Annotated in this window: 52 protein-coding genes, 3 tRNA genes and 2 pseudogenes (2 of these 57 only partly in view); 22 read left to right on the forward strand and 35 right to left on the reverse strand. The window is 57.3% G+C overall.

Annotated features, from left to right (window positions below; all coding sequences use genetic code 11):
• Together araA and ACPOL_RS04075 are read left to right on the forward strand one after the other, a co-directional pair.
• Positions 1 to 549 carry the 3' portion of an L-arabinose isomerase gene (gene araA, locus ACPOL_RS04065; protein ID WP_114205931.1) on the forward strand. The gene continues 933 nt to the left of window position 1, outside the view, so the window shows 549 of its 1482 coding nt (coding positions 934-1482); its start codon lies beyond the left edge, outside the window; its stop codon occupies positions 547 to 549.
• Positions 550 to 1254: 705 nt separating this feature from the next.
• A complete protein-coding gene (locus ACPOL_RS04075; RefSeq protein ID WP_161557200.1) occupies positions 1255 to 3453 on the forward strand; it encodes a glycoside hydrolase family 31 protein in 2199 nt (732 codons plus the stop codon).
• A gap of 197 nt (positions 3454 to 3650) precedes the next feature.
• Here ACPOL_RS04075 and ACPOL_RS04080 read toward each other — a convergent pair.
• The 6 genes and pseudogenes from ACPOL_RS04080 to ACPOL_RS04100 all read right to left on the reverse strand — a co-directional run bounded on the left by ACPOL_RS04080 (position 3651) and on the right by ACPOL_RS04100 (position 8511).
• A tRNA-Ser gene (locus tag ACPOL_RS04080) sits at positions 3651 to 3738 on the reverse strand.
• Positions 3739 to 3850: 112 nt separating this feature from the next.
• The gene (locus ACPOL_RS04085; protein ID WP_114205934.1) at positions 3851 to 6097 is read right to left on the reverse strand and encodes a xanthine dehydrogenase family protein molybdopterin-binding subunit; all 2247 of its coding nucleotides are present in this window, start codon (positions 6095 to 6097) and stop codon (positions 3851 to 3853) included.
• Positions 6098 to 6141: 44 nt separating this feature from the next.
• The gene (locus ACPOL_RS35685) at positions 6142 to 6486 is read right to left on the reverse strand and encodes an FAD binding domain-containing protein (protein ID WP_338026795.1); all 345 of its coding nucleotides are present in this window, start codon (positions 6484 to 6486) and stop codon (positions 6142 to 6144) included.
• Positions 6487 to 6531: 45 nt separating this feature from the next.
• A pseudogene (locus ACPOL_RS35690) lies at positions 6532 to 6890 on the reverse strand (FAD binding domain-containing protein); the annotation flags it as partial.
• A gap of 64 nt (positions 6891 to 6954) precedes the next feature.
• The gene (locus ACPOL_RS04095; RefSeq protein ID WP_114205935.1) at positions 6955 to 7644 is read right to left on the reverse strand and encodes a (2Fe-2S)-binding protein; all 690 of its coding nucleotides are present in this window, start codon (positions 7642 to 7644) and stop codon (positions 6955 to 6957) included.
• Between the two features lie 114 nt (positions 7645 to 7758).
• Entirely contained in the window at positions 7759 to 8511 is a 753-nt protein-coding gene (locus tag ACPOL_RS04100; protein ID WP_114205936.1) for an SDR family NAD(P)-dependent oxidoreductase, read from the reverse strand.
• A 378-nt stretch (positions 8512 to 8889) separates the two neighbouring features.
• Here ACPOL_RS04100 and ACPOL_RS04105 point away from each other — a divergent pair.
• A tRNA-Gln gene (locus tag ACPOL_RS04105) sits at positions 8890 to 8963 on the forward strand.
• A gap of 46 nt (positions 8964 to 9009) precedes the next feature.
• On the opposite strand, the gene ACPOL_RS04110 is transcribed toward ACPOL_RS04105, so the two are convergent.
• The 10 genes from ACPOL_RS04110 to ACPOL_RS04155 form a co-directional block, all read right to left on the reverse strand.
• Positions 9010 to 9810 (reverse strand): MBL fold metallo-hydrolase, encoded by an 801-nt coding sequence (locus ACPOL_RS04110; protein WP_114205937.1) that lies wholly within the window; start codon positions 9808 to 9810, stop codon positions 9010 to 9012.
• A gap of 122 nt (positions 9811 to 9932) precedes the next feature.
• Complete coding sequence (locus tag ACPOL_RS04115; RefSeq protein WP_161557201.1) at positions 9933 to 11144, reverse strand: zinc dependent phospholipase C family protein; 1212 nt, start codon at positions 11142 to 11144, stop codon at positions 9933 to 9935.
• Positions 11145 to 11472: 328 nt separating this feature from the next.
• The gene (locus ACPOL_RS04120; RefSeq protein ID WP_114205939.1) at positions 11473 to 15321 is read right to left on the reverse strand and encodes a DUF4175 family protein; all 3849 of its coding nucleotides are present in this window, start codon (positions 15319 to 15321) and stop codon (positions 11473 to 11475) included.
• Positions 15318 to 17351 (reverse strand): vWA domain-containing protein, encoded by a 2034-nt coding sequence (locus tag ACPOL_RS04125; RefSeq protein ID WP_114205940.1) that lies wholly within the window; start codon positions 17349 to 17351, stop codon positions 15318 to 15320. Before ACPOL_RS04125 ends, ACPOL_RS04120 begins: the two co-directional genes overlap by 4 nt.
• Positions 17351 to 18253, reverse strand: a complete 903-nt coding sequence (locus ACPOL_RS04130) for a DUF58 domain-containing protein (protein WP_114205941.1) — start codon at positions 18251 to 18253, stop codon at positions 17351 to 17353. The genes ACPOL_RS04125 and ACPOL_RS04130 overlap by 1 nt, the downstream gene beginning before the upstream one ends.
• On the reverse strand, positions 18253 to 19281 hold the full coding sequence (locus tag ACPOL_RS04135) for an AAA family ATPase (protein ID WP_114205942.1): 1029 nt from the start codon (positions 19279 to 19281) through the stop codon (positions 18253 to 18255). Before ACPOL_RS04135 ends, ACPOL_RS04130 begins: the two co-directional genes overlap by 1 nt.
• 24 nt (positions 19282 to 19305) lie before the next feature.
• Positions 19306 to 21510 carry a tetratricopeptide repeat protein gene (locus ACPOL_RS04140; protein WP_114205943.1) on the reverse strand — a complete coding sequence of 735 codons (2205 nt, stop codon included), beginning with the start codon at positions 21508 to 21510 and terminating at the stop codon, positions 19306 to 19308.
• Complete coding sequence (locus ACPOL_RS04145) at positions 21507 to 22400, reverse strand: hypothetical protein (RefSeq protein WP_236657223.1); 894 nt, start codon at positions 22398 to 22400, stop codon at positions 21507 to 21509. The genes ACPOL_RS04140 and ACPOL_RS04145 overlap by 4 nt, the downstream gene beginning before the upstream one ends.
• Positions 22401 to 22429: 29 nt before the next feature.
• Entirely contained in the window at positions 22430 to 24721 is a 2292-nt protein-coding gene (locus ACPOL_RS04150) for a glutamine amidotransferase (RefSeq protein WP_236657224.1), read from the reverse strand.
• Between the two features lie 52 nt (positions 24722 to 24773).
• Positions 24774 to 25586, reverse strand: a complete 813-nt coding sequence (locus ACPOL_RS04155) for a DUF4159 domain-containing protein (RefSeq protein ID WP_114205944.1) — start codon at positions 25584 to 25586, stop codon at positions 24774 to 24776.
• Positions 25587 to 25767: 181 nt separating this feature from the next.
• Here ACPOL_RS04155 and ACPOL_RS04160 point away from each other — a divergent pair, with 181 nt between their 5' ends.
• The 3 genes from ACPOL_RS04160 (at position 25768) to ACPOL_RS36045 (ending at position 28580) form a co-directional block, all read left to right on the forward strand.
• Positions 25768 to 27216: a multicopper oxidase family protein gene (locus ACPOL_RS04160; protein WP_236657225.1), complete on the forward strand. Its 1449-nt coding sequence runs from the start codon at positions 25768 to 25770 to the stop codon at positions 27214 to 27216.
• Between the two features lie 93 nt (positions 27217 to 27309).
• A complete protein-coding gene (locus ACPOL_RS04165; RefSeq protein ID WP_114205945.1) occupies positions 27310 to 28146 on the forward strand; it encodes a DUF4159 domain-containing protein in 837 nt (278 codons plus the stop codon).
• 302 nt (positions 28147 to 28448) lie between these two features.
• On the forward strand, positions 28449 to 28580 hold the full coding sequence (locus ACPOL_RS36045; RefSeq protein WP_414633355.1) for an Ada metal-binding domain-containing protein: 132 nt from the start codon (positions 28449 to 28451) through the stop codon (positions 28578 to 28580).
• A 43-nt stretch (positions 28581 to 28623) separates the two neighbouring features.
• On the opposite strand, the gene ACPOL_RS04175 is transcribed toward ACPOL_RS36045, so the two are convergent.
• From ACPOL_RS04175 to ACPOL_RS04205, 8 genes are all read right to left on the reverse strand, one after another.
• Positions 28624 to 29031 (reverse strand): carboxymuconolactone decarboxylase family protein, encoded by a 408-nt coding sequence (locus ACPOL_RS04175; protein ID WP_114205946.1) that lies wholly within the window; start codon positions 29029 to 29031, stop codon positions 28624 to 28626.
• A gap of 19 nt (positions 29032 to 29050) precedes the next feature.
• A complete protein-coding gene (locus ACPOL_RS04180) occupies positions 29051 to 30049 on the reverse strand; it encodes a zinc-dependent alcohol dehydrogenase family protein (RefSeq protein WP_114210584.1) in 999 nt (332 codons plus the stop codon).
• Positions 30050 to 30259: 210 nt separating this feature from the next.
• Positions 30260 to 30796 carry a DUF417 family protein gene (locus tag ACPOL_RS04185; RefSeq protein WP_114205947.1) on the reverse strand — a complete coding sequence of 179 codons (537 nt, stop codon included), beginning with the start codon at positions 30794 to 30796 and terminating at the stop codon, positions 30260 to 30262.
• A 100-nt stretch (positions 30797 to 30896) separates the two neighbouring features.
• Positions 30897 to 31670 (reverse strand): SDR family oxidoreductase, encoded by a 774-nt coding sequence (locus ACPOL_RS04190; protein ID WP_114205948.1) that lies wholly within the window; start codon positions 31668 to 31670, stop codon positions 30897 to 30899.
• A gap of 246 nt (positions 31671 to 31916) precedes the next feature.
• The gene (locus tag ACPOL_RS04195) at positions 31917 to 32693 is read right to left on the reverse strand and encodes a zinc-binding dehydrogenase (protein ID WP_236657226.1); all 777 of its coding nucleotides are present in this window, start codon (positions 32691 to 32693) and stop codon (positions 31917 to 31919) included.
• Complete coding sequence (locus ACPOL_RS33965) at positions 32690 to 32887, reverse strand: hypothetical protein (protein WP_201759089.1); 198 nt, start codon at positions 32885 to 32887, stop codon at positions 32690 to 32692. Before ACPOL_RS33965 ends, ACPOL_RS04195 begins: the two co-directional genes overlap by 4 nt.
• A gap of 29 nt (positions 32888 to 32916) precedes the next feature.
• Complete coding sequence (locus tag ACPOL_RS04200; RefSeq protein ID WP_114205949.1) at positions 32917 to 33615, reverse strand: alpha/beta fold hydrolase; 699 nt, start codon at positions 33613 to 33615, stop codon at positions 32917 to 32919.
• Positions 33612 to 34508 (reverse strand): alpha/beta fold hydrolase, encoded by an 897-nt coding sequence (locus ACPOL_RS04205; RefSeq protein WP_114205950.1) that lies wholly within the window; start codon positions 34506 to 34508, stop codon positions 33612 to 33614. Before ACPOL_RS04205 ends, ACPOL_RS04200 begins: the two co-directional genes overlap by 4 nt.
• Positions 34509 to 35060: 552 nt before the next feature.
• Between ACPOL_RS04205 and ACPOL_RS04210 the strand changes: the two genes are divergently transcribed.
• A complete protein-coding gene (locus tag ACPOL_RS04210; RefSeq protein ID WP_114205951.1) occupies positions 35061 to 37766 on the forward strand; it encodes a glycosyl hydrolase in 2706 nt (901 codons plus the stop codon).
• 100 nt (positions 37767 to 37866) lie between these two features.
• Here the strand turns inward: ACPOL_RS04210 and ACPOL_RS04215 are convergent, their stop codons facing one another.
• From ACPOL_RS04215 to ACPOL_RS04225, 3 genes are all read right to left on the reverse strand, one after another.
• On the reverse strand, positions 37867 to 38301 hold the full coding sequence (locus ACPOL_RS04215) for an MGMT family protein (RefSeq protein WP_114205952.1): 435 nt from the start codon (positions 38299 to 38301) through the stop codon (positions 37867 to 37869).
• Positions 38302 to 38601: 300 nt separating this feature from the next.
• Positions 38602 to 38741 (reverse strand) — tRNA-Cys (locus ACPOL_RS33090).
• A 463-nt stretch (positions 38742 to 39204) separates the two neighbouring features.
• Entirely contained in the window at positions 39205 to 39522 is a 318-nt protein-coding gene (locus ACPOL_RS04225) for a chitobiase/beta-hexosaminidase C-terminal domain-containing protein (RefSeq protein WP_114205953.1), read from the reverse strand.
• Positions 39523 to 40228: 706 nt separating this feature from the next.
• Here ACPOL_RS04225 and ACPOL_RS04235 point away from each other — a divergent pair.
• The 5 genes from ACPOL_RS04235 (at position 40229) to ACPOL_RS04255 (ending at position 43444) form a co-directional block, all read left to right on the forward strand.
• Entirely contained in the window at positions 40229 to 40570 is a 342-nt protein-coding gene (locus ACPOL_RS04235) for a hypothetical protein (RefSeq protein WP_114205955.1), read from the forward strand.
• Between the two features lie 2 nt (positions 40571 to 40572).
• Positions 40573 to 41154 (forward strand): carboxymuconolactone decarboxylase family protein, encoded by a 582-nt coding sequence (locus ACPOL_RS04240; protein ID WP_114205956.1) that lies wholly within the window; start codon positions 40573 to 40575, stop codon positions 41152 to 41154.
• Between the two features lie 308 nt (positions 41155 to 41462).
• Positions 41463 to 42236 (forward strand): ankyrin repeat domain-containing protein, encoded by a 774-nt coding sequence (locus ACPOL_RS04245; protein ID WP_201759090.1) that lies wholly within the window; start codon positions 41463 to 41465, stop codon positions 42234 to 42236.
• A gap of 276 nt (positions 42237 to 42512) precedes the next feature.
• A complete protein-coding gene (locus tag ACPOL_RS04250) occupies positions 42513 to 42794 on the forward strand; it encodes a transposase (RefSeq protein WP_114205957.1) in 282 nt (93 codons plus the stop codon).
• 68 nt (positions 42795 to 42862) lie between these two features.
• Positions 42863 to 43444 (forward strand): DDE-type integrase/transposase/recombinase, encoded by a 582-nt coding sequence (locus ACPOL_RS04255; RefSeq protein ID WP_150132899.1) that lies wholly within the window; start codon positions 42863 to 42865, stop codon positions 43442 to 43444.
• 91 nt (positions 43445 to 43535) lie between these two features.
• Here ACPOL_RS04255 and ACPOL_RS04260 read toward each other — a convergent pair whose 3' ends face one another.
• Positions 43536 to 44813 (reverse strand): IS110 family RNA-guided transposase, encoded by a 1278-nt coding sequence (locus tag ACPOL_RS04260; protein ID WP_114205959.1) that lies wholly within the window; start codon positions 44811 to 44813, stop codon positions 43536 to 43538.
• A gap of 63 nt (positions 44814 to 44876) precedes the next feature.
• On the opposite strand from ACPOL_RS04260, the gene ACPOL_RS36050 reads away from it, so the two are divergent.
• Together ACPOL_RS36050 and ACPOL_RS34515 are read left to right on the forward strand one after the other, a co-directional pair.
• Positions 44877 to 45278, forward strand: coding sequence for a zinc-binding dehydrogenase (locus ACPOL_RS36050; RefSeq protein ID WP_201759091.1), 402 nt, complete (start codon positions 44877 to 44879; stop codon positions 45276 to 45278).
• On the forward strand, positions 45209 to 46207 hold the full coding sequence (locus ACPOL_RS34515) for an ankyrin repeat domain-containing protein (protein ID WP_236657227.1): 999 nt from the start codon (positions 45209 to 45211) through the stop codon (positions 46205 to 46207). The genes ACPOL_RS36050 and ACPOL_RS34515 overlap by 70 nt, the downstream gene beginning before the upstream one ends.
• 199 nt (positions 46208 to 46406) lie before the next feature.
• Here ACPOL_RS34515 and ACPOL_RS35850 read toward each other — a convergent pair whose 3' ends face one another.
• Together ACPOL_RS35850 and ACPOL_RS04285 are read right to left on the reverse strand one after the other, a co-directional pair.
• Complete coding sequence (locus ACPOL_RS35850; RefSeq protein ID WP_114205961.1) at positions 46407 to 46856, reverse strand: helix-turn-helix transcriptional regulator; 450 nt, start codon at positions 46854 to 46856, stop codon at positions 46407 to 46409.
• A complete protein-coding gene (locus tag ACPOL_RS04285; protein WP_114205962.1) occupies positions 46856 to 47236 on the reverse strand; it encodes a hypothetical protein in 381 nt (126 codons plus the stop codon). Before ACPOL_RS04285 ends, ACPOL_RS35850 begins: the two co-directional genes overlap by 1 nt.
• A gap of 520 nt (positions 47237 to 47756) precedes the next feature.
• Between ACPOL_RS04285 and ACPOL_RS04295 the strand changes: the two genes are divergently transcribed.
• Positions 47757 to 48374, forward strand: a complete 618-nt coding sequence (locus ACPOL_RS04295) for a CPBP family intramembrane glutamic endopeptidase (protein WP_414633356.1) — start codon at positions 47757 to 47759, stop codon at positions 48372 to 48374.
• A 246-nt stretch (positions 48375 to 48620) separates the two neighbouring features.
• On the opposite strand, the gene ACPOL_RS04300 is transcribed toward ACPOL_RS04295, so the two are convergent.
• Positions 48621 to 49136, reverse strand: coding sequence for an Ig-like domain repeat protein (locus ACPOL_RS04300; protein ID WP_161557204.1), 516 nt, complete (start codon positions 49134 to 49136; stop codon positions 48621 to 48623).
• A 527-nt stretch (positions 49137 to 49663) separates the two neighbouring features.
• Positions 49664 to 50092: a helix-turn-helix domain-containing protein gene (locus tag ACPOL_RS04305; protein WP_150132901.1), complete on the reverse strand. Its 429-nt coding sequence runs from the start codon at positions 50090 to 50092 to the stop codon at positions 49664 to 49666.
• Between the two features lie 136 nt (positions 50093 to 50228).
• On the opposite strand from ACPOL_RS04305, the gene ACPOL_RS04310 reads away from it, so the two are divergent.
• Together ACPOL_RS04310 and ACPOL_RS04315 are read left to right on the forward strand one after the other, a co-directional pair.
• Positions 50229 to 51068 carry an alpha/beta fold hydrolase gene (locus ACPOL_RS04310; protein WP_161557205.1) on the forward strand — a complete coding sequence of 280 codons (840 nt, stop codon included), beginning with the start codon at positions 50229 to 50231 and terminating at the stop codon, positions 51066 to 51068.
• A 151-nt stretch (positions 51069 to 51219) separates the two neighbouring features.
• A complete protein-coding gene (locus ACPOL_RS04315) occupies positions 51220 to 53238 on the forward strand; it encodes an alpha/beta hydrolase domain-containing protein (RefSeq protein ID WP_236657229.1) in 2019 nt (672 codons plus the stop codon).
• 65 nt (positions 53239 to 53303) lie between these two features.
• Here ACPOL_RS04315 and ACPOL_RS04320 read toward each other — a convergent pair whose 3' ends face one another.
• The 3 genes from ACPOL_RS04320 to ACPOL_RS04330 are packed head-to-tail and all read right to left on the reverse strand — an operon-like array spanning position 53304 to position 55207.
• Positions 53304 to 53882, reverse strand: a complete 579-nt coding sequence (locus tag ACPOL_RS04320) for a TonB-dependent receptor domain-containing protein (RefSeq protein WP_114205968.1) — start codon at positions 53880 to 53882, stop codon at positions 53304 to 53306.
• Positions 53851 to 54792, reverse strand: coding sequence for a hypothetical protein (locus tag ACPOL_RS04325; RefSeq protein WP_150132903.1), 942 nt, complete (start codon positions 54790 to 54792; stop codon positions 53851 to 53853). The genes ACPOL_RS04320 and ACPOL_RS04325 overlap by 32 nt, the downstream gene beginning before the upstream one ends.
• Positions 54725 to 55207: a carboxypeptidase-like regulatory domain-containing protein gene (locus tag ACPOL_RS04330; protein ID WP_114205970.1), complete on the reverse strand. Its 483-nt coding sequence runs from the start codon at positions 55205 to 55207 to the stop codon at positions 54725 to 54727. Before ACPOL_RS04330 ends, ACPOL_RS04325 begins: the two co-directional genes overlap by 68 nt.
• Positions 55208 to 55443: 236 nt before the next feature.
• On the opposite strand from ACPOL_RS04330, the gene ACPOL_RS36055 reads away from it, so the two are divergent.
• The 5 genes and pseudogenes from ACPOL_RS36055 to ACPOL_RS04355 all read left to right on the forward strand — a co-directional run.
• Entirely contained in the window at positions 55444 to 55758 is a 315-nt protein-coding gene (locus ACPOL_RS36055; RefSeq protein WP_114205971.1) for a transposase, read from the forward strand.
• 3 nt (positions 55759 to 55761) lie between these two features.
• Positions 55762 to 56022, forward strand: coding sequence for a transposase (locus ACPOL_RS04340; RefSeq protein WP_114205972.1), 261 nt, complete (start codon positions 55762 to 55764; stop codon positions 56020 to 56022).
• A gap of 187 nt (positions 56023 to 56209) precedes the next feature.
• Positions 56210 to 56500, forward strand: a complete 291-nt coding sequence (locus ACPOL_RS04345; protein ID WP_414633334.1) for a DUF1330 domain-containing protein — start codon at positions 56210 to 56212, stop codon at positions 56498 to 56500.
• 325 nt (positions 56501 to 56825) lie between these two features.
• Positions 56826 to 56987: an ankyrin repeat domain-containing protein gene (locus tag ACPOL_RS04350; protein WP_161557207.1), complete on the forward strand. Its 162-nt coding sequence runs from the start codon at positions 56826 to 56828 to the stop codon at positions 56985 to 56987.
• 132 nt (positions 56988 to 57119) lie between these two features.
• Positions 57120 to 57327, forward strand: a pseudogene (locus ACPOL_RS04355) (ankyrin repeat domain-containing protein) (its annotated part continues 2 nt past the right edge of the window); the annotation flags it as partial.

Here is a 57327-nt window from a genome sequence, read left to right on the forward strand (position 1 = left end):
CGCATCATGAAGGTCATGGCGACCGGCCTGCCCCAGGGCACTTCGTTTATGGAGGACTACACCTACGACTTCGCCGGAACCCCGAAGATCCTCGGCTCTCACATGCTGGAGATCTGCCCATCGATCGCTAACGCCAAGCCCTCGCTTGAGGTTCACCCGTTGGGCATCGGCGGGAAAGCCGACCCCGTCCGCCTCGTCTTTACCGCCCCCGCAGGGCCAGCCATCGTCGCATCCATCGTCGATATGGGCTCGCGTTTTCGCATGATCGTGAACGAAGTGGATGTGGTCACTCCCGATCAACCGCTTCCCAAGTTGCCCGTCGCCCGCGCGATCTGGCACCCGAAGCCAAATCTCAAGATCGCCACGGCAGCCTGGATCTACGCCGGAGGCGCTCACCATACCGGCTTCAGCCAGGCGCTCACCATCGAACACATGGCGGACTTCGCTGAGATCGCGGGTATCGAATTGATTCGAATCGATGCCGACACACGCATTCCGCAACTTCGTCGCGAGCTTCACTGGAGCGACGCAGCTTACAGGGTCAGCTAGATAAACCGTTCGTTCGTCGCCGTGTATCAGCGACGTCATACCAAGATTATCCAATGATCACTCGCCGCCGAAATCTCCGGCAAGTACCCGAACGGGGTGCGAGGCATCGCTGTCGCTCGCTCCAAGCCATGGTAACGACTGGTTGACCCATGTCTATGACCAGGAGGCAAATGTATTTATTGACGTCGGGTCTGTTCATACTCTTTGTAGGAATTGGTCTTACGGCCCGCACCCAAACCGTAGCGCCTGCTCAAGAGCCGGGACCAGCTACCAAAGCTGCCGAAACAGAATCGATCGATCCTGATAAGTGCGGCCGATGCCACGCAAGCGAGGTCGCCGGATATGGGCTTACGACTATGTCGCACTCGATGCAGAAAGCGGGCAAAGAGCCGAGTGGAAAAGTGCAAACACCCAGCGCAACCATAACGGTATCATTGCACGCTGGCACTACCTGGCAGCAATTGATCGAAGGAGAGGATAAGTCCAGATACTCTTTGTCCTACGTTATCGGCTCAGGATCTCATGCTTCTGGATATCTCATTGAACTTGGCAACCACTTATTCCAATCCCCCATTGCTTACTACGCGAGCCGTCACAGCTATGATCTGGCGCCAGAAGCAAGGACAGACACAAAAAGCCGATGAGTTATCTACTCGAATACATGCGGCAATGAACTAACCACATCACCCGGAGGACCGATTGACCGTGGACTTTACCAGAAGGACAGTGCTTCACGGCTTAGCAGCCAGCTCTGCAACTCTGCTGCTCCGCGCCATTTTCCCTGGACATGCAGCCGCCGTTGAGACTGGACCTCCATCGCTCGAACTCACCGTGAACGCCGTGAGCGACCAGATTCTGCGCATCACCGTAGCCGCCGCCGAAGAACCTCTCGATCGCATGTACGACGATGGCAGCATTATCGTTAAACCACAAACATCAATAATGCGTGTACTTGAGACCGGTCAGGAGAGCACCACATTTTGGAATGGCCGCAGTATTCACCTGTCGAGCAATCCTCTTCGCCTGCGAATTGAGAAATCAGACGGCGCGATCCCGGACATCATCATCGAGACTACTCCCTCGCGCATTATCTTCTCCTGTGGCAACGGTCCGCTCTATGGCCTGGGCCAGGGCGCCCACTCGCTCGACCGCCGCGGAACGACCGACGCCATGCGCAGTGGCCAACTCGACGAAGATCTCCGAACCTATGGCGCGCACGTGCCTATTCCGTGGCTCATGAGCCCGGAGGGTTGGGGACTATTTTTTCACGAGCCCTGGGGTAGTTTCGATCTCACCGGTAATCCCGGCATCTTTAAGCCCGAAGAGACCGCGCGCGGTATCGATCTATTCCTGTTACTAGGAGAGACGCCCGCCGAGCTCATGAAACAATGGGCCGAACTCACCGGCTATCCACACCTGCCGCCTCTGTGGGCGCTCGGCTACCAGCAATCGCATCGCACACTCTCCAATCGCGAAGATCTTATCGCTGAAGCACGCACCTTCCGCGACAAGAGGCTGCCTTGCGACGCGCTCATCTATCTCGGCACCGGCTTTTGCCCCTCTGGCTGGAACACCGGCCATGGCTCCTTTGAATTTAATAAGTCGGTCTTCCCTGATCCTCCAAAGGTCATCGATGAGTTGCACGGGCTCGATTTCAAAGTAGTGCTCCACGTCGTCAATCCGCCGATCAATCTTCACGGCTCGGTCACCGATACGGCTCCCGCAGCCGACGACCCGACCGATGCATCCGCTTATTGGAAGTGGCACGTTCCTCTGGACGAAATCGGAGTCGACGGCTGGTGGCCCGACGAGGGCGACCCACTCCCCAAAGCGGCGCGTCTCGTGCGCAATCGCATGTACTTCGAGGGTGATCGCAGTGTACGCCCAAACGTGCGTCCATACGCACTGCATCGCAACGGATACGCAGGAATGCAGCGTTACGCGTGGCTGTGGTCCGGTGACGTCAACAGCACGTGGAGGACGCTGGCCGAGCAAGTCATGCAAGGCATCAGCACTGGACTGTCAGGTATTCCCTTCTGGGGCACTGACACCGGCGGCTTTGTGCCCACGAAGGACTTCACTGCCGATCTCTTCCTGCGATGGTTCCAGTTCAGTGCATTCTGCCCCCTCTTTCGATCACACGGAGTCACCTGGAAGCTCCGCCTGCCGTGGGGTTGGAACACCGGCGACTACAGCCCGGCGGAGCTCTCACCTCAAGCCGCGGCCACCGTGCTACCGAAGCCCGCAGAGCTTCACAACGCCGCAGTCGAGCCGATCTGCCGCAAGTATCTTGAGCTGCGCTATCGCATGCTGCCTTACATCTATTCGGCCGTCGAAGAGACCCACTCCACCGGCTTGCCGATCATTCGCTCCTTGGGACTTCACTTCCCGGCAGATCCTCGCGCTCTTGCTTGTGAAGATCAGTATCTGTTCGGCCCGTCACTACTCATCGCACCGGTGGTCGAGCAGGCCGCTCGCGAACGCGCCGTCTATCTACCGGAAGGTGTCTGGTGGGACTGCTGGACAAACCGGCAGTACAAGGGACCTCAGACAATAAAGCGCCCCGTCGACCTAGAAACAATTCCGTTTTACGTGCGCGCGGGCGCCGTTATTCCTACTGGTCCAGTGAAGCAGTGGACCTCCGCGCCCTCGACCGATCCCCTCACCCTGACCGTCTACCCCGGAGCCGACGGTGCGTCTTCACTGTACGAAGACGACGGCATCTCCTACGCCTGCGAACATGGCGACTACACCCGCACCACGATGTTGTGGAATGACCGAACGCACACACTCACGCTAAGAGCCAGCCGGCCAGGCATCGAGCGAAGATTTAAAGTGGCCCTGGCCGGATCTGCCGCGAAGGAGATCGTCTTTACAGGAAGAGATACAGACTTCAAACTCTAATTCTTGGCCATCCACACCACAATATTGGGCTGAATGAAGAGACTTTTCATCCATTTAACCACGGCCAACGAAGGCTCCAAGCCTCGCGCCAGCGCGGCGGCTTGAAGAAATCCTGAGAGGTTCAAAGCCACGGCATAAGTTCTATGCCGTATTGCTCCGGAAACCTTCTCGGCCGTCTTAAGTTGTTGGTTTTATTATGGCGGAGAGAGTGGGATTCGAACCCACGTTACCTTGCGGTAAACACGCTTTCCAAGCGTGCGCCTTCAGCCACTCGGCCATCTCTCCAACGCGTCGACTCTCTCGAATTTAACACAGCGACGCTCACCGGCGGGTTCCAGCGGGTGTGCTGCCGGGGGATGGATGCGCAGCGCCCGCCGGGGCTTGCTTCACCAGAGAGTCAGGCGATCTTTAGATCGTTCGAGGCGATCAGCTTATCGATGGTGATGGGCAGATCTCGCACCCGGACGCCGGTGGCGTGATAGATGGCCATCGCCAGAGCGGATGCGACGCCGGTCAAGCCGATCTCGCCGATGCCTCGGGCACCATATTCGTTGAGGGCAAGATCCGGATAGTTCAGAAAGATGCACTCCAGTTTAGGAATGTCTTTGTTGGTCGCGACCAGGTAGTCGGCGAAGTTGTTGTTCACAGGCTTGCCGTTTCTGGTGTCGTAGATGGTCTCTTCGAACAGCCCCATGCCGATGCCCATTACAACCGCGCCGGTGATCTGATTGCCGCCTGCTTTCGGGTTGATGATCCGGCCTCCATCAACGACCGTCAGCCAGCGTCTGACTCGAAACTGCACGATGCCCGGATCGTAGGCGACTTCGCAGAATTGCGCTCCGAAGGAGTGACTGGAGACACTTGGTTTTTCCTGGTGTCCGCCGGCCGGGGGAGGATTACTTTTGCCATCGACTCCGGAGAGCTTCCGTAAGGCGAGGATCTCGGGAAAGGGAGTTCCCGAGTCTGGCGACTTGTCCGCGGCGTGCAAGCATCCCGCGCTCATCTTTAATGTTTTCGGATCTGCCCCTTGAAACGGAGATTTGTCCGTACGGATGGCCACCTGGATCAACATATTCACCGCGGCATTGCAGGCGGCAGCGAGACCATTGAGGAAACTGGCGGTGGCCGCCGAGCCGCCTGACATCGGCCCAGGAGAGAGTGAACTGTCGCCCAGCACGACCTTGATCTTGTCCATCGGAAGGCCGGTCTTTTCAGAGACAACCTGCGCGAAGACGGTATACGTACCAGTACCGATGTCTTGGGTCCCACAGGAGACCCGCGCGGTGCCGTCTTTCAGCAGCCGCACGTGGACTTCGGCGCCGCCGCTAAAGGCCGGCCAGGTTGATGTCGCCATGCCCCATCCGAGTACTAGATTGCCGTCGCGCATGGAGCCGACTCCCGGAGTGCGCTTACTCCAGCCGAAGCGCTCGGCGCCCGTTTGATAACACTCGCGAAGGTGTTTACTCGAGAACGGCTTCTTCTCCTGCTCATCGGTTTCCGCGTAGTTCTTGAGCCGAAGTTCGAGCGGATCCATATTCAACTTGATCGCCAGTTCGTCCATGGCGGATTCGATGGCGAAGAGACCGGGGGTCGTTCCAGGGCCGCGCATCGGCGTCGGGGTCCCGACATTGAGATGGACCAGGTGTTGAATGGCTGAGATATTCGGGCAGCTATACAACATGCCGGTAGGCTCGGTGCAGTTCTCCATATAGTCATCAACCATGGAAGTGTGGGTGAGCACCTCATGGCTGAGCGAGACCAGTTTGCCGTCGCTGGTCGCTCCAAGTTTCATCCGCTGCCTGGTGTATGGCCGATGCCCGACGGTAGTGAACATGAGATTGCGCGGCACACTCACCTTGACAGGGCGGTCGAGGTGGCGTGCCGCGACTGCTGCCATCAAAGATTGCGGCCACGGGAAGAGCTTGCAGCCGAAGCCCGACCCGACAAACGGCGAAATCACCTGGACCGACTCAAGTGGCATGCCCAACATCTGGCAGATGGTGTTGTGATGGTTGACGACGCCTTGGGTCGACTCATAGAGCGTGAACTTGCCGTTCTTCCACACGGCGATGGTGGCGTGCATCTCCATCGGATTATGAGTTTCGACGGGGGTCGTATAAGTCTCATCGAGCTTGACCGCGGCCTGCGCGAAGGCGGTGTCGGTATCGCCACGCGAGAACTTCTTCGCTGGAGGGTTGTCGGTGACAGGGTTCGCCGGCATTCTGACGATTGGCTTGCTGGTGTCATACGTCACCTTGACCTGCGCTGCCGCAGCCTGCCCCTGCTCGAAGGTCTCAGCCAGTATCAAGGCGATGTATTGCCCATAGTAGTAGACGACATCGTCTTCAAAGGGAGGCCGAGTTTCGCTGGCGCGCACGTTCTGCTCAAAACCCTGTGCCGGACGAAACAGATCGCCGACGTTCCCATGATGAAGCACACCCAGCACCCCAGGCATCGCTTCAGCAGCATTGGAGTCGATACTACGAATGTGTCCGCTCGCAATCGTACTCACGACCGGAATGCCATAGGCGAGCTCTTCGATCGTCATGTCAGCGCATTGATCGGCGGCATACCGCGCCGCACCCGAGACTTTAGCTGGGCCGTCGATCCGGCTCGTTGGCTGCCCTATTGGGGAAGTACCCATTTCAATCACTCCGATGAATGTGCTTCAGTTAACCCGCCTGAGCATTAGGCGCTGGTGGTGACGTTGTGTAGCGCCCGCGCTATGCACAGCTTGGAAAGCTGCACTTTGAACGCATTGTCATGCAATGGCTTCGCGCCATGCAGCGCAGCTTCGGCGGCCTGCTTAAAAATGTGCTCATCCACGGGATGGCCTTCCAGCACTCGTTCCGCCTCCCGGGAACGCCACGGCCGGGTGCCGACGCCACCGAGAGCAAGGCGGGCTCGCCGCACTCTTCCGCCGTTCGCCTCAACCACAACTGCGGCGGAGGCTAATGCAAACTCGTAAGAAGCGCGATCTCGCAGCTTGAGATAGTAGGATCGCGTTCCAGGAGCCAGAGGCGGTAGCGTCACATAGGTGATCAGTTCGCCTGGTGCTAATACATTTTCGAGATGCGGCGTCGTTCCCGGCAGCAGATAAAACTGATCAATCGGAACATCGCGCTCCCCGTTTGGACCCTGCACATGAATCACCGCTTCGAGCGCGGTCATGGCCACGGCCATGTCCGATGGATGCGTTGCAATATCGCCCCGATCTTGATTCCACCATCCGGGCTTGATTCCACCTGGGTCAGTGGCAGCGAATTGATGTCGACCAGTGATTGGGGTCGCTCGACATTCAGCTTCATTAGATCGACGAGCGTGGTGCCGCCGGCGATGAACTTTGCCGGTTGGTTCATGGCGCCGTTAGTCTGTCCGGCACTGGTCGCAATTGCGGCGGAGATTGAACTCGCCTGTGTGTATTGAAATGCTTCCATGTCGATGTCCTTGACTTGGTGAATCCGTTGGTGACTTGGACTTGGTGAATCCGTTGGTGACTTGCTAAATCTGCTGGCGAGCGGCTTGAACTGCTGCCACGATGTTGGTGTAAGCTCCGCAGCGGCAAATGTTCCCGCTCATGAATTCGCGCACAGAGTCATCGTCTTTTCCGACCGGCTCCTTAAGCAGCGCGACCGCTGACATAATCTGCCCCGGGGTGCAATAGCCGCATTGAAATCCGTCGTGCTCAACGAAAGCTGCCTGCACCGGATGCAATTTTCCGTCCTGCGCCAGTCCTTCAATGGTGGTGATCTTGTCGCCCTGGTGCATGATCGCGAAGGTGAGGCAGGAGTTTACCCGCCGGCCATTGATATGGACCGTACAGGCCCCGCACTGACCGTGATCGCACCCCTTTTTCGTGCCTGGCATCTGCAGGTTCTCGCGTAATGCGTCCAGAAGCGTTACCCGCGGCTCGAGCGTTGTATGAATTTCACTCCCGTTGATGTTCAAGGACACAGGCACTGAGCCAGGAACCTTTGGCTTGGCCGTCGAAGACGGCTGCTCATGAACCGGCGCTGGCGCTGCTGCAGCCAGGGTGCTTGTAGTCGCGGCAAGACCGGCTGCTCCTAGCTGCCCTAGGAACGAGCGCCGGCTGAAGCGACCAAATGCCGGCTTTTCTGCTTCGCCATCTTCACGATCTTTCGCAACGATATCGTCTGGTCGCGCATTTGGCTCCAGTGGTCCCTTTGGCATCGGCTACTCCCAATCTGGAAAGTATGATGCGATTGTAGACGCTGGAAACGGGTCCAAAGTCTTTCCGGAAAGAAGGGCTTCCATAGATAATTAACTTGTTCGATAAAATCCAAATTAATAGGTCGCGCGGCCGCCGCTTAGATCGAAAACTGCTCCCGTCGTGAAGGAATTTTCCGCCGACACCAGCCAAGCCACCATCGACGCGATCTCCTCGACCTCGACAAATCTGCCTCGCGGAATCTTTGAAAGCATGTAATCGATGTGTTGTTGCGTCATCTGGTCGAAAATGCGAGTCCGCGCGACGGCCGGAGTAATGCAGTTGACGGCGATATCGTACTCGGGTAGTTCCTTGCCCAACGATTTGGTGAGCGCGATCACTCCCGCTTTGGCAGCACTGTAAGCAGGCGCATTCGGATTCCCTTCTTTGCCCGCAATCGATGCGGTATTTACGATGCGGCCATATTTCTGCTCGATCATTAACGGCGCGATGGCCCTGCAGCAGAGAAATATTCCCGTCAGATCAATATCGATGACTTGCTGCCATGCCTCGATCGGGTACTCCCAGGTCTTCAGATTCGGTCCTGCGATCCCGGCATTAGCGACTAAAATGTCGACTCCTCCCATGCGATTCACTGAGGACGAAAGCGCGGCTGCGACTTCACTCGGCTGTGTGACATCCATGCCGATGCCATGAGCATCTCCAATTTTCGAAAGCTGCTCTGCGGCCTCTGTCGCAAGCTTTGCGTCCAGATCCCAGAGCGAGACCGAAGCGCCCGAGGCTACAAGCCGCTGCGCTATCGCGAGGCCAATCCCCTGCGCGCCACCGGTAATCACCGCCCGACGACCCTTTAAATCAATCTGGTTCATTGTGTCCCTACCCCCAAAACATCTTAGTTTAGATATTCCGGAGACCAGTCCGGCGCCGCCGGCGAGACGGTCGAGCAGTTCCCGGGCCGGCGGTTAAGGCTAGGGGTTTCGTCGTCTCAGACCAACTCCATGGATCATGTCCATTGAGTCCCTGCTGCAAAGGCGACCGGGGCAATATCTTCTCACGGGCGCTGAAATGGCTCTCAAGCCTTGATGTCAGCTAACAAGACGCATCTCAAGCGTTAAATTTGTGTGGCACTCGCTCTCTGCTCGCGACTCGCAAGCTTGGCACCGGTACCGCAGTTTGACCGCAACTAGAGGAGACTTTATGATTTGAAGGTGCAAAAAGCCTAGAACATCCTCCCGGATGTTCGTTATTGCCCCTTCGTTCAATGGTAGGACAGCTGCCTCTGGAGCAGCATATCGGGGTTCGAATCCCTGAGGGGCAACCAATGGATTCAACGGCGCAATCGCCACCCTCGGAGGACCAGAGCTTCTCTAACTCGCCTTCCGATTTTCGGGGATGCCGACTTGGTCGAAGCGCATTGCCATTTCTCGAAGTTCTCCGGCCACGCCAGGCCCGCACAATGGGCGTCCGTGTCCTGGGGCTACCGTGATGGGCGCCAGGGAGGCGAGCTTTTCGACAGACCGGCGGGCGGCATTCCAGTCTGACGTGAAATAAGCCGGAGGTCCGTGGAGTTCCGGCGGTTGAGCAAGCGCCACCTCAAAGAACGATTCAGGTTTGGTCGTGCAGAACGCATCCCCCACCAGCAGGGTTTTGTCGGCGGCTCGAAAAAGCGAGATGTGGCCGGGTGTGTGCCCCGGGGTATGCAGCATCTCCCATCCAGGCATCTCCGCGATGGTAGGTTTGAGCTCCCGCAGCCGCTCACTGAGGTCGATTGGGCCGCGAGGATAAATTGGCGAAAGGAGGCTCATCAGGCCGCCGCCAGCTCCGGCATTCGGCGCAGCATATTCCCTTTTTCCGGTGAGATAGGGAAACTCCAGGGGATGAGCATAGATGGGAATCATCCAGTGGTCGGCGAGCCCCCGTGCCGCGCTGACATGATCGAAGTGGCCATGGGTGAGGACGATGCAGTTAGGGGCCGTCCTGTAATTTCTTTCTACCCAATGGCGAATCTGCGTTTCACTGAATGGGATCGCCGCATCGATCAGTGTCCAGGAGCCATCGTTGTGCTCCACGGAAAAAACATTCACGAAGGCTATCCGCAGCCCGTGAACTCCGGGCGCAATTGCATCCATCGGCACAATCTGATCGGTGGGAACGGGAACGCGGTCCATACATGCTCCTATTCGTTTGGTGTTGGGCGGAATTTCTAGGTGAATTCACTCATCGCCAGCTTTCCTGCCTCTTTCTTGGGATGCACTTATTGCCGCCACGGCAACTTGAGCATCGCGCGTTCTCATTGCTCTTTGCTCAGGCTGTTCGCCGGCCGGCTGTCGAGCTGCTGCCCGCGAATCGGCAGCAACTGCAAGACCAGGAGGTCGGCCTGAACACGCTCCCACTGACGGGGGACGGTCTTGGTAAAGTTGGGGGCATTCGGGTCGGCATAAAAGCGGAGCACATCTGCCTTTACGTCCAAAGGAATTGGTAGTTGAGGGTCGGCAACCAGACGGTGTAGCAGCCGGGCATAGGTCTGGTCGGTGAGCTTATAGGCACCGGGTTGTACGAGAGCGCCGGTATCCAGATCGCGGTTGTCGAGGCCCGGCTTCGGTCCGCCGAAGACTGCCAATGCGGTGCGAAGAGAATCCGTCGATTGATTGACGCTCCGCACGTAGTCTTGTTCGGTATCGGCATTCGGTCCGCGAATCGCGGTCAGTTTCAGCGGTCCGACTTTGGGGAGTATATAGATCAGCCCGGCCAGCGAATAGGTGCCGATTCCGGCCCTGCGGCGGTAATGGTCCCAGTCATTCTCGGTAGCTACCCGCGCGAATTCCTTCTCCATTTTCTCGAACTCCGCCGTCTGCGAATCGGCAGGCATCTGCTTGCGATGGAGCAAGGTAACGGCGTACGCGATGCGAGGAAGAAAGCTGCGCACCACGAAGCGATAGCCCCTGACGTTGATTCGCCGGGAGCGGGCTTTGGTAAAGTCCTCGCCCAAACCATAAGTGTCGTAAAAAGCGGCTGCCACTTGCTTGATCGAAATCTTCAGTCCGATATGGCGAAGGTATCGCGCGGGCGCCAGCCGATGATGTGCGATTTCATTGATGTCGAAGGCGAACTCGGTCTGTACATGGGCGCGTTCGTCTTCGGCGTACGTCACGACCGGTCCGAATGCTTCACCCAGCCGCGGAAACTCAACCGGGACGGCCAGGTTGGTTGCTTCCGCGTGGCCGACGGTATCGCCGATGTAGTGAGAGAGCGCACCAATGGCGAAGGCGAGTTCATCGGCATTCTGGGCATGCCGAAAGAGATTGGAGATAAAGTCGCCGGTCCGGACGTAATGAGTGAGCTCGGAGAAGAACTTGTCGCCAAAGGGATAGTAGCCGATGTCCTGGATCGCGCATCCGCCATAGGCATAGGCACGGGCCTCCTGCAACTGGCTGGGAGTCAAGCCCGGATAGCGGGCCTGCAACAACGGCGCGATCGAGGCTTGCCAGGTCAGATCGATCAATTGCTCGTGGGTAAGGAGAGAGTATGGACGCGCGAGCGGAGCAAGATTTAACACGAAAAGAACTAGGAAAAGTCGAGTCGCTTTAGGGAGGAAGGATGGCCGAGTCGGTGTTAGCGTTTCTGGACAAAACTCAATTTTGCGTTCAAATGGCGCACTCGCCTTACGGAGCATTCAACTTACCCAGAGATCAAAGATTGGTTTTGGCCACGGATGGTTGCCTTGGCAGCGCTATACCGCCGGATAGAGAGAACGCCGGGGTGACGCCACATCGACGAAGACGCGTGGATGAAGCGGCGCGAGTTCACGATAACGCCTGATTCCGGCTAAGCTATGGATTCTTGCTGAGGCGGCGATAGTACTCGGCCACCGAATCCTGATATCCGGCGGGGATGACATACGGTCTCCCGCTGCGTGCATCGCCGGAAGCTTCGTCGTGCTGGAGTTGTAATTCGAGGCGATCCACTGAATTGAGAACATCCTGGTGCATCTGTTCGACCAGGGCTGGATTCCCCAGGAAGCGGCTGGGGTCGAGCTGCTGCATCTGCCGCGTCAGCTTTTCAACTTCTTTGGCTGCTTCGGGATCGTCCTTGACGGCCTGCCGGAGTTCGCTCAGCTGCCGCAAACCTTGTCGATAGCTTCGCTCAGGGTCGGCGGGATTGCCTGAGGAGTCGACGGCGGGGAAACGCTGCCCGGCTGCACCGTAGCGATTGTTCCCGGTGTTGACGTTGTTCCAAGCCGTTCCATCTGCACTCGCTCCCCCACCGTTGCGAACTTCGCCGCTCATATCTCCTTGCCGATTCCGGGCGATGTCTCCGTTTCGATCGCCGATGCCGCCTCCGCGTCGAAGGCCACTGCCGGGCTGGCCGGCTTGACCGGGCGCGGCTTGCTGTCCGCCGGCCTGTTGCGGTTGACCGGACTTGCGGCCTTCGGGATCCGACTCTCCATTCCGACCAGAGGCGCCACGGCTCGCAGCCTGCATCGCCTCCAGCTGGCTGCGAAGACGCTCAACCTGATCGAGCGCTGCTTGCTGGTCCGTCGCAGTCTTGGCGCCTGGACTATGAGCACCCTGCGCCAAGTCCGTTGGATCCTTCTGACCCTGTTGAGCCTGCCGAAGCTGCTCGCTGAGATGCTGCAGTCCCTGAGCGATTTCGCTCTCGGTTCCGTTAGCGTTGGGGTTGATCCCTCTCCGCAGCCAGTCAGCGGTGCGCTGGACATGGTTGTCGAGGTCGGCATCGTCCATCCCGGAGACGGCGTCGCGCAGCTTTTTGGCGACGCCGGGTTGATTGGAAGCCATCTCGCGAGCGGAATCGCGCAGGTTCTTCTGGAGCTTGGAAAGATCATTGGAGAGCTGCTGTCTCTCTTTCGCCAGCTGATCGCGCTGCTTAATTCTCGCCATCATGCTGTCTCGGTCCGCAAGCTCGGCGCCCTGCTGGCTGGCGAGCTTGTCGATGCGCTCAGCCTGGGAGCGCTCCTCCTGAGTCAGCCGGTCGGCTTCATGGGAAAGCGCATCTGTCTTGCCCGAAGCGAGTTGTTGTTGGGTGCCGGCAAGCAGATTGGTCGCTTCGCGCAAGCGGTCCGCTGCCTGGCGCGCGGCGTCACTGCTCTGTTGGGGGCTGCCGCTGCGCTTCATCGCATCGCCTGCCTGCTGTAGCCGGCTTAGGGCTTGCTGGATGCGCTGGTCGGATGATTGGCCTGCGGGTTGTGCTTGGCCTGCTTGTTGGGCCGCGGACGCCCGGGAAGAGCGGCGGGAAGACTGCCCGGAGCTTCCGCTGGCAGAGCCACCCTGCGCCTTCTGGCCCGACGACTGCGAACCGCTCTGGCCCGTAGGATTATGTTGCTCGGAACCGTTTTGCGCCTGTGAACCTGGTTGCTGAGATCCGGATTGTTGGGAGTCGGATTGGGGTGATTGGGAACTCGCCTGTCCGGATTGCGAGCCGTTGGCATTCTGCTGCCCATTTCGGGCTAACTGCTCAATCTGCCGCTGCAACTCTTCGGCTTCGCGCCTCAACATCTCCTGCTGCCAGCGCTCCTGAAAGCTTTGCTGCGGATTATGCTGCTGGCCGGCGAGCTCCTCCTGGCGCTTCGCGAGCGCGTCCAGCTTGGCGAGCGCATCTTCCACGTCCTTTTCATGCTGCTCTTGAGGAGATGCGGACTGCGCAGTTTCGTACTGGTTCTTTTCTGTGTCGAGCTCCAGGTCGAAGAGGCTCGCCAGGTCGCGTCCGGCGCTCTCGCCGCCGCCACCTGCACCGCCTCCACGCTGCCCAAAGGCGACCTCGATCTTGCGGAAGGTGGCCTCGGCGCGGAGCAGAGCCTGGAGGGCCTTCTGCTCCAGAGGAAGAGCGTCCTTCCAGCGCATGCTTTTCAATTGATCGGCGGAAGGCTGCATCGCGGCTGCCGCCGTCTGCATATCCTTGTCGAAGCCGGTGAACTCTTCGTTGGCCTCGGAGAGATCGCGGCTTTGCATGCGCTCGGAGAGCGCCAGCACCTGGCCGCGCAGCTTCTGTTGCGCGCCAGAGAGGAACTGCCCCGCAGCAGCCGCATCCTTTGCAGTCGCAGATTTGTCGTTCTGCTGCTTCCAGGTTGCGGCGATCAACTCTTTCTCGCGCTTGGATATCTCAGTCTGGTTATTCTGCCCGCCAGCGCCCCCGCCGCCAGATGGGCCGCCGCCTTGCTGCGACTGGGAAAACTCGCGCTCGAAGGGATCGACCTGGATGAACGTAATGTCGGTGCGCGCTTCGAGGTGGCCGTCCTTGGCCGTAGCGTAGAGGCTGACCAAATCCCCTGGCGCGAGCTTGTAGTCTTCCAATGGAAGGGTGTAGGACCCGTCGACGCTCTTCGGCCCAGGTGCCTTGAGCATGCTGACATCGTGGTCAGCTCCGCCGTTCACGGAGTAGTGAAGGTGAACGTCCCTCAGTCCGAATTCGTCAGCGGCTTTGACGGACGTAGTGACCTCCTCAATGGGACTCGCCCGGTAATCGCCGCCGGGACGCTCCACTGCGATCTGCGGCGGAGGCGCCTTGTCGGTCGCGATGAAATAATCTTCCGACAGCCGCACGGATTGTCCCTCATCATTAGCGGCCACATGATAGGCGCCATCTTTCTCCATATGGATCGAGCCTTGATACTTGTTGCCGTTGCCGCCGGTGAGATAGATGGCCTGACCATTGTCAAGAGTCAACTGCCCATCCTTCAGCGCGTGATCCATCTCGACTTGGATCTTGGCGTCTGTGCCTTCGATCGCTCGTAGATCTCCGGTGTGCTCCTCAGAAACAGGCTTCATCCCTGTCCACTGCGGATAGTGGTAGGTGACCTGAATTTCTTTGACTGAGGGCAGATCGACGACACGAACTTTATAGTGGGGTGACGTGAGCGGCCCGGCGGCTACATAGTATTCGACATTTTCCGGTAAGCCGGTGAAGACGAACTGATAGGCAGCTGCGCCGCCCGCATCCGGCTGGGTCTGCATGACGACCGGCTCCCACCCGCTGCCACTCTGATAATGAGCGAAGAGCTGTACCTTGTCGGGATGCATGCCGCTCACGTGAGCAGTGATTATCTGGTCGCCGTGCCGCCGCACGGCGATGTCGCCGGGAGTGATGGTAATCGCATAGAGCGGAGCGGCATTCTTCTTCGGGCCGGTCCACAGCAGCGAGGCGCCGTATCCGAGATAGCCGGGTGCGGCGGAGATCATCCAGGCTAGGACCGCGAGACAAGCCAGTCCGGCGCCGCCCAGGGCAAACAAGCGGTTATCCGGAACCAGCGACGCTGGCGGCGCATATTGGGTTCGCGCCAGAGTATCGGCTGCGAGCAGTTCGAGGAAGGGATTTCCAGCTTTGTTCTGGACCTGTTTGCTCTGACCTTCGTAGAAGGTCGTAAGCCGCTGTTCGAGCTCCGGATTGGCGGTTTCGACGCGACGCACAGCGAGGGTGCGAGTCAAGCCCATCACCGGCAACAGAATACCGAACCCAGCAGCGGTTGCGAGCGCGATGAGCAACACGAGACGCGCCCCGGCAACGGCATGCATGGGAAAAGCAAAGTGGTTGAGCGCCAGCACCAAAGTAAGCGTGACCGCGAGCGCGGTACCAGTGAAGATGGCTGCACCACGCAGCCAAAGACTCAGCCGCAATCTTGACTGCAGCCGCGCAATATAGGAATTGAGCTCGTCCTGCTTGCTCATAGTTCCTCCCTCTGCGTGCCCATATACCCGCTGGCCAGTGCCATCTCGGCCAACGCCGCTGCCAATGCAAGCAGCATAACGTACCACCATAAGCTCACAGGACGATACTTTGCCTGGGTTGCGGGGAGCGATCCGGACTCGACGCCGGGGCTCCCACTCCAAAGCTGTTGCACATCCTCGGGGATGGGGGAGAGATCGGATTCTTGCCGGTCGGGGTTCACACCGATGACCGCATCCCGCCCATTCGCAAAACGCATCTGGTAGAAACCTGCCCGGCGCAGCTGGAAGCTCTGCACAGTTCGCGCTTCGCTCAGCGAAAGCGGGCGGCGGCCATCTGGATCGACCACTTCGACGCTGGCTACCTCGCCGACCGGCACTGCCGCTCCACGAAGCTGCACGAAAGAATCGACTTGCCTGGATCCGCTGAGGCGTTCGCTCCCGGAGAGGTAGTTGGCAAGGTGATCGACCAGGGTCACGAAGACTGGGTGGATTGGTAGGTCGTTCGTCAGATTTTCCAATCCCGAAGTCAGCAGAAGCAAGTGCCCTTCCCCGAGCTGCCTATCCAGCAGAAAAGGCGTGCCATCGCTCAGCCGGGCCGCCACCCGCGCTGCACCCTCGTTGACGGCTGAGGCATAAAACACCTTGGTCTCTGCCCAGCCGCCATTGGCCCGGCCGGGAGCGACTTGCTCGAGGGCGGGATAAGTGAAATCGACGGAAGCAACGGTTGCGGCATTTCCGCCGGCATAATCATGAACGCCGTTGACGTTTCCACCCCATAGCGGAATTTGGCCATGCCGGGAGACACCGGTTCCGAGGGCGATGAGAGCGTTTCCGCCCTTGGACACGTATTGCTCCAAGGTGTGTTCAAAGATCGACGGCAGGGACGAGGTATCGGACAGCACGACAAAAGCAAACCTTGATGGATCGAGGTTGGTGGTCTGCTCCGCCGACACAGATTGCAGGATGTAGGAACCCTGGGCCGCCGCGCCGAGCGCTGCCCCGAAGTAGAGCGGAGAACGGGTGTCGCCGGACGCATGGACGAACAGCACTCGCTCGGGATCGGATCGCCGCACCACGAAGACGCTGGAGTCGTCGGCCGGGAAGGCGTCCCCCGCTTCCACTCGCACTTCGCATCGATTGAAGCCATACTCGGCGCTAAGCGGCGCGAAATCCACGCTTGCACGTCCGTTAGCGGGAACGTCTACCTTTTTCGTAGCGACGACTTTGCCATTGATTACCAGCGAGATCGTCTTCGATGCCGCCGGAGCGCCAAAGCCGGCTACAACCGCGCGAACGCGGGAGCGCGTGGGATCTTTTGGATCGGCCAGCTCGGCGGGCGCCTCCACACTCTCGATTGTCCAGTTTGGCGGCGCGGCGCCCTTGGCTGCTGGATGAAGCAGCAGGGTTGCGCTTGGCGGCAGAACCATGTCGGCGAAGTTGGCCGGCATCGCGGTTCGCTGCATGTCGCTGAAAAGATGCAAATCGATCGGGCGGCGTTCTGTCTCGGCAAGAGCGCGGATGGCTTGGCCGAGTTCGCCGAAGTTTGCATGGCTATCGCCTGGCTGGATGCTCTCGAGGGCGGAGCGCAATTGCACGCTGTCAGTAATCGGCTGGGTCAACACTGCAAGCCCGTCCCCGAGCGCCATCACCTGTGCGCGTTGCGAGTGGGGTTTGGCAGCAAGAGTCGACAGCGCTTCTCGCTTCGCGTCTGCAAATCGCGTGCCCGCTCGCATGCTGAAGGAATTATCAAGCACGATCAGCAGCAGCCGTCCCGGGGCATCGGCAGCGGACCGCCTAACGAACGGATTCGCAAAGGCCAGGACGATGAGCAGGACCACGGCGAAGCGCAGAGCAAACAACAGCAGGTGGCGCAGCTTCCGGTATCGCGTCGAACTCTGGGTGCCGCGCTCGAAGAACAAGAGCGAAGCGACGGGCCTCGGCACCGAGACGTGACGTCGGAGCAAATGCACAAAGACAGGCACACTCAACGCCGCCAGCCCTCCGAGAAACCATGGCGAGAGAAAGCCCATCAGTTGCCTGCCTGGCGGAGCGAGAGGTACTCACGCAGCGCCGCATCCAGTGGTTGATCGGTGAGCAGCAACTGGTAATCCATACCCGCTGCCCGGGCCCTCGAGCGGAGCTGCTCGACATGCGCATCGGCTTTCTCGCGATAGGTCGTCTTCACGTATTCGGGAACGACCTCGATCTTCTGTTCGGTTTCGAGATCGACCAGGATCGCCGAACCGTTCAGCACCGGCCGCATCTCCTGAGGATCGAGGACATGAAAGAGCACGACTTCGTTGCCGCGGAACCGGAGCGGTTCGATGGCCTGCACAATGGTCTCCGGATCCTGGTAGAAATCTGAAATGACGATGGCGATACCGCGACGGTGAAGCAGGTTCTGGAAGTGCTGCAGCGGCTTGGCGAAATCGGTTCGCGCATGCGGCTCGGCCTGCTCGAGCGCCGCGAAGAGCCGAGCGAGCTGGCCGAGCCGCGTCGATGGGCGCACGCACTCGCGCACCTCATCGTCGAAGACGATCAGTCCCGCGGCGTCGCGCTGCTTTCGTATCGCGAGGTAAAAGAGCGAGGCCGCGATGAAGCGCGCATAGTCCATTTTCTTTGGTGGTCCTGCGTTCGCCGATCCGGATCTGTACTGCATGGAATTGCTCGCGTCGAGAAGCACCATCAGGTGGCTGTTGGTCTCACCGCGATAGCGCTTCAGATAGGCTCGCTCGGTCCTCGCAAACAGGTTCCAGTCCACGTGACGGAGGTCATCGCCTGGCGTATAGGCGCGGTACTCGGCAAACTCCTGGCTGAATCCGAAATCCGGGGAGCGGTGCAGGCCGGCGACGAAACCATCCACCACGGTCTTCGCCAGAAGGTCGAGCGACGAGATACCGGCCAGCACAGAGGGATCGAGAAAGCGCTGCATCAGCTCTCCTTCGGCCGCGGTATCTGGGCGACCAGCCGCCTGAGAATCTCGTCGGTGTCAATCCGTTCCGACTCGGCATGAAAGTTGAGCAAAATGCGATGGCGGAGCACCGGGGCGGCCACTGAGGTGAGGTCCTCGTAGGTCACGTGGTAGCGTCGACGGGAGAGCGCTCGTGCTTTCGCAGCGAGCACGATGAACTGGGCGGCACGCACGCTGGCTCCGTAATTCACATACTTTTTGACAAAGTCCGGCGCATTGTCATTCTTATGCCGGGTGGCCCGTACCAGGTTCACCACATAGCGGGCCAGCGTCTCCGCGATCGGCACCATGCGGACGAGTTGCTGGAAGTCGAGCAGTTCCTCGGCCGAAGTCACGGTGTCGACCTTCGCTACGCGGGTTGCGGTCGTCTGCTCAATCACTTTCAGTTCGTCGTCGGCACTAAGATAGTCCAGGATCGCGTTAAACAAAAAGCGATCGAGCTGCGCCTCGGGCAGTGGGTACGTGCCTTCGAGTTCGATCGGATTCTGGGTCGCCAATACGAAGAACGGCGCGGGCAGCTGATAGATGTGTCCGCGCACCGTGCAGGAACGTTCCTGCATTGCTTCGAGCAGGGCCGACTGGGTCTTCGGCGGCGTACGGTTGATCTCATCGGCGAGCAGGATATTGCCGAAGATCGGCCCTTCGACAAAGGTCCACTTGCGATGGCCGGTGGTCAGGTCTTCCTCGATGATGTCGGTGCCGGTGATGTCAGAAGGCATGAGGTCGGGGGTGAACTGGATACGGCGAAACTGCAGGCCGAGGGTTTCGGCGATGGTTCGCACCATCAGCGTCTTGGCGGTGCCGGGCATGCCGGTCAGCAGGCAGTGTCCGCCGGCGAAGAGCGCGATCAATATCTGGTCGAGCACCTCATCCTGGCCGACAATGACCTCGCGCACCTGCTTAACGATGTTCTCGCGCACCGAATGGAAGCGCTCGATTCGCTGCTGAAGAAGCGTTGCATCGTGATCCAATCCGGTCGTGGTGGCCATTGATCCGTTTCCCTTTCGCACCCTTCAGTTGGTTTTTTCAGGAGACTGCTTCAACTCGAGCAGCAGCTTTTGCGCAGGCCGGTAGCCGGGCGCAATCTCAAGCGCTGCTAATACGCTTTCCTCGGCTTTGTCTTTCTTCCCTGCCGCGAGATACGCCTGCGCAAGGTTGAATTGAGCGCCGACCTTGTCGATCGGGTTGGATGCGACAACGGCGTCATACTCGCGGATGGCGCCGTCGTATTGCTTCTGCGCATAGAGCAGGTCGCCGAGGTGACGATGCAGTTCTTCATCCTTGACGGGATAGATATAGTTCACCCGTTCCAGCGTCGCCGCGGCTTCAGCCGGTTTTCCTGCTGCCTCTTCGAGCGCGGCAAGCTGCTTGAGTATTTCGGGCGATTGGCCGCCCGCGTGTTCATAGGCGGTCATGATTCCGATCTGAGCCTTGGCATCTCCCTTGGCTTTATCTGCGATCGCCATCAACTCGTAGACATTCGCATCCCCGATATACTCTGGATACATGGCGAGTACGGCCGGTCCCTGTGCCAGGACGGCATCGTACTGTTTCTGCTGAGCCGTCGCCACGAGCGCCTTCAGCTTGTCTCGCCACTCATTGAAGCGCGCTGCCTCCGCGCCATATTTCTTGTCGATCCAGGCGAGATATTGCTTGTCGAACTCCTCCGCCGCCAAACCGAGGTTGGCCTGCACGACCTGCGGAGTGGTTTGCAGTTGCGCGTAGGAGTGGACCATATCGAGCAGCTTGCCCTCACTCCATTTTTCCTGGATGAAGTCGCAAATACTGCCCGCCTGGAAGTAGGAGACGATCACCTGAGACGGGTACTCGGGATAGACGAAGCCGCGGTCAAGCCTGGCAACCGGCAGCAGCTTCTTTTCGCGAATCGCAGACAACACATCGGGTGTAGCGCGATTGGTCCACTCGGGCGAACGCTGGCCCTCCTCGTGCACTGCCAGTCCTTCGGTGAACCAGCGCGGCACACGATGGTTGGTGGCGGTGAGGATGAAGACGTGGCTCATCTCGTGCCATAGCGTAGCGCCCCAGTTGATATCTCCGGGCTTGCGCGCTGAAGGACTGTCCATTGCCACAACCTCGCCGAACGTCACGCCCAGCGCGCCTAAGCCTGGCATGCCCATGGTGCGCACGGCGAAGTCTTCGTGATTGGGATACACCTCCAACTGCACTGGCGCCGGGAGCTTCATCTGGTACTTCTTCTGGTAGGTGGCAAGAATGGCGTGCAACTCCTGCTGCATATATGGCTGCAGCAGATCGGCTTCGGTCTTGTTGAGCTTGAGGATGGTGGTGTCATCGCGAAATGTCTCGAAGTTCTTATAGCTATCGAGCAGGCGCAGGCTGTTCACGGTAGCTGCATCGCGGTAGCCATTGTCGTAGCTCAATTCCAGCTCCTTCACCGGCTCTGCCTCCTGGCCTTCCCGCATCAACGCGATGCCCAGCGCGGAGTGGGCCGCCCATAAACGCGGATTCGCATCGACCGCTTTGCGGTAATAGAGGACTCCATCCTCAAAGCGGTAATGGAGTTGGAGCTGATGCGCGACGAGTGCATAACCCTCGCCATAGCGGGGATTGATGGCTGAAATCTTTGCCAGCCAGGGATCGGGGGGGCGGTCTGCGATCAATTCGATTGCCGCGTGAATGGCCATTGCGTCCAGTGCGTCGGTTTCGATGACGATGGCCTTGTCCGCCTCGGCAACGGCCAGGTCACGATCATCATTGGAGAGGGCCAGATTGGCCATCAGCTCATGTGCTTCGGCGAGTTTTGGGTCAAGCTCGATCGCCTTCGCCGCATATGCAGCGGCTTTACCGTCGAAGCCGTCGGCAGAGACAGTAGCCAGCCCGACGTATGCCTCGGCGTTGGAAGGCTCGGTGTTGAGGGCTTCGTGGAAGAGATCGACTGCTTCGGTGCTGTTGAATCGCTCGTGCAGCAACATGCCCCAGCGAACCTTGTAGAGGCTCTGGCTGTCGGCCGATTGGGTTGCCAAGCGAAATTGCTGGTTGGCCTGCTCCCATTCTTCGAGACCCCAGAATCCTTCGGCGCGGGTGTATGGATCGCCACTTTTTGTGAGCTTGTTGAAGCACGCTTGCGCCTCGGTGGGATGTCCATGCTTGCGCAGCCCCCAGCAGTCTGACGGCGCAAGCGCGTGGGCCAACCCCGCGCAGGGGTATACGAGTATTGGGAGTAAAAGCAGGAGCCTCATTGATCCAGTTCTCCCTGGACCTTCGCCAACTGCAACAACGCATCGGTCAACTGCTTTTTGTAATCCGCCGGATCCATGGCTGCCTTCTGGTATTTCAGTTCATCGATCTGCTGCTCTAGACTCTCCTTTTTCGTCAGCAGCGCGCGCTTGGCGGGATCGTTGGTAGAGGCCTGCGCGGGGTCGAGCTGGAGGAGGGTAAAACTGGTCATGAGCAACCCTTGTCCATTGCCAGCTTCGCGCACCGGCTCACCCTTTCCTACATCATCAAAGACGGCGTGCTCGGTGGCCAGCCGCTTCTGCGAGTCGTAAAACGCCGCGGTCTTTTTCGTGGCGTAGGTGAAAGCCTCCATGGCGCTGATGGAGCCGCTCTTGTCGGTGTCGGCCGAAGGATCTTGCAATGCCTCTGCCCAGTAGCGGGCGAAGACAGTTGCGTTCTTTTCCGTACCGGATTTGGTCGCCGCGATCACCGCCCGGCCGGGCCGCTCGAGCGCCTGCACCGCTCCTCCACTGGCGCTGGTGGTGTCGACGACAAGCTGGCGGCGGGCGGCAATGCGATCGCACATCGCAGCGAGGTCTGCGCCGGTCATATCCGGGCCCACCAGGTTGAACTTATATTGAGTGCCATCGAAGGAGCCATGGCCGATGAGGACCAGTACGAAATCATCCTCGGGGTTTGCTTGGTTGGCTACGGTCGCGAGGGTCTGCTTCAATTGCAAAGCTGTTGCCCGGCTGCCGCTCAGGGTATCGACCTGGGCGGCATTGCCTCCGGTCCGGAAGGTCTTATCCAACTCCTGTGCTGCCGCAGTGAAGCGCTGTTCGTAATCCGGCTCACCGCCAAGCCCAGCGACGATGACGTAGTAGGTGGCGGCGCGAGCCTGCGATGCCGCCATACACATCATTGCCAACAACAGTCCGCGGATCACACCACACCCCACTTGCGGCGTAAAAGCCACTCAGCTATCGGCAGACCGATCAGCAGAAGAAAGACAATCGGCATGTTCCACAGCTCCTTGGTGCTGCGGACGGAGATGCCTGCCGGCGAATAGGAGATGTTGCGGGGCAGGTCCTTCAAGTCGGACGGTTTCCAGTATCGTCCTCCAGTCTGAGAGGAGAGCTCTTCGAGTAGCTGACGATTTTGCTGGGTGTGAAAATTCTCTGCGATGCCGTCTTCGCGCTGGAAGGTCAACACGTCGCGGCCAAGCTCCTGGGGCTGGCTGGCGGCGGAATGGGCGGTGACTTCGGCGAGATAAGCCCCCGGCTTCTCCGCGCTCCAATCCGCCTGGTATGAACCTGGCGTCTCCTGCGAGGGAGCCAGATCGATCATCGCGTTGATGCCTTCGGGGCCGAGAAGATGGGCGGTCACGGGCGCATTGACGGCTGGCTGAAAATCGCGGGTGCGCACCTGAGCGGTCAGATGGAGCTGGCCCTCATCCATGAGGCTGCGGTCTGGCATGGACGCGGTTACCGGCCCTGGCGAGTCGGCGACCAGCCAGCGCAGAAGCTGCTGCCAGAAGAGATCGTGCGATGGATCACCCAGGGCCTCGCTCATCTGCCAGCGCCAGGTGCCACCGGTCGCCAACACGGCGGTGCGGCCGTGGCCATAGTTCTGCGTGACCAAGAGTGGGAGTTTATGACGGGAGACGTTCATCTCCGCGAGCACGGTAGCGCCCGGCTTGGGAGAGCCAGCATCCTCATAATCGGCGAGGTAGGTGAGCTTCTTCCAGCGATCGGCGTTCTTTACGGGATCATCCAACAGACGCGTGACGGGCGAGTCGACGCCCGCCGAGGTCAACTCCACGGTAGCTGGATTGCGATGGAAATTGCTGCGTCCCGAGGGCAAGAAGGTAGGCAGCAGCTCGTTGAGGCTTGATGCCCCCCAGCCACCATCACTCAGGGAGGATCGGCCGCCCAGAAAGAGCACTCCGCCGCCGCGGCGATCGACATATTCGCGCAGCAGCTCCTGTTGCAGCGGGGTGAAATAGTCTGCATCAACCGAGCCGATGATGATGCCGGCATAACTGAACAAATCCTCAGGGTGAACCGGAAAGCCATCCGCCAGTTCGCTTGGATCGCTGATGCCTTGCCGGTAGATCTTGTTTTCGCTGGTGCGCAGCATGGAGACGATCTGCACGGTCGGGTCATCGTCTTCGGCGCGGCGAATAAACTTGAACTCCCAGCGCGGCTCGCCCTCAACATAGAGGATGCGCCGCTTCTGATCGCTTACCAGAATGGGCCGCCAGATCGTGTTGTTGCCGAGGTTCTGCTCGCCCGGGAGAGGCTCAATGGCGAAGCTTAAATTCTTCGCCCCTGCAGCTCCGGCGGAGAAGAACAGTGGCTCTGCCTGGACCTCACCGTCGCGAGCGAGATTCACAGGGTGGGCTGCGAGAGTCTTGTCTCCTTCACGAACCACCAGCGTCGCTTTCTGTCCCTCATAGCCGTTCTGGGTGAAGCTCACGGTGCAGGCCGTGCGCGCATTCGATACTGCGCCCGCCGCCACATTCACATCTTCGATTTCGACGTCATGCGCGTACTTCTCCTTGCCAAAGCCGATCGTATGCACCGGCAGACGGCGATTTCGCAGCGCCTGGATGGTGTCGCGACTGATGCTCGAACTGCCCATACCGGTGGTGTTTTCACTGCCATCCGAGAGCAGCACGACGGCCCCGACAGGCAAGTCCGATGTTTCGGCGACGAGTTGCTTCAGGCCGTCCCCAAGGTGCGTAGCGGTTGCAGTAGGCGCAATTTGGGATGTTCCATCGACACGCTTTAACTCGCTGTCCAAGCGATAGATGCGTGTCTGGAAGCGTTGCTTGAGGCCGGCGAGCACACCGTTCTCAAGCGCCGCTATCGCCGCCGCCTCGCGCGTCCTGCCGTCATTGTCTGCAATATTCATACTGCGCGAGTCGTCAACAACTACCGCGATGATGTTCTGCTGCGAACTTAACTCGTCGACCAGCATTGCGGGCTGCCAGAGCAACAGGAGCAGCAACGTTATCACCGCCGACTGCATCGCCCAAAGTGCCCAGGTGCGCCGGCCGCGCAGCTTGGGCGCGGCAGCACGCAACCTTGAGCCGATCAAGAGCGCGAGACCTCCGGCGGCCACTACGATCAACACCGGCAACAACCATCCAGGCCACGCGCTGAGTAGAACCAGCCGACCTTTGGTAAAGACCGGAACTGGATACTTGAACAATAATTGGAAGATACTCACGCGATCCTGAATGAACTCCTATGTACAGGCCCTTCGAGCCGGCCTCAGCTAGCTAATGGGTCATGCCGTAAAGGATGTAATCCAACCCGACCCGGAAAGCCATCGAGGCGAACGGCTCCGGATAGTTGGGATCATCGGCCCACTCCCACGCGTCCCCCAGATGCATGTTGTGGCAGATAGCCACCATGATGCGCCCCTTATCGTCGCGAATAGCGCGCCACTTTGGCTGATAGCCGTCTTTCTCGTAGGTACGGCCGGTGCGGATCCATTGTTCACCGGGTATCTGCATCTTGTCGTCGACGTCATAGAGGGTGTGAAAGATCTCGTCGCCGCTCTGCAGGTCATCGACCGGCCGGTCAGGCAGCACCTGTCGCATCCCGTTCATAAAATTCTCCCAGTCCTCGGTGCCGTGAAAGTCATCTACCATGAGGAATCCTCCCTTCAGCAGGTATTCACGGAGGCGCTTGGCTTCGGCGTCGTTGAAAGACCACATCTGCACCTGCACGGCATAGACCCAGGGATAGTTGAAGATTTCATCCGAATCGAGCGTGACGACTTGTTCCGTTGGCCGGCCGTCGATGCGGGTGAGCCGATGCATCGCAATCAGGAATTGGCGATCGGCTTTAGGATAATCTCGCGACCAGGCACTGAACCCCCAGTAACCATGATGGCCAAAGCCACCAATCTCTTCCATGTCCGCAGTGTTGACCGGGTAGGCCAGGCGGGACCAATAGAACTCCGACTTGGCATACGAGGGGGATTCATCGTCGCCGAAGCCATATTCCGCCACACGCTGGAAAGCCCGCACGCCGACACAGGAAGCCGCCATGACCGCCGACACCAGGGCGATGTGCGCGAGCTTCATGGAGGACCTCCGTGAACGCTTATGCGGCGAGCGTACCAGAAATGCCGGCAATGCTGCTCTGATAGACGAAGCCAACCTGCAGATGGCTTCAACTCGATGAACATCGTGGCCCGGCGGAGCTTGTCGGCGTGATTTGAACGTGAGACCATGCAGGCATGCAGTCCCCGTCGAGTGCCACGGGATGATGAAACGGCGCGACCTTCTCAAGCTTGCCGGCATCACTCTCGCCGGGACTGGTGCCAGGCGATTACCGCTGCTCGCGCAAACCGGCGTGGCGGCGAGTCCCGCCTCAGTCGCACCCGCGCGAAAGGCCGACTACACCCTTCATATTGCGCCGGTTACCGTCGAACTCGATCGATCGCACATCCTTTCGACGATCGGCTATAACGGCGTCGCGCCCGGACCGGTCCTGCGCATGCGCGAGGGCAAACCGGTCGTCGTTGACGTGATCAATGACACCGACACTCCGGAACTGGTTCACTGGCACGGCATGCTCCTGCCGGCGGAACTCGACGGAACCGGGGAAGAGGGCTCTCCGCCGGTCCCGCCGCACGGACGACATCGCTTTGAACTGACTCCTCGGCCGACTGGAACCCGCTGGTATCATTCGCACGCGATGGCCATGGACGACCTCCATAAGGGGTCCTATACCGGCCAGTTCGGCTTCGTTCACGTGGAGGGAGAAAGCGACCCGGGCCAGTACGATCAGGAGCTCTTTCTCGCGCTTCGCGACTGGGAGCCTTTCTTCACCGGCACCATGGAGGACGATGACGACGATAGCCACGATGGTCCGCTGCTCGAAAAACCGCCTACGCTGAACACCGACCCCGACGGCCTGGAAGTTGGCTCAGTAACTTACTCGATCAACGATAAGGCGCTCGGTTCCGGCGAGCCGATCCGAGTGCGCGAAGGGCAGCGGGTGCTGATCCATTTCCTGAACGCGAGCGCCATCGAGAACCGCAGAATCGCGCTCGCCGGCCACAAAATGAGGGTCATCGCGCTGGACGGAAACCCGGTGCCGTCGCCCCAGTCGCTCGACTCGATCTTCCTTGGAGCGGGCGAGCGCGTTGACGTCATCATCGAAATGAAGAATCCCGGAGTTTGGGTTCTGGGTGCAACCGAAAAAGTGGTTCGCGAATCCGGGCTGGGGGTAATTGTTGAGTATGCGGGGCAGCATCGTCAGCCGCTATGGACGGATCCCCAAAAGACCGCTTGGGACTACACCATCTTCGGCGCGGTCAACTCCAATGCACCGCCCCCTCAACAGACGCTGGAAATGATCTTTGAAAAAATTCCCGGCGGTGCGGGCAAATTCAACTCCTGGCTCATCAATGGCAAGCCATACCCCCACGAACAGGAATTCGTGCTGCAACAGGGCATGCGCTATCGACTGGTCATGCGCAACCGGACCGACGACGCGCATCCCATGCATCTTCATCGGCATCTTTGGGAGCTAGCCGAGATCAACGGGAAGAAGACCAGCGGCATCCTCAAGGATACGGTGATCGTCCCCTACTACGGCCGAGCGGTGGTGGATTTCACGGCCGATCAGCCGGGACTTTCGCTTTTTCACTGCCACATCCAGCAGCACATGGATTATGGATTCAAAGCGCTCTTCCGCTCCGCATGAGAACCGCGTGCAATTCACATGGCCTGGCTGGCGCGATTTGAGCCGGTAAACAAGCCGGCACAGATATTAGCGGACGACTCGTAAAATCCGAACATGACGACGTCGAAGAAGCATTGGCGCCGCGCCTGCGCGCTCGTCGCAGCCGCGGCTGTACTTGGGGTTTTGCACGCTCAACGCCCCTTCCGACAGTACCCTTCGGTGGAGGGATACGAGAGCCTGCCGCTGCCGCTTGACTGGCAAAGACCGGCGGAATGGACCTTCGCCCGGCTGATGTACCCCCCTGGTCCACTCGATGGCTACAGCGGAAGATTCGACGGCGACTGGCGGGAAGGGCTGTCGCTCTGGACCCAAGACTATCCGCTGGCAGATCGCTCCTTCGCAGAGGCAGTCCGGCGCTTGACCCGGATCGACGCCAAGTCGGTGGAGCAGCCGGTGAACCTGGATGATGGCGATGAAATCTATAACTACCCCTGGCTCTATGCGGTCCAGGTTGGCGAATGGGGTCTGACCCAACGCCAGGCAGAAAAGCTTCGGGACTATTTGTTGCGCGGCGGTTTCTTTATGGCTGATGATTTTCATGGCTCGGAGGAAGAGACTTACTTCACCAAGACGATGAAGATGGTCTTCCCGGATCGGCCCATCGTGGATATTCCAAACGATGACCCGATCTTTCATACCGTCTTCGATCTCGACGAGCGTTATCAGATCGCCGGGGCGGAGCACTTGCGGACTGGTTACAAAAAAGACGGAAAGGTTCCGCGGTGGCAGGGCATCTACGACGACAAAGGCCGGGTCATGGTCGCTATTTCGCTGAATTCAGACATTGGCGATTCCTGGGAGTGGTCAAATAACCCGCAGTATCCGCAAAAATTCTCCGACCTCGGTATACGCATTGGCGTGAATTATGTCTTGTATGCGATGACCCATTGAGCCAGGTTCATGCTATCCATAGAGGATTTGCGTTTGGGGCGATAGTGTCACGGCCCTTCGAACGAACTAGCCGCCGGATCGTACCGGTATGTTCCAGAAGCGTCGACGCCAAGCGTTCGTCTTTCTTGATTTGAGAGCAAGCTGCAGGGAGCGAAGTTCAAATACAACCGCTCCGGTTACAAGAGCCGCTTCACCGCGGATATTAATGGGCAGGTCAGCGCTCGGTTCGTCATCTGCAGCACCCCATTGATAATCTCCGATCGCTGGTCGCGAAACTGCGCAAATGGATCAACCGCTTCGATATCAAACCAGGTGTCGGGGTCTATTGCAGACCCTCCTGCGCGGCGCGGGCGGCACGTCTAGAAAACATTCCGTTCCACGCGAGTTGCGCCGGCCCGTTTTCGAAGATTGGCTGCTATCCAGCCGGGTTGTAGCTACTCTGCTTCAGCTATATTTCTTTGAACCGCCGGGCAGGAACTAACCGAGAAGGAACTCTCGATCCACCGGAATCTGCAGCGAATTAGCAAGGCTATTCGTTTCCGTCGCCATCCCGACGACCGCCAGGAACTCAGCGTACTGCTCGTCCGAGAGTCCCTTAGCCCGCGCCGCGGCTGTGTGCGAATGAACGCAGTAGCTGCAGCTGTTCGCCGAGGACACCGCGATATACACCAGCTCCTTGGTAAGCGGATCGAGAGCTCCCGGCTCAATCATCACCTGTTTGATACTCGTCCAGGTTCGCTTTAGCAGGTCAGGATGATTCGCGAGACCACGCCAGAAATTATTTACAGAATCTGACTTCCGCGTAGCGCGTATGTCGTCGAACACGGCCTTGACCACTGGGACGGCTGCAACTTCCTCGTCGGTCCAGAGCTTTACAGTGGCCAAGGATAATCCTCCGATCTAATCATAGAGTAACGACGATCTTCCCGATCTGAGCGTTCGACTCCATATAGCGATGAGCTTCGACGATCTCAGCGAAAGGAAATGTCTTATCGATGAGAGGCTTGAAAGCACCTGAAGCAAGATGGTCGAAGATGTATTGCTTCGCCTCGGGGAACACTGGATCGGGTGTCAGCTCAAAGAGAGTGTAGGCCCGGACGGTGAGGGCCTTGGCAAGCGCCGTGAAGAGCGGGTAAGGGGTTGGCTCAGGCGCCAGGGCACCGTATTCGAAGATGATTCCCTTGGGCGCTGCGGCGACGGCGAGCAATTCGAGGAGTTTTCCCCCGATGGGATCGAAGACGATGCGCGCGCCTCTTCCCGAGGTGATGTCGTTGACGCGGGCCACCAGATCTTCCTCATCGGTTACGATGACATGGTCTGCTCCGCGGTTGAGCAGCTCAGCTTCTTTGGCTCGGGTGCGGGTGACGGCGATGCTGATGGCGCCCTCTACCTTGACCATCTCGATGGCAGCTATGCCTACACTGCTGCTGGCAGCGGTGATGATGACGAAATCCCCTTTGACAACTTTGCCAAGCCAAATGAGCGCGCCGTACGCGGTGAGGTACTGCATCCAGATGGACGCTCCCTGTTCGTACGAGAGATTTGAGGGGTATTCGGCGATTCCATGTAGAGGGACAATAGCAACTTCGCCGTAGACTCCATGGTCGTTGAGTTTGAAGGTTCCTGGAACCGTGCTGACGGTTTTCCCGATCCAACTGGTATCGACACCAGGCCCTGCGGCTTCGATGATGCCTGCGGCTTCGTAGCCGTTCTTGGACGGAGGGAGAGGTGTCTCGAGGTATTGACCGTTTCGAAACATGACCTCAGCGCGGTTCAATCCGAGAGTTTTGACACGGAGACGGATCTCACCCGGGCCAGGCTCAGGTAGCGGGAGTTCGTCGAATTGAAGGACTTCGGCCGGGCCGGTTTTATGGAAGCGAACGATCTTGACTGTGCTGGACATGGCTGCCTCGCAACAACAGAGTTTTTTGTTTTGATGAACATCGAAGGTGGCAGGACTCAGCATTCAATATTCTCTACCCAGGCCGTCTGGGTTTAGCGATGGGCTGAAGGGGTCCGGGTGCACGATCCCGGCGGTGACCGTTCTTTCAAAGCGATCAGAGGGCTCGTCGTCAACGAGGTTCTCCACAGGCCATACCATTTGTTTCGATGATCAGCCCTTATTTTCCGCCAGAATGGCCTGTTTCCCGAAGTAGCTGATCAAGTAGAACGAAACTCCGAGCGAGATAACATCCTTGAAGAGAAACAGGCCCAGGAAGCTCATGTATCTCATCCCATGAACAGAAATAATTGCGCCTGGAGTCGTGATGACCATTGTGCTGGTTGTAAAGAACATGACTGATGCGATCAGGCCGCCAATGATACCGGCTTTAGGTCGCCAATACCCCGCGATGATCAATGCGGCGGCGACCATCTCGGTAAGCCCGATGAGATCGGAGCCGATATAGGGACCGAACACTTTGAAGTGCCAGCTGATCAGCGGGCTATTCGAGACCAAGGGAACGATACCTTCGGCTCCGGGCGCAGTCATTTTGTAGGATCCAGCCCAAAGCAGCATGACAATCATGCCGACGCTGGTGATCAGAAATGGCAGATTTCGCTCGTGCGTCCATGCTGCCAATTGGGTTAGCTTGCTCTTGGCTTGTGCGCGAGAAACCTCGTGCATTTCTGGAGTAACTAGAGTTTTCATTTTGCCGGCCTTTCGTTCCCTCGTGGGTCTTACATGACGCAATTAAAATGCCTGGGTGTAATGCAAAGTCGAGATCCGCCTGTCAGACACTGTTTCCGCACTAGATGCCTTTGGTCTCGCCACCGTCCATGCGCACGGAAGTTCCTGTCATCCACTTCGCTGCGGGCGACACCAGATAGGCCATCAGGTCCGCGATCTCTTCGGGTGTGCCGTAGCGAGCGATCCCGGCCTTTTCAGGAAACTGCTTCATGGCCTCCTCCACGCTCACGCGGTGTTCCAGAGCCCAGTGTTCAAGGAAAGAGCGGCGACGGCCGGTCATCACCGCGCCTGGAACGACGCTGTTGACCTGGACCCCATCTTTAATACCCTGTTCGGCAAAAGCCTTGGCGAGGGCAATTATGGCGGCGTTGACCGCAGCCACCGCGGCGAAACCCGGCTTAGGATCAAGGGCCGCGCTTCCGGAGATCAACACTACCGATCCGTTTGAAGCTTTCAGCGCTTCCCAGGCTTTCACCGTCAGGCGGCGCGCGCCATGTAGCTTAAGCGCCATGCCATCATCCCATTGCGCATCGGTCATCTCGAACAGGTCGATCTGAGGGACAGCGCCGGCAATATTGAGCAAAGCATCGATTCGGCCAAACCGTTCGAGGGTACCCGCGACGAGGATTTCAGCCGACTGAGGTTCACGCAGGTCGAGCGCATAGATCAGAGACTGTGCACCAGCGGAGTGGACTGCGGAAGCAGTCTTCTCCAATTCGTCGTTGTTTCTTGCTACAACGACAACAGCTGAGAAATCGTGCGCTAAACGCAACGCGGTGGCGCGACCGATGCCTTGGCTCGCGCCGGTGACGATTGCGACGGAATTGTTTGTCATAGTTCCTCATTGGTTGTGCAAGCCCCGACCTTATGTCCTCGGAAGCGACACTGTCGCTCCAAACACTTGTTGGGTGGCAGGAATTCGTCAGGCATCTTTCTTAGTTGGTCAACCATAAGCTCCGCCAGAACTCACATGGAGTAAGTGGTTCACGATGGAGAGCAAGTGTCGGCGACCATGTGGCCATCCGTAAACCGCTGACGCTCCAAGAAGACGTGGCGCTGCTCTGTAGGCCCTTGGCAAGCTTCAAAGTTTCACGACCAACTTGCCATTCGCCTCATTGGCTTCCATCAAGCGATGCGTCTCGCGAATATCTTCGAAGCGAAACACTCGTGAGGGTTTTGCCTGGAACTTGCCTTGCTCCACCTTCTTCGCAATTTCCTGTAGGGGAACATCGGAGAGAGGAAATCCCGGCGTCCCAAAGACAAACGAACCGAAGAACGTCAGATAGACACCACTGGCCATCTGTAGCAGCGGGTTGAATTCCTTGATGGGAGCCAGCCCCCCGAGCCATCCGGCAAGACAGGCTCGGCCTCCGCGACGCAGAATGCGAAGCGAATCGAGAATGACGCTGTTACCAACCAGGTCAAGAACTGCGTCAATGTGTTTAGCTTCGGCGATGCGTGTTGAGAGTTCCGGACCCTCCAACTCTGCGCGATAGACACCAAGATCCTCCAGCTTCTTAAAGCGGTCTCGACTCCGAGTTGTGGCGATGACCTTTGCTCCAGCTTCCACCGCGAGGTTAAGAGCGGCGATGCCGAAAGAGGATGTGGCGCCGCGAACTAGCAACGTCTGTCCTGCCGTAAGCTCCAGATTGCGGAAAAGGCACGTCCATGCGGTCGCATAAGATTCAGGCAGGGCCGCGAGTTCCTCCCATGGCAGACTGGACTCGATCTCAACAACGCCACCAACGTTGGCGCGCGTGTATTCGGCGTAGCTGCCATTGATGGTTCGTCCCAAACCGCCCATGAGAGCGGCAACCTTGCTTCCGACCGCAAACTCGCCGCCAGGGCACGACTTCACGATGCCGACACATTCAATGCCGCTGACGGGGCCGCTTCCGCCCATTCTCCACGCCGCATGTGCATCTCGGCGTGATTGATGCCAAACGCCTTGATCTGAATGACAACTTTCCCCGGTTCTGGCTCTGGCTCAGGGATCTCCTTGATCACCAGGCTGTCCAGACCTCCGAAGTGATCGAGCACGACGGCGCGCATCACAGATTCTCCTTTATTGGCGTGCTGTTCTACGAAAGCGTTGCGTTAGCGGCTTCAAGGACGATGTCTATAACTTTGTCCGGAGCGCTGTACATAGGAGTGTGGTCCACGGTGTGCGAGCGTATGGTTGCGTTCATTCGGCCAGCCATGAACCGCTGAGTCTTTGGATTGATCATGCGGTCGTCCTCTGCAATCAGATACCATGAGGGCTTTGTCTTCCACTGCGGAACCGGCGCCTTCTCCTGGATGCAGTTCACCGAGATTGGCCGCTGCACCGCCGCCATAATGGCTAGCTGATCGGCAGTCGCTTGGTGGGCCACCGCATTGCCGAATCCCTCTCCAGGCATCCATATCAGGCCATACGAATCGGGAGCGAGTTGCGGAGCCTGGGGATGGGACGGCGTACGGTAAAAGACATCCGCGACAGTCTCTCCCTCATCAGGCGCTAGCGCCGCGATGTACACCAGTGACTTCACTCGATCGTCTTGAACTGCAGCGATCACTGCCCCCGCATACGCGTGTCCGACGAGAACCACCGGACCGATGGCCCTTTCGATCGCACGATGAAGAATGTCCGTGTCCTCGGCGAGAGTTGTGAGGGGAAGTGGCGCTGCCGTCACGTGAAATCCTTTACCTATCAAAGGAAGAACGACGTTGCTCCAACAAGATCCATCAGCCCAGGCTCCGTGCACCAGTACGACCGTGCCCGCTTGAGGAGAAGATGTCATCGCGAAAACTCCTTATCAAGAAAATCCTCCATAGCAGAAGCGATCTCCACAAGGTGGGTCTCAATCGCGAAGTGACCAGTATCCAGGAACTTAACCTGCGCGTCTGGCAAATCTTTTCGGAAGGCCTCCGCTCCCGCAGGAATGAAGAAGGGATCGTTCTTGCCCCAGATCGCCAGTAAGGGCGGGTTTGACTTGCGAAAATATTCCTGAAACTTGGGGTAAAGTTTCACGTTCGATGCGTAGTCGAGGAATAGATCGAGCTGAATCTCCTTGTTTCCCGGGCGTTCGAGCAACGCGGCATCCAAGGTGTAGGATTCGGGCGCAATGGATTCCGGATTTGTTACTCCGTGTGTGTATTGCCAGCGGGTGCCTTCTGGAGTCAAGATGTTTTGGCGGATGACTTCCCGATTTTCTTCGGTCGGCGCTGACCAATATTTCCTGATCGGGCCCCAGGCGTCGCCCAGTCCCTCTTCGTAAGCATTGCCGTTCTGCGAAATGATGGCCGTCACCCGCTCCGGGTGGTGCATCGCGAGACGGAAGCCTGTGGGTGCTCCATAATCGAAGACGTAAATTGCATAGCGGGTGAGACCGAGGGCGTCAGTGAAAGCCTCCAGAGTGTGCGCTAATCCGTCGAATGAATACCTATAAGCTCGTTTTTCAGGTACCGTCGTGAACCCAAAGCCGGGCAGGTCTGGTGCGATCACTTGGAAGCGCTCCGCGAGACGAGGAATCAGCTCGCGAAACATGAACGAAGATGTAGGGAAGCCATGCAACAAGAGCACGACCGGCGCATTTGTGTCGCCCGCCCTCCGGTAGAATACGTCGACCCCATCTACTTCAACCCTATGAACGGAGGTCACAGGTATTGCGAACTTAGGAAGAACGGTACTCATAGAACTCCTTTTGACTCGATGCTTGATCGGTTTGCTAGTGCAGCACTTTCTGCTGCGCTTTCGTACGGGTTGCGCATCGAGGTGAGACCAGCGAGTCGACGCGGGCAAGGTAAGGGCAACCGTAGTGCCAAATCTCAAGCCTCTTAGGCGGAAGGTGGCCGAACTGTTAACTCCTTGCGGGCGCACGAGATAAATTTTCGGAGCGGGAAAAGATATCGTCCCCGTAGTGTCCACTGGGCGACGGATTTTCGACAGCGACGGGAGTTGGTCGGGAGCTTTGTCACAAAGGCTATGCCGCAAGTAATCCCTGATTGGACAGGATGGTCCCGTCATAGAAGAAGACTCTTGCCTCGGGGATGTACGGATTACGATTTGCCAAACCTCAATGTCGCGTTCGGGTAGCCTGGTGAAGCACAACACCAGAAATCCCCTTTACCGATTTACGGTTTAGCGGCATGTACTCGGGGTGCAAACTACGATCTCAAAAAATCAAGTAGACCTCGTAGTCGTTGTCAGGTCACAATTAGCATCCGAAATGGACATGAGGAAAAAATGACGAACTCTGTGCAGCGCTCGCGCGCACATTGGTGCTTCGCTCTTGCATCGCTTTTGTTCTCTGTTTTGCCTCCTCTTCAAGGACAGTCTTTGGTGGAAGATCTGCGCCGAGGTTTTGCCAATCCTCCCGATACCGCCAAACCGATGGTGCGCTGGTGGTGGTTTGGAATTGCGGCTGAAAAGCCGGAGATGCTTCGCGAATTGCAGCAGATGAAGGCCGACGGGTTCGGAGGAGCGGAACTCGCCTTTGAATATCCGCAGGTTGTCGACGATCCGGCCAAAGGGCTGATCAATCGGCCATTCCTGAGCGCGGCGATGCTCGATGATGTCACTTACGCGCAGTCTGAAGGCCGCAAGCTCGGGCTTCGCATCGATGTCACGTTGGGGAGTGGGTGGCCCTACGGTGGGCCGGCCACTTCGTTGGCCCAGGCGGCTGGCCGGCTCCGCTGCTTGGAAATCGCTATTCCGCCCGATGCGACTAGGCTGCCTGCTTTTCAACTGGAGGAGGGCGAGTCAGTCATCTCAATCTCGCTCGTGAGCGGCGAGCCAAAGCATTGGGACGCTGCGACTGCCCAGTTGCTGGCGTTGAATCCGACAAGAGGCATTGCTCCAAGCAAGACGTCACGGACCGCTTTGATCTTCATCGCAGGGCACACCCGTCAAAGGGTGAAACGGGCGGCGGTGGGCGCCGAAGGCTGGGTGCTTGACCCCTTTAGTCGCGAGGCGGTAGCCACCCACCTGAAATCCGTGGGCGAACCTTTGCTGAGCGCCTTTGGGACGACGCCGCCCTACGCCATCTTCTCGGACTCGCTCGAGGCCTACGGGGCAGACTGGACTCCTGAACTCCCCGACCAATTTCACAAGCGGCGGGGTTACGACCTGCTTCCGCACTTGCCCGAACTCGTGAGTGGAGGAACTCCGGCAGCCGAAAAAGTTCGTCATGACTGGGGAAAAACACTCACCGAACTGGTTGATGAAAATTATCTCTCTCAAATCAATGCGTGGGCGATTGGCCACCATACGAAGTTCCGTTCGCAGACCTACGGAGAGCCCGCAGTGAGCTTATCCAGCCAGCGCCTGGTGGCGCTCCCCGAGGGCGAAGGTCCACAATGGCGCGCGTTCTCAACCCTGCGCTGGGCGAGCTCAGCTAACCATCTGTTCGGCAACAACGTGACCTCTGCCGAGACGTTTACCTGGCTTCATTCGCCTGTCTTCCGCGCGACGCCGCTCGACATGAAGGCGGAGGTCGATCTTCATTTCCTGATAGGGGTCAACCAAATTATCTGTCATGGCTGGCCTTACTCGCCGCCCGAAGCGGGAGAGCCGGGCTGGTCGCTCTACGCCGCCGCTGTCTTCAACGATCACAACCCATGGCATCCGGTGATGCCGGACGTTGCCCGCTACATGCAGCGTGTGAGTTATCTGCTGCGCCAGGGCGAGCCGGCAACCCAGATCGCACTGCTGCTGCCTACCGATGATGCGTGGGCCTCTTTCTCTCCCGGCCATGTCACGGTGACCGGAGAGATGGCTCGCCTTATCAGTCCAGCGTTGATGTCCTCAATTCTGAGCGCCGGATACAACGTCGACTTCATCGATGCCGATGCAATCGATCGCTTGGGCATTCCTTCACCGGTCCTTGTTATTCCGCCAACTGAGAGAATTCCAGTGGCTGCTCTTCGAAAGATTCAACACTATGTCTCCGCAGGCGGCCGGGTTATTTCTGTGGGACGCGCGCCGTCGCTTGATGGTGAAGGGCAGGCGGATGCCGAGGTGACTTCGCTCTCGCGTCAGCTCTTCGAGCTTTCGAAGTCCACCTTCGTTCCGGACGAGTCAACTCTTGGAGCCGCGCTTCATAAGGCTGCGATACCCGATCTTCAACTTACCAGCGACAAGGACGAGATCGGCTTCGTGCGGCGTAAACTATCCAACGCTGACATCTACTTTGTGGTGAATACTTCGAATCATCCGACCACGGCCCACGCGACATTCTCGACGACCTACAAGTTTGGAGAACAGTGGGATGCCGGCACCGGCGCCGCTGTCCCCGGGCGCATCTTATCGATTGACACGCCTATTGAGTTTGCGCCATACGGTTCGGCAGTATTTGTCTTCAGCGATACTCCGCCATCTGCGCCTTTGCAGCAACGACCAATGAAGCAGGTCGCCGATTTGAATGCAGACTGGAACGTGATCTTCCCCACTCTGCATAAGTCGGTGAACGAACAGTCTCTGACCGATTGGCTAGCAGATCCCTCCACTAAGTTCTACTCCGGTGTCGCTGTTTATCAGCGTGACTTTCTTCTGAAGAGTCTGCCTTCCGGGGTTACTTTTCTTGAGATAGAAGGCGGCAGGTCAGTGACGGCGCCCGTTACCGCGCCTTCAGGCCCAGGAATGAGGGCTTGGTACGAGCCCCCAGTCCGCGAGGCCGCGATCGTCTTTATCAATGGACATCGCGCCGGTTTCTTGTGGCACCCGCCCTATCGCATTGCCGTCGGCCCGTATCTCAGACCTGGAGAAAACCATATAGAAGTCCGCGTTTATAACACTGCGATCAATGGCTGGGCGGCCATGCCGCCGCATGACTACAAGCCGCTGATCGCCAAGTACGGTGACCGCTTTCAAATGCAGGATCTGGATAAGGTGCAGCCTGTGAGTTCAGGTTTGCTCGGAAATATTCGCCTGATCGCGGAGGAGTCTCACTAGCAGTGTTCCTGAGGTCCATAGCAGTGTTCCTGAGGTCCATAGCAGTATTTCTGAGGTCCTTTGACAGCGAGCCCAGGTCGCCAGAATCCGCCGGGCGTCGTCACTCGTCCTCATAGACCTCCCAGGGTTTGAACAGGTGCTCGAACTTGTCCATGTCAACTCGCTTCCCTTGGAAATTCACACGTTCCAGCTCTAGGCGCGCGCGTTGTTCGTGGGCCGCATCACCACGCAGCTTGATCTCGCCGCCCGCTCCAAGAACCCGATGCCACGGCAGTTGGTCGACGGGGTCCAGCCGAAGAAGCCCGGCGACGGCGCGATGATATCGCGGGTAGCCGGCAGCGGCGGCGACGCTGCCGTAGGTGCTCACCTTGCCTGCTGGGATCGAGAGGATCATCCGTCGAAATGCGATATCGCGCTCCTCGTTAGGTCGCAGCGCATCGCGAAGCAAGGCTCGTTTGCTCTGTTCGATTGAGAGTTGGTCGAAGACCGAGGTTGCCGGTTGCGTCCGTCGCTTCGATTTGGACCCGATGCTCATTTGTGTTTTTAGATAACATCGGGTTCGCATCGGTCGCAACTCTTGCGGGCGTCATCGCCTTTCCTCTCGTATGGCCCTGCCGAAAAGGCTGCGCCCATTTGAAACCCCAGGCGGAGCAATATCAGACAGCTATTTCCCGGCCCCATCCTCAATAGTCGACTGTAGGTTCGATCGGGGAGGATTGATGTTCCACTGGCAATACGAAACGATAGCCATTCGCTGCGGTTTCCGTGAATGCCTGAAGAGAACCACAAGAGAAAGCAGCAAGATAACAAGAGAAAGCAGCGAGCTCTAAAACATTGGAGGGCGCGGGTCGGGATCGAACCGACGCATAAAGGTTTTGCAGACCTCTCCAGTCAACTTTGATGAGTTTGTACTGGCTTGTGGCTGGTCATAAATTCAGCGATATACGCGATTTCAGTCCGAGAGGGTACAAGCCCAGCTAAACGGGTGCCCGCTACAGTATCCGCTACAGTGCTCTTGGTGACGCTGATTTCCGTCGTCATGGTCCATCCGCGCCGGTGAGCCACCTTGTCTCTGGCTCTGGTAGTCGCGACACGTCTCCCCGGTGTCCGGACACGTCTCGATAGGTTTCCGGGTTGACCGGCGAAGGCGCCTCGCACCAGCCCTACATCTTTCGGCACTCCCGCAAAAGGTTGATCACGGGTTAAAGCACATTCACGAGTTGCTTTTCCGATCACGTTGATGCGGTCGACCATCGCCAGCGCTCTCAAGAGCAGGATTGCGCCAGCGGACCAGAAGACCTCACGAAAGACGCTGGGTGTCCCCTTCACTGGACTTATATCGGCGGAATCGAACGTGGCGAGCGAAATGTAAGTCTTCTGAATATCGTAAAAATTGCCCCTAGTCCGGACGCCGATGTCACGGTGGCCTTAAAGGTCACTAGACTTCCAAGGTAGAAGGATTCTGCGATGAGGCGAGAGTCGTGGTTGTGGCGATCGCTGCATAGTTTACAACGTAGTTTGCTGCCCCGACCTCGCTCGCGACCCCGCCAGAAACCGCGATTGCTTTGACAACTTCACTGGCAGTAAGGGTGATCTGCCCGGTGTACTCCGTCGAAGACGCTGTCGGCGTCGACCCGTCGGTCGTGTAGTAGATGGCTGCCCCTGAGAGCGTCGTGGAGATCGTGACCTTCTCCAAGGGCCGGTACGTGCCGTCCGGCTTCGGGTAGGTCGGGGTTCCGCTTGGACCTAGGGCCAAATCCGAGGGAGGGCTTCAGGGTTATAGTCAGGCTTGGCGCAACCGGCGGCGCAGCCGGTTGTATGCCAGGCAGAGACCGGAGATCGACAACACAACCGCTCGGGTTCCGTGCTTCTCGGCCAAGAGTTGTGCGCGGGAATCTGTTGATATATTCGCCTTTCGTTCGCCTTATACTGTCTGCAAGGGCGAAATGCGCAAGGCAAACGAACGCGAGGCCGAGGAGCGGATGCGCGATAGAGAACCTGTGCTTACTTTCTTCTTTATTCTTTTCACCTGAGGTAGATTGGATGAGATGAGGATAGGTCTTTCTTTGGGGTCAGTGGAAGATTGCTCTTGCAATGCTTGACGGGGCGAAACCCTCAAGCTCGTTCGGTACGAGGTCTATGCTTCGCAGATCGACCGCGTAGCGAAGGCCGAAGACCCAGAATACGACGCGACATCACAGGAGGTCACGGCAACCTACGCGTAATCAGCAGTTGGCCAAATGGGGCGGTGCTCGAACACTGCCCCAACCACACCCAATGTACAGGGCCTGTCACTTAAAGATATGTGGCGTCGTGTTTCAGCGCTAGTTGTCGTCGTCTCCTCGGACGTGCCAGAAAGCCTGCGTTTATCAGGGTTGCGATTGCCAGTGTCGTGTGCGGTTGTCAGATGAACTATATATGTTCTAGCCTTTTCATTGTCTTCGATGGTCAATGGAGAGTCTATGTCTGACATCAGTCGTGCGCGAGAGATGTTTACCAGACGGATACTAGACGGTGAAGGCAAAACGACCGGGTCTGAGCGGCAGGCAGCATTCAATAACACCGATGGTGCGGGACCAGGGCATAGTCTGATCGACGAGGTGGCAAAAAAGGCGAACCGGATTATGGACGAGGTGGCAAAAAAGGCGAACCGGATTATGGACGAGGATATCGCCGCAGCTAAAGCTTCGGGCCTTAGTGAAGACCAGATCTTTGAACTTGTTATCTGCGCCGCAGTCGGACAAGCCACAAGACAATACGAAGCCGGGATCGCAGCTCTTCGCCAGACAGTGGGAGAGGTATGAGCATGCGCCTAGCTATTCTCAATAGTGGTCACCGCATCGGTACAAAGGCTCTATTCGCAATCATTGAAATGGCTTCGCGCCAACCCCTATTGGACGTGGTCAAGCTGGTGAAATATCGACCTGATTTCTACGGCAATTTAATGGGCATGGTCACGCAGGAAACGATGCGTGGTCCATCCGCCTGGTCTGTTGCAGATCGTGAACTTATGGCAGCGTACATAGCCAAGAACAATCGGTGCGAATTCTGTACGGGGGCGCACTCAGCCGTCGCCCGGCTGGCATACCAGGACGGCCAGAAGGTCTCCGATGCGTTGCTTAATCTCAGCACAGCAAACCTTGACGAGCCGCTTAAAGCCACTATGCTCATGTTAGGAAAGCTGACGCGTGAGCAAAGGATGGATGCTCAGGACATAAAAGCGGTTCTCGTTGCCGGTGCAACCGTTGAACAAATTGAAGACGCGCTTGCCGTTTGCTTTTCGTTCAATGTCATCGGGAGGCTGGCTGATGCATTTGGCTTTGCTGTTCCGAGCCCAAAAGGCCTCGAATCGGGTGCGAAATATCTACTGTCGCGGGGGTATCGCTGATCAGGAAGAGTTGCTAAGGCTCTTGGGTAGAGCCCTCAGAGATCGGCTTTTCGTCAGTTGGGACTTGCTAGCTAGACCGGCGTTTCTCAGGACTAATATGCTCAGCTTTAGTACCGTCCTCGCCTTGCGAGTGCATTGGGCCTGAAGGCCGGCCAGCTCAGCGCGCATTATGGTAAATTTAAATTCTGCAATTCAGGTTGCACCCCGTCCGCGGAAAGGGAAGATCCCACCTGATTCCACCTGCAAGCACAGTCTCATGACTTCTCTTTTGCCCGTGCAGCGGACACCGGATACAAGAGGAGAAGTGTATGTTTCGTGAGCTGCCCGCAAAACCGAGCCTCGAATATCTGAGGAAGCAAGCCAAACAATTACAACGCACGGCGTCCCCGGGCAAGCTGGCCGATGCACATCATGCACTGGCTAGGGAGTATGGTTTTGCCGACTGGGCGAGACTGAAATCGTACGTGATCACATTGGGCCTTACGCCTGCGGAGGCCTTGACTGCTGCCATTCGAGATCAGGGTGCGCAGCGGGCTCGCGAACTTCTTGAAAGCTATCCAGAATTGAGGGCGAAGATTAACAAACCGCTGCCCAACTATGGCTTTGGCCAACATGCTCTGTTTGCGGCGGTGCAAAGAAGCGATCGTGCGACCATTGACGTTCTGTTGGATGCAGGCGCGGACATTCACAAACGAACCGAGTGGTGGGCAGGCGGTTTCGGCCTTCTCGATGACTGTGATCCAACCCTGGTTAATTTTCTGGTCGAGCGCGGCGCGGTGATCGACGTGCACGCGGCTGCGCGGCTCGGAATGATCGCAAGACAGACTGAATTGGTCGCCGCAGATCAGAACGTTGTCCACGCAAAAGGTGGAGACGGACAGACGCCACTCCACTTCGCCTCACGGTTGAGACTGCTCGGTTTCTTCTGGATCATGGTGCAGAGATCGACGCGCTCGACGTGGACCACGAATCTACGCCGGCCCAGTACATGTTGCGTGTTGAGCAAAAGCGTAACTATCCACAAGATCGTCAGGACATCGCTCGCTATCTTGTATCGCAAGGATGCAGAAGCGACCTGCTAATGGCGGCGGCACTTGGCGATGAAAGGCTTGTGCGGCAGCATCTAGACACGAACCCCGCATGCATTCGTATGAGGGTTTCGGAAGCGTGGTTTCCAAAGAAAGACCCTCGCGCAGGGGGACAATTTACATCTGGGTGCTTGGGGCAAATCGAACCGCGCACGTGGTCGCACGCGAATTCGGCCATGAGCAGGTCTTTGAACTGCTTATGACCTGCCCCCAAAAAACTGTACCAGTGGTAGCTGGAGTTCTCTCGTAATGTAGACGGGAGGATTTTGTATGAAGAAGAGCCGTTACACGGAAGAGCAGATCATCGGGATCTTGAAGCAGCATGAGGCAGGAGTGAAGACGGCGGAGTTGTGCCGGGAGCACGGGATCAGCGCGGCGACGTTCTATGGCTGGAAGTCGAAGTACGGCGGCATGGACGTGAGCGAAGCGCAACGTCTGAAGGCTCTTGAAGACGAGAACCGCCGTCTGAAGCTGCTGGTGGCGGAGTTGAGTCTTCACGGCGAGGCGCTGAAGGGCGTGATCCGAAAAAACGGCTGGAGCTTGCCGGCCTGAGAGAAGCGGTGGCGTACGCTCAGGCCGAGCATGGCTTGAGCGAGCGCACGGCCTGCAAGCTGCTAGGCATGAAGAGGTCAAGCTACCGGTACGAGCCGCGGCCGGACCGCAACGCGGCGTTGCGCGAGGCGTTGGTGAAGCTGGCCCGGCAGAAGCCGCGCTATGGCTACCGGCGGCTGCACGCGGTGTTGAGCCGGTGCGGCCACGAGGTGAACGTGAAGCGGGTCTATCGACTGTATGTGGAAGAGCGACTGATGGTGCGGCGCAAGAGGCGCAAGCGTCTGGTGCGCGATCGCGCGGCCGAGCCGCGGCTGACGGGAGCGAACCAGGAGTGGGCGATGGACTTCATCGTCGATGGGTTGACGACGGGGCGGATGGTGCGCATCCTGAGCGTGGTCGACGTGTACACGCGCGAGTGCCTGGCGCTGGAGGCCGACACCAGCCTCGGCTCAGGGCGCGTGACGCGGGTGCTGGAGCGGCTGATCGAAGAGCGTGGCCGGCCAGAAAATGTGCGCTCGGACAACGTACTAACACAGGAAGGAAAAGCTGGAGAGAAGAGAAGGTCCCTTAGCATCCCGTATGGGATGTGCTTGACGACGACTGTACCTCCAAGTGGCTTCCACGAGCAAGGGCTGAGCGTTCGACCATAGCGACACGAGATCTGCCGAAGAGCGCAGTCTCCACTGTACTCAAAATGAAGTCTCAACCAAGTGAAAGGCCGAATCATTATCTACGAGGTCCTTACGGCCTCGACGGCCCAGGTGAAGCGGCTCTTCCACTTGGTGCCGCTGCCTCATAGAAGCAGCGGAAGTCGGTACCGGTCTTGATGATCCCATGAGCCACGCGAGCCATCTTGGCGGCGACGGCGACATACGCCATACGCTTGCGGTCGGCACTGGCAGGATCACGCCGGAGATATCGTTCGAACTTGTCTCGGAAGCTGTTCTCTCGCAGCCTCACAGCCACAGTGGCGGCCATCCAGAAGGCGCAGCGAAGCCGTGCGTTGCCGTATTTCGACAGCTTGGTCGCTCCTCGAAACTGGCCCGACTGCTGAGTCGAGAGATCGAGGCCACAGAACTTGAGGAACTGACGATGGTGATTGAAGCGGCGCAGGTCGCCGGCTTCGGCCAGGATCGTGAGCGCCAGGATAGGGCCGATGCCTGGCATCTGCTGGAGACGCCTGAAGTCGACGTTTTCCTTCAGGTGAAGCGCAGCTCGTTGTTCCAGTTGATCGCGGAGCTGGCAGAGTCGGATCATCTCGCCGAGTACGACGCGGAACATCGCAACGGCCTCTGAGTCCTCAGCAACGGGGATCCCGATGGAGGACTGGGCCGTGCGGTAAATATCCTCTAGCAGCCGCTGTTTACTTACCTTGCGTCCGACGACCGTCCACGCTTGCTGAACGAAGTCTTCCATCGAGAGGCGTGCAATCAGGGCAGGCGTGGGGAAGACCTGAAGGAACGCGAGAAGCCACTCAGAACGCGTGGCATGATAATACCGCTCTATCTCCGGAAAGTAGAGCGGCAGGTAATGGGTCAAGAGCCGATGCTGGGTCCGGGTCTTCTCAAGAGAGATCTGCGCATAGGTGAGCGACAGCTCCTGAAAGTCATGGATCTGGTTCACGAGCGGGTCATGGTAGTGCTGAGTCACGCCGGTCTTGAGCAGATGGAGCAGGACCTGGGCGTCCTTCGGATCGTTCTTGTCCCAGGAGTTATGCATGGCTTCGCGGGTTCGCGCCACAGCGAGGGACGCGATCAGCTCCAGATGGAAACCCTCGGCCTGCAGAAAGTGCGCCAGCGGCCTATGGTAGTTCCCAGTGGCCTCGAAGACGATGCGCACCGGGTGCTTCAAGCCATGAAGAAAGTCGGCAAACAGTCGGAACTCGACTGCGGTGTTGGGCAGGATCAGGCGCTTGCGGCTCTTCCATCCCGGAGCTTCGATCAGGACATCGTGACGGAGCTTGGCAATATCGATCGCTACCAGAACGGTGGACGGTTGAGTAGGCTGGACAAGGGACATGGTTGGTTCTCTCCTAAAAGTGAAAGTAGGCATACGTTCAGCTTAGGAGACCTACGGCCAGCCATGGCCCAGGAAGTCGGATCTCGGTCGCTACGCTCCCCAAACCTGACTTCCTGCCTTCCTCAACCTCTTCCTTCCAAGTGCTTCGTGTGGTGCTACGGGCTTAACCTCGCGGTGGAAGCTGGAGCAAAGGTCATCGCCACAACTCGGAGTCGAGACCGCTTTAAGAAGCTGGAGGATCTTGGTGTCTATCGCGCAGAGTTGGAGGGTCCGGAACTCTCAACACGCATCGCCGAAGCTAAACACATTGACGCAGTTCTTGACCTGGTTGGTAACAGCGTCATTCTCGATTCGCTTCGCATTCTGCGTCGCGGAGGCCGAGCCTGTCTTGCCGGATGGCTCGGGGGCTGGCTCCCATCAAGGAATTCAACCCGCTGCTACAGATGGCCAGTGGTGTCTATCTGACGTTCTTCGGTTCGTTTGTCTTTGGGACGCCGGGATTTCCTCTCTCCGATGTTCCCCTACAGGAAATTGCGAAGAAGGTGGAGCAAGGCAAGTTTATGGAGCGAACTCCGGAGGATCTGAAGCTGGCTTTAGCCTGTGAACTGGGCGATGAAAGCACGTTTCAGGCTTACTTGGCCCGGAATCCGGACGCAGCCAAAACTCTCTCGGACGAGGAGCGGCGAAAGCTACAGGCAGCCGCACAGAGCAACAATACAACGGCGGTACGACTGATGTTGGAGGCTGGCGGGCCAGTCAATACCCCGGGCGAGATGGGAGCCACAGCGCTCCACTGGGCCGGCTTCAACGGCAATGCTGAAATGACCCGAAACATATTGCGCTTTCAGCCGGATCTTGAAACAAAATCGGGTGAGTATTCGGGGACTGCGCTGTCATGGGCTCTCTACGCTTCTGGAAATGGCTGGCATCGTAGCACAGGAGATTTTGTGGGAACAGTGTGCGCGCTTCTGGACGCCGGAGCTGCTCTACCGCCGGACCCCGAAGGCACTCGAACCCAGCGATGCCGTTCTGGAGGTGCTGCCATGAATTCAGCCAGGCGCCCGATCGGGGTTCTGTTCCTCTCCTGCCTCTACATTGCTGTGGGAGCCATTGGATTTGTCGTCAACGTTCCCAAACTGATAGCAATGCAACACGAGAGCATATGGATCGAACTCACCGAGTTGTTAACTCTTATTGCAGGAGCCTTCATGTTCCGTGGCCGGAACTGGGCACGCTGGCTTGCGCTCATCTGGATGGCATTTCACGTGGGAATCAGCTTTCCAGTAGTACGTCAGGTCGTCACCCACTCGGTCATCTTCGCCTTGATTGCCTGGGTTCTCTTTCGTCCTGACGCACGGCGATACTTCATACCCCTGAAACCTGACTACGAATAGCGGATGGTCGCCCCGGTTCGTTCTATTTGAAGCGTAATCGCCAAAGCGCGTGTCGAGGGAGGCCGGCGTGGAAACGTGCATAGGCCTGTTCTCGCGACTTGAGAAATCCTGGGCGGATTGCTTCCGAGAAGCCGACTCGAGTGCGGTGGCGATAACGCAACAATTGAGGAACCGAAACACGGATGAATACTTCATCCAATTAGCAGAGATTCTGCCTTTGCGACCGGGCAAGGCGCCTATATGCGGACGGCGATATTTGTCGGCAGTGCCGGAACACTTTGGCGAGGTGGGCCTGATCTGCGAAGCCGCAGCGCAATGCAACGTCTGTCAGAGCGATGTCCGTTTCCGACAAATGCCTTGCCGCGGTCTCAACCCTTAGCTCGCGCAGATAATCACCTGGTGTCACTTTGAAGAAGTTGCGAAACTCTCTTGAAAGTTGGGATGGATGCACGCCCACGTCGCGTGCAATCTGATTCATTTCGAGCGACTCGCATGCGCAATCGTGCAGCAAATCTCTTGCCCGGGCAAGCCAAAGAGGTGGCGTTCTGTGTTGAACGGTGCGCGTGCGGTAGGCAAAAGCTGAGGCGTTCAGAAGGATTCCCTCAAAAACTAGACCGGACATTTCGTCGATGTAACACAATTCGCACATCAGCCGTGCGCCCAGAGCCTGGGCATCTTGAGGCTCAGCAGGACGTGGTCATCCACCGCTAAATCAGTCCGAACCATCCGATGCAGAAAGGATGCACTGAATTCCACAGCAAGAAAGGTAGCGCCGAACGGAAAGGAATCTGCCTGCAGACGTTCAAATGGAATAAACAGCATGGAACTTCGAGCAAGTTCCAGCCGTTCGGATCCCATCCGTTTTGAGCAATGTCCCGTTTGCACAAAGATCATTGAGGCCCGCTCATTTCCATGCACATCATAAGTTGCTCCCCGATCGTAGCGAACCTGGCAAACGAGCATGGAATCAGAAGACCATTGTTGGAGCGTATTCCCATAGTGCTCGCCAGCGGGCAGAATCTTCGGCATCGGGTGCTTCCCTCGAATGTGATCTCCATCGGTTTCACCGCGGAACTTACACCGGCCGCAGGCGCCGACGCCTCGCGGCGTCCATTCCTTGATTATCCGTTAAACGGAGACAATTCTGTAAAGGGCTTTCAAGACCCGAAGTGCACGCTCAGGCGAGTCTTGCATTGGGAGGTCGGCGGGAGATGCGAATTAGTCTGCTTCGCGGAACACGGAAGGACCGGCAAACTAATGACGGAGACGTGAATCAAAAACCTCCGACTAAGAGAGAGCGGCTGTTCGCCGTATTCAGATTCTTCTTGTTTGCCGTTACAATCGGCCTCTTCCTAACTTGTCTGAAAATTGTTCTGAACAAAATCCCGGCCACGGCGTCCCTCCTTCAGCAGGCGGAGCTTGGGACCACGACTGCGACGATAATGCTCGTCATTGACGAGTATCGGGCTACTCTCGGTGATTGCCTTGTCCTATTTCGCCGCGAAGATTGAGGGACGACCGCTCGGGGCCTTCGGCCTTCCGCTACGGGATGCATTCGGGGACGCGATTCGCACTAGGCGTGATTTGGGGGCTCTTAGCGCTTTTGGACATCGGATGTACGTATCTGTTGGGAGGGTATTCCTTCGGAAGCTTTGCGCTCTCCCCTGGAAAGGTTCTGATCTTCGGCGCCGCGTCAGCGCTAGCTTTCATCATGGTAAGTCTTTTCGAAGAGTTTCTTTTCCGCGGCTATGCGTTGCATAGTCTCACCATAGGTGTCGGTTTTTGGCCGGCAGCATTTCTGTTATCGGCCATCTTCGGGGGCCTGCATCTCACGAATACCGGGGAAGGCATTGTTGGCGCACTGGATGTGATGTTGTATGGATTATTCGCATGTTTTACCTTAAGTCGGACCGGAAATTTGTGGTTTGCAGTAGGCCTACATTCGGCTTGGGATTTCTCTCTTACATTTCTTTACTCGGTTCCGGGTAGCGGCATGCACGCGAAAGGGCAGTTATTGCAAGCAACTCTCCATGGGCCGGCTTGGCTGACCGGGGGAGCTGCAGGACCCGAAGGACGCGTGATCGGTTTGGCAGTCCTGATTCTGTCGTTTCCCGTCTTTTCCGCCTTGTTCCCAATCGCGCCCGCCGCCCGTGGTGGCCGGCATTAAAGATGTCGTCGTGCCGTGGGGCCTGCCCAAGAATAAGGACGGAATAATGTTCACTGGGGCATTGCCAGGCGCACGTTCCTCATGATGCAACCAAAGATATGTCGTATTTCGGTCGGTTGTTGGTAACGGGGGCGATGCACTCACTGGCACAGTCAAACAACTCGCGGTGGAGCTCTAAAAGCGAAGCTCGTCCGCATTGAATTCCTTGATCTGCATGTCTCGAAAGGCCTTTGATATGAGGCAGGTCTACTGCACCTCTTGAGTAAGGGTCGCTGCGCTGACTGCATCGGTGGTGCTGCCGGTGAAGATGGCCGCAATAGCGTTGCCGTCAAGAGCGAGGTTCGCAGTGATCAAGGATGCTGTGCCATCAAGCAGCCGCGCACTGCCAAGAACAACGCTTCCATTCTTGAAGATGACTAACCCCGTGGGAGGCGGCCCGGAAGCTGCGGTGACGGTGGCCGTGAACCTCACCTGATCTCCAAGGTTCGACGGATTCGAGGAGGCGGTAAGCGTCGTCGTAGTTGAAATGGCACCAGGCTTGATCGTGAAGGTGGCCGAAGTGACCGGGCTGTCCGCGTAGCCACTTGCGACTGCGATCGCTTTCACCGTCGACGTTTCAGAAATAATGAGGGGCCGGTCTGGCTGACTGATATGGGCACAATCGACGTAGAGATGGGGAACGGCGTCGAGGTAGGCGCGCTCGCGCGCGGTAACTGTGCGGATAGCGCGTCCCTGTTCCACGGCGCGCAGCCCCTGCTGCAACTGGGCGGGAGACTTCGATCCGGCGAATGGGTTCTGCCAACTACGAAGTGCAATCCCCCAATCAGCTATAGCACACGTCGGATCGGCCGTAAGAACCGAATTGAATCCTTCAATCGCGGAGCCGAATTGGAAGAATGCATGAGAGCCACGGCATGATTGAACTGGGGTAGCACATTAGGATTACAGTACGTGCTGAAGGTGACGCTGCCAAGCGCCTCGGGCGAAGGGTGGTCGTGAACCTGGGAGTGGAGGGGTGATATAACGGCGGCCCATAGATAAAGCATCGCAGAGACAACTGTCTTCATTCTGTAAAGTCTCCTTTATCACCATGGGTGCAGTTTTCTTGATGAATATCACACGGTCCATGCTTGTTTGTTTCCCCAGAGGCACTGGCCGTCTCCACGAACCACTAAGGCTCTGGTGGGTGGGCGCGGTGAGTTCTTCATCCCCCTGGGTACTCATGACTGGTCTCCCAAGGAGCTCTGTAGGAAGTAAGAAGTTCCGAGCTCAATGCGGCCATTTGGAGGCTACAATCTCAACGAGATTGTCCCGCCTCTTATCCCGGTCGGGGTCGCAGAAGGAAGGTCTGTGAACTCAGCGAGAGACCAGGGATGCATGTCGTTGCTCTCCGCAACCGTCTGACTCGGCGGTTTGCCTGCGAGGCTATGAAAGTCTCGCACCATGTGCATCTGATCGGCAAAGCCGAACTGGTGGGCGATATTGAGCCACGTGCGTTCAGGAAACAGGCGCTTGGTGTCGAGAGCACCCTGAAAGCGTGCAATACGCGCATACAGCTTGGGTGAACAGCCTATCTCATCGACATCTCTTACGTCTGCCGCCACACGGCCTACATCGTTCCGGAGGGAACCAATAGTCACGTGAAAAGTATGGGTGGAATGCAGGATTTTATAGACGTTCCCCATGAGTTTGTAATTCTTGTTGAAAACACGATGCAAGCCATAACCACCTACACACAGAGACGGGAATAAATCACGTTTCCATACATTGTTCCATTGAGTTCTGTCGAACGGTCGAACGCCAGATAGCAACTGAAACTCGCGTGCTGAACGCACCACAATGAATGGAAGGCATATGGAAGCTATCAGAGCAACCGAACCAACTTCATCAATGCAAATCGCTGCAAACCCGGCACTCGTGCTTCTACATGGTACCTCCGGCTTTTCAGAAGACTGGTCCGGCGTAGTTGACCATCTGGCTGTGAACCGCCTCGTAATTCGCCCCGACTACATGAACTCAACGATCAGTAACGATACGGCCTATTCAAAGACAATCGCTGAGGCCGCTTCTCATGTCCTCACGGAAGTCTGTGACAGAACCGAAGGCCCCTTTGACCTTGTGGGCTACTCTCTGGGGGCGGGTGTAGCCGCTTTCATCGCTGCAGAACATCCTGAGAGTGTTCGTTCGTTGGTTCTTGTTTCGGGCTTCGGATACGGTAGCGAGGTTTGGATGAAGTCGCAGTTTAGTCTCTGGCTCGACCTAGTTCGCACCAATCGGACTGCGCTTACTAAATTGCTGCTCCTGACTGGGATAAGCAGAGGTTTCCTTTCGACCTTTGATGAAGATACAATCGCCAGGATCATCGATGGATTTGTTAGGTCCACCGATTGGGAAAAAGTGGATTATTCCATTCGACTCGATCTTAACTTAGACATCCGAGAACATGCTAAAAAAATAGCGGTGCCAAGCCTATCGATTTCAGGCAAGCATGATCGCATCGTTCCCGGATTTTATTCAGAGCAGCTCGCCGAGTTGACTCACGGATCTCAACATGTCGAGATCGATTCAGGACATCTCTCCTTCCTAGAACAGCCAGTTCAATTAGCAACCGCCATCGTCAGGTTTTTAGATTCTCATCGACCTGAGGACAACAATCCACAAGAAGTGCAGAAACCAACCAAATCTCGGATTTGAAACCTTTCCGCTTCTAGCGCAAGTTCTCTTCGGCAGAAACTCTCCGAACAAATAGTGTGGAAGTCTTGAGGGCGACATCGCTATCTCTACCTGGGGAGCGAAGCGGCACTCGCTCCCATCTATCGAAGACTACGTTGGCACCAAGGAAATAATGAACCTCAAACCTGGAATCATTCTCGCCTTCATTCTTTCGTTCTTCATCATTTCGCCGGTCAGCGCACGCGTCTCTCACGTCGACATTTTCTCTCACTCCGATGTCCTCAGCGGAAGGTCGTTCGGCGACGCAGGGGCCTATGAGCACATCAGTGGAAGAATCTATTTCTCGCTTCCTATAGCAAATCCACACAATCAGGGAATCGTCGATCTCCACAATGCAATAAATCTTAGAGATGGTGAGGTCGAATTCTCGTCCGACTTCGTCGCGATTCGCCCCAAAGACCCCGCCAGGGGCAATGGCTCCATGATTCTTGAACTACCTAACCGCAGCAAACGAATCGTCCTTTCTTTTATCGACGGCGGCGATGCAGATGTCGCGGAGGACGCGGGCGACGCATGGTTACTGCGCAACGGCTATACGATCGTAACCTTGGGGTGGCAATGGGATGTAACCGGTCCTGGCGCACTCCACTTCTACGCCCCGATTGCGAAGGAAAACGGCAAGACCATTTTCGGTCTACTGCGAGGAGATATAATGCTTTCAAAGTGGATGCCAGAGATTCCGCTCGGCCATGTCATCCTCGGCAAGATCGGGGGAACCGAATATCCAGTCTCCGCACCCGACGATCCTCGCAACTCTCTTACCGTCCGCAACTCGCCCGATGCCAACCGAACTTTGATCCCCCGCTCTCAGTGGAAGTTCGCCCACATAGTCGACAGTAAACTCGTTCCTAGCGATCAGTTCATTCACCTCAACGGTGGCTTCCAACCTGGCAAGATCTACGAATATGTCTATGTTGCCGCCGATCCGGTGGTAGCTGGAGGTGCCTTCGCCGCCGTACGCGACTTCGCCTCCTACGCAAAGCACTCTCCTAACACAATCGTTCCGGTCCAGCGTGTTTTTGGGCAAGGCATCTCGCAGACCGGCCGATTTCTGCGCGACTTTCTTTATCAGGGCTTCAATGCTGACGAAGACGGTAAGATGGCCCTCGACGGAGTCCTTGCGCACGTCGCCGGAGCCGGCCGAGGCAGTTTTAATTACCGTTTCGCTCAGCCATCGCGGGATGCGCAACCGACCTCCTCCGTCTTCTTCCCAACCGATATCTTCCCCTTCACCGATCTACCAGAGCGCGATCCGGTCACAAAAGAGGTGGGTGGCCTGCTTGACCGCGCCACAGCCGAAAACGTCGTGCCGCGCATTTTTTTTACCAACACGTCTTTCGAATACTGGGGCCGTGCCGCGGCGTTGATCCACGTCAGCGCCGATGGCAAACACGATGCGCCGATAGCAAACAGTGTTCGAATCTATCACTTCACCGGCCTACAGCATTTCCCTGCTCCATTTCCTCCGGTGAGAGGGAAAGACGATCTTCTCGGACAGGAGCCGCAATCGCCGCTCTCACATAGATATCTGATGCGCGCCATGATTGCTAACATGGACGCATGGGTGCGAAATAGTAAGCCTCCGCCGGTCAGCAGTTATCCCCTGATTGCCGACGAAAATCTTGTGCCTTTGCAAAAATACGCTTTCCCTGCAATTCGCGGCCTGAATCGTCCGCACGACGCAAATGAGGTTTGGCGCCTCGACTTTGGCCCGAACTGGCGCAACGGTATCCTGAGTGTCCAGCCGCCCAGCGTCGGAAAGGTTTACCCCGTTCTTGTACCCCAGGTCGATATCGATGGAAATGAACGTGACGGCGTCCATTTACCAGAGATTACCGTCCCGCTCGCAACCTATACAGGATGGAACCTTCGCGATCCTTCCATCGGCGCATCCGATCAGCGTGTGGCCTTTGAAGCTTCGTACATTCCGTTCGCTAAGACCGCCGCCGAACGTGAAAAGACGGGCGATCGCCGCAAGTCCATCGCAGAACGCTATGCAAATCACGAAGATTACACCGTCCGGTACCAAAGGGCCGTGGATGAGCTCATAAAAGAGAATTGGATCTTGCCCGAAGATCGTGCCGCACTGCTACTTCGCGGTGAGCAAGAATGGAGCGAAGCTGTAAACTAATGTCTTATTCTTACTGTTGCCATTGTTTGAGTAAATCAAATATTGCGATGATCCCGGACAATCTGTCATGCCGGATGCTGATTGCAGGTGAGCAGCTCCGGTTTCCAGTAGTTTGAGCTATTAAAGAGACCTATTCGGGCATGCAGCACGGTAGAGTCATTCTTGCCAAATGCCCACGCAAGCCCCAACCGCGGAGCGAAGTTCAGAAAATTGCTCGGCGAGGTTTGAAACTGATACCGCAGGCCTGTGGTGAGCGTCAGACGTGGAGTCAACTTGATGGCATCTTCGGCAAACAGCGAGACTTTGCACTGATTGAACGCGACCAGAGGGTTTCCGGTCGTGATCTGAAATGTTGTAGGGATACCTGCTGCAAGATTTAGATTCGCGCGCCGATATTGTTCGAGCGCAGTAATGTTCGTGATCTGTGAGAGAGGCTGGTCGCTAGAATCAAGCACGGGAGCGCTTCCGCCGCCGAAGACAAATGCTCCGTTGAAGGTATCCGGGTCAATTTCATGAACATAATATGCCAATGATTGAACTCCGAATTTCATGGTGTGTTTGCCGCGGTCAAAGAGCAGATTGTCATCAATTTCTAAATCGCGCTCATGATTGTTAAGACCCTGCGCCGTAGAGCCACCTCCCAAAAAAAAGCCGGCGACCTGAAGCTGCGGAGCGGTGGAGAGCGGAGTCTGTTCTGTGTCTTTCCAGGAATAACCAATGCGGGCTGAGTGTCAGGATATTTGAAATCCGTAGATCATATTCGCTCACGCGGCTATTGAACCCAGCCTCAGCGAGAGTGAGGCCGCCAATTCCCTGATTGCCCAGATTATTCACGTTTGCCGAAAAGGAAATATTGACCGACTCGCTCGGGCTGATCTGTCCGTCTCCCCTTGCAGAAGCGATCCATAGACGCTGCGGCGCCGCTACCGCCTGGTGAAGCGCTTCCTGATTATTGTTAGCACCGAGCGCGATTGCGTTTACTACATTGAACTCATCGATATCGCGTTTTTCCAAAGACAGATTGAAGCCGCTCTTCTTCTTGATAATTGGACCGCCGAAGCTGAAGCCATAACGACGATTTCCCGCCGGAGTCGCCGTCAGAGAGAAAGGATCGGTGGCGTTAAAGCTTCTGTCGCCATCTGTGTAAAACACGGACCCATGCAGGTCGCCCAGCCCAGGCTTGGTTGTGATATCGATATGAGCTCCCTCAAAGGGCGGGAATTCGTATTCGGGTGAAAATAGGTCCGGGTTTAGGTTGACAGAAGCGATGGAGTCTTTTGGAGACAGAGCACTGCCGTTCTGGAAACCGTCCACTGTAATAGTGGCATTGGCGGCACCCCCGCCGGCCATTGCGGCGAGTGCTTGAAGCTCACGAGTAAGATCGTCCGGATCATCTGCAAGCTGTTGTACCTGCTTGGCATTCAATGTCTGGCTGCCCGGTACGGTACCCTCGGGGCTGAGGTCAGCAGCGACTTCGACATCTGTATCAACAGGCGGAAGAGCGAGTTGAACGGTAATAATGGTGCTGCCAGCTCCGATGCTCTTGGCATGCACTGACGAGGGAGAAACCTTCAGCTTGTACGGTCAAATCGGTCTCTCTACTAGGGATGCAGGGAAGGACGAAATGACCTTTGAAATCAGTCTGTGTACTTGAGCTATCAGTTGCTGTGACTTGTGCTCCTTGGATCAATAGACTGTTTGGGTCAATAACATTGCCTTCGATGCGGAACCCTGTTGGGCACGATTGCCCGAATGTTGCGAGAGAGCAAGAAAAAAAGCAACTGCTGTTACGGACATCCTTAATAACATCTTCTGTTTGGAAACCCCTCTTCAACAATGAACAAGGAAGGAACGAGGAAGACAATCGAGTACACTCGTGTTCGATCTTTCTTCTATCTCGAGGCGAGGCGAGGCCGGTTATTTTGTCATCGCAACCACGATGTCGTGCTTCCACAAAATTTGTGCCCATTTTTCTCTGAATTCCTTGTCAAAGTGCTAGATACACAAGATCCGCGATCTATTCCCGGAGTTTCGCAATAAACTTGTCACTGTGGTTTCTTGCACCACAACTTATAAGGGGCTTATGGATTCGTGAAATCAATCGATGAAGCGCCTCTAGGCGGTATCCACATATAAGCTTTGCTGCCTACTCTAAGTTTGTTGAACTTGAATTTTGGAGAGTCAATATGAATTGAATGATGGGAAATGGAGCCAATCAAAGGTCCGCTTCCGGGGCGACTGGAACATGTAAGCCGAACCTCAACGGACAATCGTCAGTTCGTCGACGGGGTGTTGTGGGTTCTGCGATCCGGGCCTCACTGGCAGGACCTTCCGGAGTGTACGGCACGTACAAAAGCGTTCATGCGCGGTTTATGCGCTGGGCGCGTGGTGGCGCGTGGGAGCGGATCTTCGCCGACCCAGTGGCAGACAAGAAACACTTCTATCTCACGTTGGACTCGACGATCGTGCGGGCTCACCAGCAGGCGGCTGCAGGCCCCAACAACGGGCTCCGAAGACTAGGCCGTGGGGCGTTCTCGAGGTGGACTGGGCACCAAAATCCATCTGCTGGTCAATGAAAATGGCTTGCCGGGGGCTTTCCGCATCACGCCCGGAGCTGCCGAATACGCCGAGGACGTACGCCTGCTGGACGGCCCCCATGACGAAGTCGTAATCGCGGATAAAGGCTACGACTCGGCCGAGATCATCGCCAAGGTCCACGGCCTGGGTGCGGTGGCCGTCATTCCGTCACGACGGCACTGGAAACAGGCTCGGACGTATGAGTGAACCCTAAAGGGTCGCGGCAATAGCCGTACCAGCAATCTTTGCTGGTATCTCACCTGACTGGGCGGCTGGCCATGCCAGTACAGGTGAATCGGACTTCACTTTCCCCAACCACCAAAGGAGTAACAATATGAAGACCTAACTGATCAACCATCTACGCATCTCGGACGATTTACCGAACAGTCAGGCCTTGGACTATTTGGAACGAGTGGAGGCAACTGTGGCCCCGTTTGGAGGAAAGTGGCTCGCGCTCGGACCAGCGGATGTTATCGAGGGCACTTGGCCGGGCGCTGTAGTACTGTTGGAGTTTCCGGATCGCAAATCGGCCACCGACTGGTATCACTCTTCGGAGTACCAGGCCATCTTGCCACTCCGGACAAAGAACTCTATTTCCGATATCGTCTTCATCGATCATCTTCCCGAGGGCTTCACAGTTAAGAGCTATGCTGAAGGCGTTCGTCGTTCGATCTCGGCGAAGTAGTCCTTCTGAAGTAGTCCTTCTTGGTCTGAGGACGAGCTGTTCTTGGTCTCCATCGAAATCATTGAAGGGACATTATCGTCCCTTCAATGATTTCGTAACCACTTTTATAGAAGAACTCCTAACGTGCACGACCAATTCGCCACTGCATCACTTCGATATTTTTCTTCTAACAAAAATGCGGAACCTTTTCCGTCATAATTTGATGCTGGCATTGTGCTCATAACAACCCACACAAAAAGCGCGGCATTGCGACCAGTGCGCAAATTTTTCCCGTGTAACTATTGTCGTCTGAATTTAGAAGGGAACTCCTCTGCTGCAATTGGTCGTGACCGATCTTAAGAAGACGAACTTGGCGCTGGACCGCGGCACGGTGGTGGACGCTCACACTAAAAACGGCTTTACGGCGCTGGCCGTAGCTGCGAACTATCGCGGGACAACCGAGGTGGTGCGAATGCTTCTCGATCATGGCGCGACGGTAGAGCGCTGAGCGACCGAGACGCATATTCCTTTTCCGCTATTCCTTGCTGCAGGCACCGGCGAAGTCGAAAAGGCCCAGTTGCTGGCCATCCACGGTGATAGAGTTAACGAGAAGTGAACATGCGATGGTAGAAGTTATTCGCCGTTGATAAATGCTATCGACATGGGCGATGCGCCGATGGTGCGGTCTCTGATTGACTTAGGCGCGTATATACGCGAGCGTGATACGCGCGGGTCGACTCCGCTAACGCGGGCAGTTCTTTCGAAATATAAGGATGTCGTGGCTGTGCTGATTGCCAAGGGAGCGGATGTGAATGCCCTTAACGGAATTGGACTTACGCCTCTTCACT

Source organism: Acidisarcina polymorpha, assembly GCF_003330725.1.
GTDB classification, from domain to species: Bacteria; Acidobacteriota; Terriglobia; order Terriglobales; family Acidobacteriaceae; genus Acidisarcina; species Acidisarcina polymorpha.

Coding starts and splice junctions, on each gene's coding strand:
- ACPOL_RS04245 (WP_201759090.1), top strand. CDS start 41,463: ATGTTTCGTGAGCTGCCCGCAAAACCGAGCCTCGAATATCTGAGGAAG.
- ACPOL_RS04095 (WP_114205935.1), bottom strand. CDS start 7,644: ATGCCAAAGGGACCACTGGAGCCAAATGCGCGACCAGACGATATCGTT.
- ACPOL_RS04165 (WP_114205945.1), top strand. CDS start 27,310: ATGACGACGTCGAAGAAGCATTGGCGCCGCGCCTGCGCGCTCGTCGCA.
- ACPOL_RS36050 (WP_201759091.1), top strand. CDS start 44,877: ATGGCCCAGGAAGTCGGATCTCGGTCGCTACGCTCCCCAAACCTGACT.
- ACPOL_RS04100 (WP_114205936.1), bottom strand. CDS start 8,511: ATGAACCAGATTGATTTAAAGGGTCGTCGGGCGGTGATTACCGGTGGC.
- ACPOL_RS04145 (WP_236657223.1), bottom strand. CDS start 22,400: ATGGCGGCATCGCAGGCTCGCGCCGCCACCTACTACGTCATCGTCGCT.
- ACPOL_RS04235 (WP_114205955.1), top strand. CDS start 40,229: ATGTCTGACATCAGTCGTGCGCGAGAGATGTTTACCAGACGGATACTA.
- ACPOL_RS04310 (WP_161557205.1), top strand. CDS start 50,229: ATGGAAGCTATCAGAGCAACCGAACCAACTTCATCAATGCAAATCGCT.
- ACPOL_RS04180 (WP_114210584.1), bottom strand. CDS start 30,049: ATGTCCAGCACAGTCAAGATCGTTCGCTTCCATAAAACCGGCCCGGCC.
- ACPOL_RS04295 (WP_414633356.1), top strand. CDS start 47,757: ATGCATTCGGGGACGCGATTCGCACTAGGCGTGATTTGGGGGCTCTTA.
- ACPOL_RS35850 (WP_114205961.1), bottom strand. CDS start 46,856: ATGTGCGAATTGTGTTACATCGACGAAATGTCCGGTCTAGTTTTTGAG.
- ACPOL_RS04255 (WP_150132899.1), top strand. CDS start 42,863: ATGAAGAGGTCAAGCTACCGGTACGAGCCGCGGCCGGACCGCAACGCG.
- ACPOL_RS04085 (WP_114205934.1), bottom strand. CDS start 6,097: ATGGGTACTTCCCCAATAGGGCAGCCAACGAGCCGGATCGACGGCCCA.
- ACPOL_RS04315 (WP_236657229.1), top strand. CDS start 51,220: ATGAACCTCAAACCTGGAATCATTCTCGCCTTCATTCTTTCGTTCTTC.
- ACPOL_RS04125 (WP_114205940.1), bottom strand. CDS start 17,351: ATGGGCTTTCTCTCGCCATGGTTTCTCGGAGGGCTGGCGGCGTTGAGT.
- ACPOL_RS04260 (WP_114205959.1), bottom strand. CDS start 44,813: ATGTCCCTTGTCCAGCCTACTCAACCGTCCACCGTTCTGGTAGCGATC.
- ACPOL_RS04185 (WP_114205947.1), bottom strand. CDS start 30,796: ATGAAAACTCTAGTTACTCCAGAAATGCACGAGGTTTCTCGCGCACAA.
- ACPOL_RS04190 (WP_114205948.1), bottom strand. CDS start 31,670: ATGACAAACAATTCCGTCGCAATCGTCACCGGCGCGAGCCAAGGCATC.
- ACPOL_RS04155 (WP_114205944.1), bottom strand. CDS start 25,586: ATGAAGCTCGCGCACATCGCCCTGGTGTCGGCGGTCATGGCGGCTTCC.
- ACPOL_RS04330 (WP_114205970.1), bottom strand. CDS start 55,207: ATGGGCACAAATTTTGTGGAAGCACGACATCGTGGTTGCGATGACAAA.
- ACPOL_RS04140 (WP_114205943.1), bottom strand. CDS start 21,510: ATGAGGCTCCTGCTTTTACTCCCAATACTCGTATACCCCTGCGCGGGG.
- ACPOL_RS04135 (WP_114205942.1), bottom strand. CDS start 19,281: ATGGCCACCACGACCGGATTGGATCACGATGCAACGCTTCTTCAGCAG.
- ACPOL_RS04210 (WP_114205951.1), top strand. CDS start 35,061: ATGACGAACTCTGTGCAGCGCTCGCGCGCACATTGGTGCTTCGCTCTT.
- ACPOL_RS04110 (WP_114205937.1), bottom strand. CDS start 9,810: ATGGACCGCGTTCCCGTTCCCACCGATCAGATTGTGCCGATGGATGCA.
- ACPOL_RS04285 (WP_114205962.1), bottom strand. CDS start 47,236: ATGCCGAAGATTCTGCCCGCTGGCGAGCACTATGGGAATACGCTCCAA.
- ACPOL_RS04120 (WP_114205939.1), bottom strand. CDS start 15,321: ATGAGCAAGCAGGACGAGCTCAATTCCTATATTGCGCGGCTGCAGTCA.
- ACPOL_RS04240 (WP_114205956.1), top strand. CDS start 40,573: ATGCGCCTAGCTATTCTCAATAGTGGTCACCGCATCGGTACAAAGGCT.
- ACPOL_RS36055 (WP_114205971.1), top strand. CDS start 55,444: ATGGAGCCAATCAAAGGTCCGCTTCCGGGGCGACTGGAACATGTAAGC.
- ACPOL_RS04205 (WP_114205950.1), bottom strand. CDS start 34,508: ATGAGTACCGTTCTTCCTAAGTTCGCAATACCTGTGACCTCCGTTCAT.
- ACPOL_RS04160 (WP_236657225.1), top strand. CDS start 25,768: ATGATGAAACGGCGCGACCTTCTCAAGCTTGCCGGCATCACTCTCGCC.
- ACPOL_RS04200 (WP_114205949.1), bottom strand. CDS start 33,615: ATGACATCTTCTCCTCAAGCGGGCACGGTCGTACTGGTGCACGGAGCC.
- ACPOL_RS04215 (WP_114205952.1), bottom strand. CDS start 38,301: ATGAGCATCGGGTCCAAATCGAAGCGACGGACGCAACCGGCAACCTCG.
- ACPOL_RS04130 (WP_114205941.1), bottom strand. CDS start 18,253: ATGCAGCGCTTTCTCGATCCCTCTGTGCTGGCCGGTATCTCGTCGCTC.
- ACPOL_RS33965 (WP_201759089.1), bottom strand. CDS start 32,887: ATGCGCGCCGTCGTGCTCGATCACTTCGGAGGTCTGGACAGCCTGGTG.
- ACPOL_RS04250 (WP_114205957.1), top strand. CDS start 42,513: ATGAAGAAGAGCCGTTACACGGAAGAGCAGATCATCGGGATCTTGAAG.
- ACPOL_RS34515 (WP_236657227.1), top strand. CDS start 45,209: ATGGCTCGGGGGCTGGCTCCCATCAAGGAATTCAACCCGCTGCTACAG.